This is a genomic window from Oryzihumus sp. JJN4-3R, assembly GCF_057747915.1.
In genome coordinates, this window is sequence record NZ_CM173229.1 from 1,141,802 (window position 1) to 1,196,473 (window position 54,672).

Sequence of the window (54,672 nt, forward strand, 5' to 3'; positions counted from 1 at the left end):
GAAGGGCCCAGCTCGCGGGCCAGCTCGTGCGTGGTCCGCCCCAGCAGCCCCGGGAGCTCGGAGGAGTCGTAGTTGACCAGCCCGCGCGCCACGGCGTGCCCGTCGAGCCGGCACAGGTCCACCGGGTCGCCGCCGTCGAAGGTGCCCTCGACCGAGACGATCCCCGCCGGCAGCAGCGACTTGCGCCGCTCGACGACCGCGCGCACCGCCCCCGGGTCCAGCACCAGACGCCCGCGCGGGGTGGTGGCGTGCGCCAGCCAGAGCAGCCGGGACGCGCGACGGGACCCGGTGGGCGCGAAGAACGTGCCGACGTCCTCCCCCGCCAGCGCCGCCGCGGCCTGCGCCGTCGAGGTCAGCACCGTCGGGATCCCCGCACCCGTCGCGATCGCCGCCGCCTCGATCTTGGTGGCCATCCCGCCGGTGCCGACCGAGGACCCCGAGCCGCCGATGCGCACGTCGACCAGCTCGTCGGCATGCGTCACCACGGGGATCCGCGAGGTGCCCTCGCGGCTCGGCGGCCCGTCATACAGGGCATCGACGTCGGAGAGGAGGACGAGCGCGTCGGCGTGCACGAGGTGCGCGACGAGCGCGGCGAGCCGGTCGTTGTCGCCGAAGCGGATCTCGTGCGTGGCGACCGTGTCGTTCTCGTTGACGACCGGCACGACGCCGAGGTCGAGCAGCCGGTCGAGGGTGCGCCGCGCGTTGGCGTAGTGGCTGCGCCGGGTGACGTCGTCGGCGGTCAGCAGCACCTGCCCGACCGTCAGCCCGTGGGTGCCGAAGGCATGGCTGTATGCCGCGACCAGGGCTCCCTGCCCCACGCTGGCTGCCGCCTGCTGCGTGGCCAGGTCCCGCGGGCGCTTGGCCAGCCCGAGCGGGGTGAGCCCGGCGGCGATGGCGCCCGAGGACACCAGCACCACCGACGACCCCGCCTCGCGACGGGTCGCGAGCACCTCGACGAGGGCGTTCAGCCGCTCCACGTCGAGGCTGCCCCCGTCGCGGGTCAGCGAGCTGGACCCGACCTTGACCACGAGCCGGTGCGCCGAGCGCACCTGGCTCCGCCCCACGCTGCTCATGGACGCAGCCTAGAGATCCTCGTCGTCCTCCGAGGCGGCGTCCGCCCAGTGACCGGCCTTGCGCTCGGCCGCGAGCTCGTCGCGGGCCGCCGTCTTGGCCGCACGCCGGGCGGCGTAGTCCTCGCGCTTCTGGTCACGCGTGGGGCGGTGCGCGTCCTCGAGGCGCAGGTCGGTGCCACGGGGGCCCGCCAGCAGCTCGGCGCCGGCGGACATCGTCGGCTCCCAGTCGAAGACGACGGCGTTGTCGGTGGCGCCGATGACGACGGTCGCCCCGGCCACGGCACCGGCCTTGAACAGCGCCTCCTCGACGCCGGCCCGGTTGAGCCGGTCGGCGAGGTAGCCCACGGCCTCGTCGTTGGAGAAGTCGGTCTGGCGGACCCAGCGGGTGGGCCGCTCGCCGACGACGCGGAAGATCTCGCCGTCGGGGGTGTTCTCCCGGGTGACGGTGAAGCCGCTGTCGTCGACGGCCTTGGGCCGCAGCACGATCCGCGGGGCCTCGACGACCTCGACGGCCTTGCGGTGCTCGGCGACGTGGCGGGCCATGGCGAAGCCGAGCTCACGCAGCCCGGTGCGGGCGACGGCGGACACGATGAAGACCTCCAGGCCGCGGGCCTCCAGGTCGGGCTGGACCATCTCGGCGAGCTCGCGGGCCTCGGGCACGTCGGCCTTGTTGAGGACGATGATGCGGGTGCGCTCGGACAGCGGCTTGCCGCCGAGGGACTCGTCGGCGACGTACTGGCTGAGCTCCTCCTCGATGACGTCGAGGTCGCTGAGCGGGTCGCGGTCCGGCTCCAGCGTGGCGCAGTCGATGACGTGGACCAGCACCGAGCAGCGCTCGACGTGACGCAGGAACTCCAGCCCCAGGCCCTTGCCCTGGCTGGCCCCGGGGATCAGCCCGGGCACGTCGGCCACGGTGAACCGCTCGGAGCCGGCGGTGACGACGCCGAGGTTGGGCACCAGCGTCGTGAACGGGTAGTCGGCGATCTTGGGCCGGGCGGCCGAGAGCACCGAGACCAGGCTGGACTTGCCGGCCGAGGGGTAGCCGATGAGCGCCACGTCGGCGAGCGTCTTCAGCTCGAGGACGACGTCGCAGGACTCACCCGGCTCCCCGAGCAGCGCGAACCCGGGGGCCTTGCGGCGCGGCGAGGCCAGCGCCTTGTTGCCCAGGCCGCCCCGGCCACCGCGGGCGATGACGTAGGTCGCGCCCATGCCGACCAGGTCGGCGAGGACCTCACCGTCGGCGCCCTTGACGACAGTGCCCTCGGGCACCGGCAGCACCAGGTCGTCGCCGTCGGCGCCGTTGCGCTCGTCGCCGGCACCGGGCTTGCCGTTGGTGGCCTTGCGGTGGGGGTGGTGGTGGTAGTCCAGCAGCGTCGTGGACTGCGGGTCGACGACGAGGACGACGTTGCCGCCGCGACCGCCGTTGCCGCCGTCAGGGCCGCCCAGCGGCTTGAACTTCTCGCGGCGCACGGACGCGACGCCGTGCCCGCCGTCACCAGCGGCGACATGCAGGACGACACGGTCAACGAAGTTCGCCATCAGGGCCTCTCATCGGGGTGGAGCAGAAACAACGCGAGGGGGCGGGCCAGGCGGCCCACCCCCTCGCGTCGAGGTACGTGCGTCAGCGAGTGTTACGCGGACTCGCCGACGGAAACCGTCTCGGCGGGGACGATGTTGACGGTCTTGCGGCCCTTCTTGGTGCCGAACTTGACCGCACCCGCGACCAGCGCGAACAGCGTGTCGTCGCCGCCACGGCCGACGCCGTCACCGGGGTGGAAGTGCGTGCCGCGCTGACGGACGAGGATCTCGCCGGCGTTGACGGCCTGGCCGCCGAATCGCTTAACACCAAGCCGTTGGGCGTTGGAGTCGCGACCGTTGCGCGTCGAGGATGCACCCTTCTTGTGTGCCATGTTCTAAACCCGTTCTCGTTCGTAAAGGCGAGGCTCAGGCCTCGATCGCGGTGACCTTGACCTGGGTCGAGTGCTGACGGTGACCCTGGCGCTTCTTGTAGCCGGTCTTGTTCTTGTACTTCATGATCGTGATCTTCGGGCCCTTCGTGGCCTTGACCACCTCGGCCGTGACCTTCACCTTGGCGAGCTTGGCAGCGTCGCTGGTGACGGTCGAGCCGTCAACGAGGAGGAGCGGCGTGAGGTCAACACGGTCACCGGCCGCCCCGTTCACCTTGTCGATGATGAGGACGTCGCCGACGGACACCTTCTCCTGACGGCCGCCAGCGCGGACGATCGCGTACACGATGAGCTCACTCTCTTACGTCGTTCGGGGTACAGCGCGCCTCTTCATTCCTACCGGCCCGTGAAGACAGGCACGGTGGGCGCACCGAAGGATCAGGGTACTTGGTGGGCGCCTTGCTCAGCAAACTCGCCCTGGGCGCCATCCGTGCTCACCGAGCGCGGCGGGCCGGCCGGTGCCACCACGCGCGCCCGCTTGCGGCGACCGCGGGGCGCCGGGGCGGCAGCGGCCTCGGCGTCGGGCTCTGCGGCCGGCGCAGCGGTCTTCGCCGGCTCGGCCTGCGTGGGCTCCGGCTGCGAGGGCTGGGCGGCCTCGGCCAGGTCGGTGGCCGGCTTCCCGGCCGGCTTCTGGGCCGGCTCCTTCGCCGGCTCCGCGACCGGCGCCTCGACGGTCACCGCGGTCGCGGCCTCCTCCGAGACGGCCTTGGCCTTGCTGGAGGCCCGGCGACGGCCCTTCCGCGCCGGGGCGGCCTTCGGGGCAGCCTCGGCAGCCTGGGGCGCCTGCTCGCTGACGGTCTCGGCCTCAGCCTCGGGCGAGACCTCGGCGGCAGGCGTGGTGGCGGCCCCGGAGGCCTGCTCGGTCACGCCCTCGCCGACGACGACGGCCTCGACCGCCTTGGCGGCCTCCTCGGCCACGGTCTCGGCCTCCTCACCGGCGTGGGAGGCGTGCAGCGCCGCCGCGTGCGCGGCGGCCGCGATCTGGGCCGGGGTCGGGCCCGACGGCGTGTGAGCGGGGGCCGCCTGCTGCTGGCCCTGGCTGCCCGCGGAGGAGGCAGCGGTATCGCGCCCGCTCCCCTTCCCGCGCCGGCTGCGGGAGCGACCGGAGCCGGACTCACCGCCCCCGGCGTTGTTGCCACCGGTGTTGCCGCCGCCGTTGCCCGAGGGCTTGTCGACCGGCTCGGCGTGGACGATGATCCCGCGGCCGTTGCAGTGCTCGCACGACTCGGAGAAGACCTCGATCAGGCCCGTGCCGACCCGCTTGCGGGTCATCTGGACCAGGCCCAGCGAGGTCACCTCGGCGACCTGGTGCTTGGTGCGGTCGCGGCCCAGGCACTCCAGCAGGCGCCGGACGACCAGCTCGCGGTTGCTCTCGAGCACCATGTCGATGAAGTCGATGACGATGATGCCGCCGACGTCGCGCAGCCGGAGCTGGCGCACGATCTCCTCGGCCGCCTCGATGTTGTTCTTGGTGACCGTCTCCTCGAGGTTGCCCCCCGAGCCGACGAACTTGCCGGTGTTGACGTCGATGACCGTCATCGCCTCGGTGCGGTCGATGACCAGTGAGCCACCGGAGGGCAGCCAGACCTTGCGGTCCATCGCCTTGGCGAGCTGCTCGTCGACGCGGTGGTGGGCGAAGACGTCGCTCTCGCTCGTCCACTTCGTCAGGCGACCGGCGAGGTCGGGGGCGACGGAGTGGATGTAGTCGCTGACCGTGGACCATGCGGAGTCCCCGGACACGACCAGGGAGGAGAAGTCCTCGTTGAACACGTCGCGGATGACCCGGACGGTCAGGTCCGGCTCGCCGTGCAGCAGCGACGGGGCGTTGGCGCTCTTGGCCTTGGCCTGGATGTCCTCCCACGCCGCGGTCAGGCGCTCGACGTCGGCGCGCAGCTCCTCCTCGCTCGCCCCCTCGGCGGCGGTGCGGACGATCACGCCGGCGTTGTCCGGCACGACCTCGCGCAGGATCTTCTTCAGGCGCGCCCGCTCGGTGTCGGGCAGCTTGCGGGAGATGCCGGTCATGTTGCCGTCCGGCACGTAGACCAGGTAGCGCCCCGGCAGCGAGATCTGCGAGGTCAGGCGGGCGCCCTTGTGCCCGATCGGGTCCTTGGTCACCTGCACCAGGACCGTGTCGCCCGAGCTGAGGGCGTTCTCGATGCGCTTGGCCTTGTTGTTCTCCAGGCCGGCAGCGTCCCAGTTGACCTCACCGGCGTAGAGCACGGCGTTGCGGCCCTTGCCGATGTCGACGAACGCGGCCTCCATGCTGGGCAGGACGTTCTGCACCCGGCCGAGGTAGACGTTGCCGGCCATCGAGGCGTTGCTGGTCTCGCGCGAGACGTAGTGCTCCACGAGGACGCCGTCCTCGAGCACACCGATCTGGGTGCGGTCGTCCTTGTGGCGCACGACCATGACGCGCTCGACGCTCTCGCGGCGGGCCAGGAACTCGGCCTCGGTGATGATCGTGCGGCGACGGCCGGCCTCGCGGCCCTCGCGGCGACGCTGCTTCTTGGCCTCCAGGCGGGTCGAGCCCTTCAGCGCGGTGACCTCGTCGCGCTGCGCGCTGCGGGGCTCGCGCACCCGGGTGGTGGTGCCCGGCTCGTCCTCGCCCTCACCGTTGCCGCCGCTACGACGACGACGGCGACGACGACGGCTCGAGGCGCCCTCGCCGGACTCCTCGCCGTGCTCGCCCTCGGCCGGGCCGGTATCGCCGCCACGGTCGGCGGCGGACTCGGCCTCCTCGGCGGACTCGCCCTGCTCGGCGCCGGACTCGGCACCCTCGCCGCCGCGGCCCCGACCACGGCCCTTGCCGCCGCGGCGCCGGCGACGGCGACCACCCTCGGCACCACCGTCGCCCTGGTCGGCCTGCTCGGCCCGCTCGCCCTGCGCAGCCTCCGCGGGCTCGGCGGCCGGCTCGGCCTGCTCCGACGCGGGCCCGGCCTGCTCCTCGACGTGCTCGGGCGTGGACGCCGGCGCGGTCGCCCGGCGCGAACGGCGACGGGTCACGGCGGTGGCGTCGGGCGCCTGGAACAGGACCCCGAAGCTCGGCACGACCGGTGCCGCCTCCTCGGCGGTCTCGGTCTCCTCCTCCTCGGGGACGACCGGCTCAGCCTGCGGCGCGGCCTCGGCCGGCGCAGCGGTCTCCTGCGCAGCCGCCGACACCTCGACCTCGGGCGCCTCGGCAGCCTCGGTCCCGGTCTCCACGGCCTGCTCGGCAGCAGCCTGCTCGGCCGCGGCCTTCTTGGCGGTCTTGCGCGGGGCGCGCTTGGCCGTCTTCTTGGCGGCGGCCTTCTTCTTCGGCGCCGCAGCCTCCGGCACGGCCTCCCCGGCCACGGCCTGGCCCTCGGCCGGCTCCGTGCCCGCGGCGGACGCGGAGACCTCGGGCGCCGTCGTCGCCGACGCGTCGCTCTCCGCAGCCGTGGTCTCCGGCGCGGTGGCCTTCTTCGCGCTCTTGCGCGGGGCGCGCTTGGTCGCCTTCTTGGCGGCGGCCTTCTTCTTCGGCGCCTCGGCGGGCGCCGTGGTCCCCTCCGTGCTGACGGCCTCGTCGGCGGGAGCCGATGCCGGGGCGTCGTTGGAGAAGAGGTTGTCGTTGGATGCCATCTGGCGTCCTCCTGTCACCCACGGGGCGAGGACCACACCCTGGACCTTGAAGGCCCTCGTCGCCGCGCGGTGCTGGTGGCGTCGTCCGTGCCGCAGGGAGCGGTCCGGACGGAAGTCGTATCGCTACACCCGGGAGGCTCGCGCGGGGACGCGCGTCACCACCTCAGGCGCCGCCGCCGCCCAGGTCGGCAGCCAAGGGATCGGCCACCGTCGCGGTTGCGGTCTGCAGTGGTCCCTGCGCCAGCCGGGTCACCAGGGGTGGTGTCGGCGGCGCGAGGTCAGCCACTGCGCGCAGCGCGCTCAGGACGTCGTCGGGGCGTACGGCGGGTGTGGTGTGCCGCACGACCACCCGCAGTATCGCACACGAGTCGTCCTCACCCGGCCCTGCTGTGAGAGACACGACGGCCTCCCGCACGTCGAACGTGCGCGGACCGGACTTCATCATGCGGGTGACCTCCACCCGTTCCTGCCCGAGGAGGGCGGCGGCCGCGCGCTCGAGGTCCGCGACCGGCATACCGCGGAAGAGCAGCACCCAGTCGCTGGCCTGGAGCCGGTCGGCGAGCGCGCCGGGGGTGGCCTCGACGACCTGGAGCACGTCCAGGCCCTCGGGCAGCGCCTCGTCCAGGGCGGCGCGCAGCCGCTCGGGGTCGACCCGCTCGGTCACCGAGATCTCGACGTACTCGGCCTCGCTGGCCGTGCCGGTCGGCGCGGCGTTGGCGTAGGAGATCTTCGGGTGGGGGTGGAAGCCGGCGGAGAAGGCCATCGGCACGGCCGCCCGGCGCAGCGCGCGCTCGAGGGCGCGCTGGAAGTCACGCGTGGAGGAGAAGCGCAGGCGGCCCCGCTTGGCGTAGCGGATCCGCAGCTTCTGCACCGCCGGCGCGGGGGCTGGTCCTTCAGGTACACGCTGGCGAGCCATGATGCCGAAGGCTACCGGCCACCAAGTCCTGTCCCGCCCCTGCCCCGACCTTGACCCCGGGTTGACCGCCCCCTTGCCGCCGGGCTGCGAGCGTCCTATCGGCCCGACCGGGCCTCACAGGACACACACAAGGAGAACACTGTGCCGACCCGCAGTCTCGCCCTCACCTCCGCCGCGGCCCTGGCCGTCGTGGCCGCCGCCCTCAGCGCAGGATCGGCCCAGGCCGCCCCCGCCCCGTCCTCGGCGCCGGGAGCCCCGGCCGCCGTCCCGGCCGCCGCCACCGCCACCTCGGCGCGGATCCTGTTCGACAACGGCCATGCCGAGACGGCCGGCAACGCCGACTGGATCATCTCGACCTCGATCCCGAACCCCTACAACCAGAACTCCTCCCCCAGCTCCGAGACCGACTGGACCGGGGCGATCTCCTCCTGGGGCGTCTCGCTGGCGCAGTACCCCACCTACTACCCCACGCTGCGCACGACGACGTCGGCGCTGACCTACGGCACGACCGGCAGCCTTGACCTGAAGAACTTCGACGAGCTGGTGATCCCCGAGCCCAACACCGCGTTCACCGCCGCCGAGCGCACCGCGATCATGCAGTTCGTGCAGAACGGCGGCGGCCTGTTCCTCATCACCGACCACGACCAGAGCGACCGCAACAACGACGGCGTGGACAGCGTCGACATCGCCAACCAGCTGTTCACCAGCAACGGGGTGGACAACACCAACCCCTTCGGCATCACCGTCGACTACAAGAACTACTCCAGCGAGAACGAGACCAACATCCCGACGGCCGCGAAGACCCATCCGGTCATCGACGGCCCGTGGGGCGTGGTGACCGGCAGCATCCTGCGCGGCGGGACGACGTTCACCATCTCCACGAGCAGCAACCCCAACGCCCGGTGCCTGCTCTACCGCAACGCCGTGTCCAACACCGGCTCCACCGGCTGCTTCTTCGCCGTGAGCCAGTTCGGCTCGGGCCGGGTCGCCCTGTGGGGCGACTCCTCCCCCGTCGACGACGGGACCGGCCAGAGCGGCAACACCCTGTATGACGGGTGGAACGACCCGCTGGGCACCGACGCCGAGCTGGCGCTCAACGCCACGGACTGGCTGTCCCAACTGTCCTGACCGGACCGGGCGACCGACGTCGTGTCACTTTCGGCGCGTCCTGACACCCGAACGCCCGCGAGGTAGGTCGAGCGTGCACCGGCGCGCGAGTTGTGCCCGCCAGGCAACCATCCGGGTGGCATCCTCGTCCATGGGGTGACCGCACGGTGCGGTCGGGTCAGGAGGGGTCGTCATGGTGTGGGTCTTCCTCGGGGTCGCCGCCCTGTTCCTCCTCCTCGCCGCCGCGCTCCGGGGGAACCGGAGCAGGTCGCGGGACGAGCTCGGCTCCGACGTCATCGACTACGACTACGAGGCGCGCCGGGGTGGCGGCGGCTTCGGCGGGATCTGACCCATCCGGTCGACCAAAGGGGCGACACAGCACGAGGCCGCCCGCACCCTCCGGGGTGCGGGCGGCCTTCGCCTGTGCCGGCATGGCGGGTGGCTCAGTGCGTCTCGAGCAGCTGGTCCCGGCCGGAGTTGAGCACGGTCAGCGGCAGGAGCGTCTTGCCGGTGGGTCCGATCTCGATCTCGGTGCCCATCTGCGGGCACACGCCACAGTCGAAGCACGGCGTCCAGCGGCAGTCCTCGACCTCGGTCTCGGACAGAGCGTCCTGCCAGTCCTCCCAGAGCCAGTCCTTGTCCAGGCCCGAGTCCAGGTGGTCCCAGGGCAAGACCTCGGCCTGGTCGCGCTCACGGGTGGTGAACCACGCGACGTCGACCGGCTCGTCGGCCAGCGCCTCGGCGGCGCAACGCATCCAGCGCTCGAAGGAGAAGTGCTCGCTCCAGCCGTCGAAGCGCCCGCCGTCGCGCCAGACCGCTTCGATGACCTTGCCGACGCGGCGGTCACCGCGCGAGAGCAGTCCCTCGACGATGCCGGGCTCGCCGTCGTGGTAGCGGAACCCGATCGAGGAGCCGTAGCGCTTGTCGGAGCGGATCGCCTCGCGCAGCTTGGTCAGGCGCGCGTCGGTCTCCTCGGCGCCGAGCTGCCCGCACCACTGGAACGGCGTGTGCGGCTTGGGCACGAACCCGCCGATGGAGACGGTGCACCGGATGTCCCGGCGCCCGCTGACCCGCCGGCCGGTCTCGATGACCTTCTTGGCCAGCTCGGCGATCTGCAGCACGTCCTCGTCGGTCTCGGTCGGCAGGCCGCACATGAAGTACAGCTTCACCTGCCGCCAGCCCGCGCCGTAGGCGGCGGCCACCGTGTTGATGAGGTCCTCCTCGGACACCATCTTGTTGATGACCTTGCGGATCCGCTCGGAGCCGCCCTCGGGGGCGAACGTCAGGCCGGAGCGGCGACCGTTGCGGGTCAGCTCGTTGGCCAGGTCGATGTTGAACGCGTCGACGCGGGTGGACGGCAGCGACAGCCCGGTCTGGGTGCCCTCGTAGCGGTCGGCCAGGCCCTTGGTCAGGTCGGCGATCTCGGAGTGGTCGGCGCTCGAGAGCGAGAGAAGGCCCACCTCCTCGAAGCCGGTGGCGGCCAGCCCGCGCTCCACCATCTCGCCGATGCCGGTGATGCTCCGCTCCCGCACGGGGCGCGTGATCATGCCGGCCTGGCAGAAGCGGCAGCCGCGGGTGCAGCCGCGGAAGATCTCCACGGACATCCGCTCGTGGACCGACTCGGCCAGCGGCACGAGCGGCTGCTTGGGGTAGGGCCAGGCGTCGAGGTCCATGACCGTGTGCTTGGCGACCCGCCACGGCACACCGTGCGCCGCCGGGGCGACGCGCTTGATCCGGCCGTCGGGCAGATAGTCCACGTCGTAGAACGCCGGCACGTAGACCCCGCCGGTGCGGGCCAGGCGCATCAGCAGCTCCTGGCGGCCGCCGGGCCGACCCTCGCCCTTCCACGTCGTGACGATGTCGGTGATCTCCAGGACCGCCTGCTCGCCGTCGCCGATCACGGCGGCGTCGATGAAGTCGGCGATCGGCTCGGGGTTGAACGCCGCGTGCCCACCGGCCACCACGACCGGGTCCTCGTCGCCGCGGTCACGCGCGTGCAGCGGGATGCCCGCGAGGTCGAGGGCGGTGAGCATGTTGGTGTAGCCGAGCTCGGTGGAGAAGGAGAGCCCGAACACGTCGAAGTCGCGCACGCTGCGGTGCCCGTCGACGGTGAACTGCGGGACGCCCGCGGACCGCAGCTGGGCCTCCATGTCCGGCCACACGGCATACGTCCGCTCGGCGAGCGCGTCCGGGCGCTCGTTGAGGACTTCGTAGAGGATCATGACGCCCTGGTTGGGCACGCCGACCTCGTAGGCGTCGGGGTACATCAGCGCCCACCTCGCGGTGAGCTCCTCGCCGCCGGGACCGAAGCCCCCGCAGTTCCAGTCCTTGACGGTGGAGTTCAGCTCACCGCCGACATACTGGATCGGCTTGCTCACCTGCTCCAGCAACGGCTCCAGGGCAGCAAAAAGGGACTCGCCAGGCATGGGCTCAAGGGTAACCCGCCCCGCGCCGTGCCCTCGAACGCCGCGGTGTGCCGTGGCGCGCCAAGGTTGGCGGGGTACCGTGCGCCGGGTGAGCCGATCGCGGCCGAGCCCGCGCCCTGCCACCCGGTGGCGCTCCCGTCGACGCTGGGTCCTGGTCCTGCTGTCCTCGCTGGCCCTGCTCGCCACGGCGCTGCTCACCGCCGCGGGTACGGCGGACCCTCCCGCCCCACCGCAGCGCGGGGCCGGCGGCCCGCTGCGGGTCGTCGGCATCGGGGACTCGGTCACCGCCGGGAACGCCTGCAACTGCGTCGACTTCGTCCGCCTGTATGCGCGGGCCCTCACCTCCCGGGGCACCCCGGCCACGGCGAGCAACCTCGGCGCCGGCGGGCTGACCAGCACCCAGCTCCTGGACGAGCTGGGCCGGCCGGGGCCGCTGCGCGACGCGGTGGCCGGTGGCGACGTGCTGCTCGTGACCATCGGCGCCAACGACCTCTACCCCGCCCTGCAGCAGTGGAGCAGCGGCGGCTGCCCGCAGAGCTGCTGGGGCCCGCAGGTGGCCCGGGTCGGCGCCACCGTGGGACAGCTGGTCTCCCTCGCGAAGCAGCTGCGCGGCGACCCCCACGAGCAGGTCCTCGTCACCGGCTACTGGAACGTCTTCGACGACGGCGACGAGGCTGCGGCGGCGCGGGGCACGGCATACCTGGCCTGGAGCGACCGGCTCAGCCGGGCGCTGAACGCGGCCCTGTGCGACGCGGCGCGGCGCACCGGGGCGACCTGCGTGGACCTCTACACCCCGTTCAAGGGCGACGGCAGCCGCAACCCGACCCCCCTGCTGGCGGCCGACGGCGACCACCCCAACGCCGCAGGGCACCGGCTCATCGCCGGTGCCCTGCTTGCCGCGTCGGGCCGCTGATCGACGCGGGGTCTAGGCGTGCAGGTGCACGGACAGCCAGTCCAGCGCCTGCGGGAGCTGCGCACGCCAGGTGCTGAAGTTGTGCCCGCCGTGGTCGACGATGAGCGAGTCGACCCGGGTGGGCGGGCGCGCCGCCCCGAGGAAGGCCCTCGTGCCGCGGTAGCCGGTGATGCCGGGCTCCTCCCGCGAGATGGTCAGCAGCAGCGAGACGGGCGGCGGCGGCAGGTGCGTGATCCGCCACTGCAGGTCGTTCAGCTCGCGCACGACGCTCGAGCCGCCCCACAGGTCGCCGGTCGTGCCGTCCTGCAACGTCGTGAAGTAGCCGGAAAGGGCCACGGCCGAGGTGAACACCTCGGAGTGGGTCAGGGCCATCTTCACCGCGCAGTAGCCGCCGGTGGAGTCGCCGATGGCGCCCCAGCCGAGGGGACGCACCCGCGCCAGGTGGCGGACCGCCTCGGGCACGTCGGCGGTGAAGAAGGTCAGCGCCTGCGGCCCGGCGGGGACGTCGGTGCACTCGGTGTCCCGGGGCGGGGCCACGGTGGGCCGCAGCATCACGAGCACCATCGGGCCGGCCCGGCCCGCGGACAGCTGCTTGAGCAGCGCTCCGGGGTAGTCCAGCCGCGTGACCAGGCTCTGCTCGTAGCCCGGGTAGCCGGTCAGCACCTCGGCCGCGGGGAAGGCGCGGTGGGCGAACGCCGGCTGGAAGTACTGCGGGGGCAGGTAGATCATCGCCGGCTCGCTCAGCTGCGAGCGCGGGCCGGACAGGACGACCGACTCGAGCCGCCCCCGGGTGGGCCATTGGGCCTGGGTGGTCCACCCGGGGGCGATCCGCACCCCCTGCCCGGCGGCCATGGTGCTCACCACGCGCACCGCCGCCGGAGCGACCTGGTTGCCGGCGCGGCCCACCGGGTGGACCGCGTCAGCCACCACCCGCCCCGCGGTCGAGGACCCGCCGACCAGGTCCGACCACGAGGAGTAGAAGTAGCCGTAGTCGTTCAGGGCAGCCGCGACGAGCAGCACCGCGGTGACCTGGCAGAGCAGCAGGGAGGCCGCGCGCTGCACCGCACGCACGGCGCGGGGGCCGCGCCAGCGCGACCAGAGCACCGCGGCCAGCACCGGCGACCCGACGGCGAGGACGCCGAGGAGGACGAGCAGCGGTGCGCCCAGCAGCGACATCGGCCCCTCCCTCACGGCGCCCGCCCCGGCTCGGCCGCCGGGGCGTGACTGCCCACGCGGCCGAGTGTGGGGCCGGCGGCTGGGAGAAGCCTGCAGACACCCGGTGAGTCACCTCAGGGGCGGGGCCACGCCCGCCCCTGAAGGGGCAGGCTCGCCCCGGGAGGGGCAGGCTCGCCCCGGCAGGGCGGGCGGCTCAGGTCTGGTAGAGCGCGTCGAGGTCGGGGCGGAAGCGGTCCTCGACGACCCGGCGGCGCAGCTTCATGCTGGGGGTCAGCTCGCCCTCCTCGATCGAGAGGTCGCGCGGCAGGATGATGAAGTTCTTGATCGTCTCCCACCGGTTGAGCCGGCTGTTCAGCTCGTCGATGTGCTCCTGCACCATGGTGCGGCAGGCGGTGGAGGTGACCATCTCGCGGTACAGGCTTCCGGCCAGGCCGTGCGCCACACCCCACTCGGTGATCGCGTCGTAGTCGAGGGTGATCAGCGCCGTGACGAAGTGCCGGCCCTCGCCGTAGACCATGAACTGGCTGACGTAGGGGCAGATCCCCTTGAACATCGCCTCGATCGCCGAGGGGGCGACGTTCTTGCCCTGGGAGGTCTTGAACAGGTCCTTCTTGCGGTCGGTGATCCGCAGGAAGCCGTGCTCGTCGATGCTGCCGATGTCGCCGGTGTGCAGCCAGCCGCCCATGTCCAGCGCCTCGGCCGTGGCCTCCGGCTGGTTGAGGTAGCCCTGCATGACGCCGGGGCCCTTGATGAGCACCTCCCCGTCGTCGGCGATGAGGACCTGGGTGCCCGGCACCGGCCAGCCGACGGTGCCGGGGATGTAGGAGCCGGGGCGGTTGACGAAGGAGGCGGCGCTGGTCTCGGACAGGCCGTAGCCCTCGAGCACGGGCATGCCGACCGCGTCGAACCAGCGGGCGATCTCGGGGTCGAGCGCCGCGGAGCCGGAGATGAAGAAGCGCACCCGCCCGCCGAAGCGGTCACGGATCTTGTGCAGCACCAGCTTGTCGGCGATGGCGTGGCGGGCGGCGAGCATGCCGTGCGGCTTCTCCCCCCGCTGGCGCAGCTCGGCCACCTGCCGGCCCACTCCGATGGCCCAGCTGAACAGCCGGGCTTTCTCCCCGCCCTCGCCGGCGACCATCGTGGTGATCTTGCTGTAGGCCTTCTCGAAGATCCGCGGCGCCGCGCCCATGAAGGTCGGCTGCACGTCGGGCATGTTCTCCACGATCCGGTTGACCCGGCCGTCGACGGCGGTGGCGAAGCCGACCTGCAGCGGCAGCACCAGCAGCATCTTGCCGAAGACGTGGGCCAGCGGCAGCCAGAGGTACTGCACGTCGTCCTCGTCCAGCAGGCCCAGGGAGTCGATGCCCGCGACGGTGTAGGTCCAGGAGTTGTGCGTCAGCCGCACACCCTTGGGCTTGCCGGTGGTGCCCGAGGTGTAGATGACCGTGGCCAGGTTGTCGGGGCGGATCCGCGCGATCCGCCGGTCGACGGCGTCCGGCTCGGCGGAGAGCAGGCGCCGGCCGAGGGCCTCCAGGTCGGCCAGGGTCAGGACCCAGCCGTCGTCGCCGTAGGCCTTGCCGTCCATGACGATGACGCGTTCGACGTCGGGCAGCTCCCAGCGGTGCTCCCGCAGCTTGACCACCTGGGTGACGTCCTCGGCGATGACGATGCGGCTGCCGGAGTCGCCCACGATGAAGGCGCTGTCGCGGGCCGCCGTCGTCGGGTAGAGCGTGGTCGTGGCGGCGCCGGCGAGCATGACCGCCAGGTCGGAGAGCACCCACTCGATCCGCGTCTGGGAGGCGACCGCCACCCGGTCCTCCGGCTCGATGCCCAGGGCGATCAGGCCCGCCGCGAGCACGTCGACCCTGGCCGAGACCTCCTCCCAGGTCATCGACACCCACTCGTCACCGGCGACGTAGCGGAAGGCCTCGGCGTACGGGCTGGCCTTGACCCGGTCCCGGAACAGGTGCGCGACGGTGGGTGCGCGGTCCTGGATGACGGCGTGGTTGACCTGCTCGTCCTGCACCGACGGTCTACCCATGCGGTGGCACCTCCGGGGTGGTGTGACGCCTCGGTCGTGAGGCGGGCTCGACAGCTCCCGGCCCGGCGGGGTGTCCGGGCCGACCCGGAATCCTCCCAGCGTCTGCTCAGGGAGTAAAGACCCTGACAAAAGTGGACAAGTCGGACACGCCGATTCGACCCCTCTGGTATGCCGGGTGGTCGCCTACGAGGGGACGATCGAGGTGAGCACGGTCCGGCACTGCTCGACGTCGCGGGCCATCTGCTCCAGCAGCTCCTCGACCGAGTCGAACCGCTCGGTCGGGCGCAGCCGCTCGACCAGCTCGACGGCCACCTGCTCGCCGTAGAGGTCCAGGTCGGTGCGGTCCAGCACGTAGGCCTCGACCCGTCGCTGGTGCCCGTCGAACGTGGGGTTGGTGCCGATCGAGACCGCCGCCGGCATGACCCGGTCGGCGTCGTCCTCGGACCGGTCCAGGCGCAGCAGCCACCCGGCGTAGACGCCGTCGCCGGGGACGAGGCCGCCCATCTCCTGGCTGAGGTTGGCGGTGGGGTAGCCCAGCTCGCGGCCGCGGTGGTCGCCGTGCACGACCGTGCCGGCAACCCGGTGCGGGCGGCCGAGGATCTGCGCCGCGGCGGCCACGTCGCCGGCCGTGACCAGCTCGCGGACCTGGCTGGAGGACCAGCGCCGCTCCCCTCCGAGGTCCTCGAGCACGACGACGTCGAAGCCGTGCTTGGCGCCCAGCTCGCGCAAGGTGGTGACGTCGCCGGAGTTGCGCACGCCGAAGCGGGTGTCCTCCCCCACGACGACCGCGGTCGCGCCGAGCGCCTCGACGAAGACCTCCTCGACGTAGCGCTCCGGCGTCCACCCGGCCAGCTCGGTGGTGAACTCCTGCACGAGCACCGCGTCGAGGCCGGTGCCCTCGAGCAGGTCCAGGCGCAGCTCCAGCGGCGTGATCGTCTCCGGCGCCTTCTCGGGGCGCAGCACCGCCACGGGGTGGGGGTCGAACGTGACGGCAACCGCCAGCGCCCCCCGCTCGCGGGCCTGCTCGATCACGGCGCCCAGCACGGCCCGGTGGCCACGGTGCACGCCGTCGAAGTTGCCCAGCGTCACCACGCTCGGGCCGAAGCCCTCAGGGATCTGGGTCAGGTCGGTCCATCGCAGCACGCGGACACTCTACGGAACGGGGAAGACGACGTGGGTGCGGGCCAGCGTGCCCCGCTCGTCGAGCATCGCCACGAGCCGCCCGTCCGGCGCCATCGCGGCCACGGGCTCCTCGCGCAGCGGCTTGCGCGAGGGGATCCGCTGCCCGTGGCTGACGGCCCGCGTCTCGTCCTCGCTCAGCTCGCGCACGTCGAAGGACGCGCGTGCCGCGTCCGCCAGCGGCACCACCGGTATGCCGTCCGCCTCCGCCGCCTGCTCCAGCTCGGGCAGCGTGTGCGCGGCTTCGAGGTCGAAGCGGCCCACGCGGGTGCGGCGCAGCGCGGTCAGGTGGCCACCCACGCCCAGGGCGGCGCCGAGGTCGCGGGCCAGCGCCCTCACGTAGGTGCCCGAGGACACCTCGACCACGACGTCGAGGTCGAGCACGTCGCGGCCGTCGACGGTGACGTGGCGCCGGTCCAGCACTTCGAAGTGGCTCACGGTGACCCGCCGCGCCCGGAGGGCGACATCCTCCCCCGCCCGCACCCGCGCATACGAGCGCTTGCCGTCGACCTTGATGGCGCTGACGGCGCTGGGGACCTGGTCGATCGCGCCAGTGAGTGCCGCGACCGCCTTGTCCACCGCCTCGTCGGTGACGCCCGAGGCGTCGGTGGCCGCGGTCACCTCACCCTCGGCGTCGTCGGTGACCGTGGTCTGCCCGAGCCGGATGGTGGCGGTGTAGGTCTTGTCGCAGCCGACCAGGAAGGTCAGCAGCTTGGTCGCCCGCTCGACCCCGAGCACGAGCACGCCCGTGGCCATGGGGTCCAGCGTGCCGGCGTGACCGACCCGGCGTGTGCCGCACAGGCGACGCGCCCGTGCCACCACGTCGTGGCTGGTCCACCCGGCCGGCTTGTCGACGATCAACAGGCCTTCGGGGCTCACGCGCGCCGGGCCTCCCGGTCGTCCTCATCCATGTCCTCGCCCAGGTCGTCGTCCTCGTCCTCCCGCGGCTTGCGGTAGGGGTCGGCCTCGCCCGCGGGGACCGCTCCGGCGGCGGCGGCCGCGACGGCGGCGTCGCGCTCACGCGCCTCCTTGAGCAGGTCCTCGAGGTGGGCGGCGTTCTCGGGGATCGCGTCGGCGAAGAACTCCAGGGTCGGCGTCAGCCGGATCCCGATCTGCTTGCCCACGAAGGAGCGCAGCTTGCCCTTGGCCGCCTCGAGCGCCTCGGCGGTGCCCGCCCGCTCCTCGTCCGAGCCGAACACCGTGTAGAACACCGACGCGTGCTGCAGGTCGTTGGTGACCCGCACGTCGGTGATCGTGATGAACCCCAGACGGGGGTCCTTGACGCGGTACTCGAGGTTCTCGGCGATCAGGACCTTGATGCGGTCAGCGATCTTGCGTGCCCGTGCCGGATCAGCCATGGGTCTTACCTTCCTACAAGTGGTCTGGGTTGCGCGAGCCACCCCTCGAGGTGGCGGCCTCACGCACGGTGGGCCGCGGGTTGAAGAACCCGCGGCCCACCGTGTTGATCAGCCTCGCGTCAGGCGCGGGGCTTCTCGCGCATTTCGTACGTCTCGATGACGTCGCCGATCTTGATGTCGTTGAAGCTGCCGAGGTTGATACCGCACTCGAAGCCGTCGCGGACCTCGGTGACGTCGTCCTTGAAGCGACGCAGACCGGTGATCTCGAGGTTCTCCGTGACGACGACGCCGTCGCGGGTGAGGCGGGCCTTCGTGCCGCGCTTGATCTCGCCGGAGCGGACCAGCGAACCGGCCACGTTGCCGAACTTGCTCGAGCGGAACACCTCGCGCACCTCGGCGGTGCCGAGCTGGGCCTCCTCGTACTCCGGCTTGAGCATGCCCTTCAGGGCCGCCTCGATCTCCTCGATGGCCTGGTAGATCACCGAGTAGTAGCGGATCTCGACGCCCTCGCGCTCGGCGTAGTCAGCGTTCTGGCCCTCGGCCCGGACGTTGTAGCCGATGATGATGGCGTCGGAGGCCATCGCGAGGTTGATGTTGTTCATCGTGATCGCACCGACGCCGCGGTCGATGATCCGCAGGTCGACCTCGTCGCCCACGTCGATCTGGAGCAGGGCGTCCTCGAGCGCCTCGACCGAACCCGACACGTCACCCTTGAGGATGAGGTTGAGGGTCTCGACCTTGCCGGCCGCCAGGGCCTCGTTGAGGTCCTCGAGGCTGATCCGCTTGCGGGCCTTGGCCAGCGAGGCCTGACGGTCCGCAGCCTCACGCTTCTCGGCGATCTGGCGCGCGGTGCGGTCGTCCGGGGCCACCACGAAGGTGTCACCGGCGCGGGGCACCGAGGACAGGCCGAGCACCTGGACGGGACGGGACGGGCCCGCCTCGGCGATGTTCTTGCCGTGCTCGTCGAGCATGGCGCGAACGCGGCCGTGGGCGCTGCCGGCGACGATCGCGTCACCGACCCGCAGCGTGCCGGCCTGGACCAGCACGGTCGCCGTGGCACCGCGGCCACGGTCGAGGTTGGCCTCGATCGCGACACCACGGGCGTCACGGACGGGGTTGGCCCGCAGGTCGAGCGCCGCGTCGGCGGTGAGCAGGACGGCCTCGAGCAGGCCGTCGATGTTCTGGCCGGCCTTGGCCGAGACGTCGACGAACATCGTGTCGCCGCCGTACTCCTCGGCCACGAGGTTGTACTCGGTCAGCTGCTGGCGCACCTTCGAGGGGTTGGCGCCCTCGACGTCGATCTTGTTGACCGCGACGACGATCGGGACGTCCGCAGCCTGGGCGTGGTTGAGCGCCTCGATGGTCTGCGGCATGACGCCGTCGTCGGCCGCGACCACGAGGATCGCGATGTCGGTCACCTTGGCACCACGGGCACGCATGGCCGTGAAGGCCTCGTGACCGGGGGTGTCGATGAAGGTGATGGCGCGGTCGATGCCCTCGTGCTCCTTGTGGACCTGGTAGGCACCGATGTGCTGGGTGATGCCACCGGCCTCGCCCGCCGCGACGTCCTCGTTGCGGATGGCGTCGAGCAGGCGGGTCTTGCCGTGGTCGACGTGACCCATGACGGTCACGACCGGCGGACGCGGAGCGAGGTCCTCGTCGTCCTCGGCCGCGATACCCGTCTCGAGGTCGATGTTGAAGCTGTCGAACAGCTCCTTCTCCTCCTCCTCGGGGGAGACGACCTGGACGTCGTAGCCGAGCTCGGCACCGAGCAGCTTGAACGTGTCCTCGTCGAGGGACTGCGTCGCCGTGGCCATCTCACCGAGGTGGAACAGCACGGTGACCAGGCTCGCCGGGTTGGCGTTGATCTTGTCGGCGAAGTCGGTCAGCGACGAGCCGCGACGCACCCGCACGACGGTCTTGCCGTCACCGCGGGGGACGCTCACGCCACCGATCGTCGGCGCCTGCATCTGCTCGAACTCCTGGCGCTTCGCGCGCTTGGACTTGCGGCCACGGACCGGACGGCCGCCACCGCGACCGAACGCACCGGCCGTCGAGCCACGACCACCGGCGCCACCGCGGCCACCGCCGCCGGGACGACCGGCGAAGCCACCGCCGCCGCCACCGGGGCCACCGCCGCCGGGACGGCCGCCGAAGCCACCGCCGCCGGGACGACCGCCCGGACGGGCCGGGCGCTCACCGGGACGGCCGACCGCAGCGCGGTCGGGCATCATGCCCGGGTTGGGACGGGGGCCACCGGGCCGCGGGGCGGCCGGACGCGGCCCACCGGGGCCGGCGGTGCCACCGGGGCGGTTGCCGCCCTGCGGGCGGGGCATGCCCTGGCTGGAGGCGAAGGGGTTGTTGCCCGGACGCGGGGCGCCGCCCTCGCGGCCACCGTCACGGCCGCCCTCGCGACCGCCGTCACGGCCACGCTGGCCGCCTCGGCCGTCGCGCGGCATGCCCTGGCTGGGCGCGAAGGGGTTGTTGCCCGGACGCGGGGCGCCCGGACGGGGCGCGGGGCGCGGGCCCGGCGTGGCGCCCTGGCCACCCTCACGGGCGGCCGGAGCCGCAGGGGCCTCGGGAGCCGGGGCCGGCTTGGACGCCGGACGCGGGCCCGGGGTCGGCGAGGTGCGCGCCGCCGGGGCCTCGACCTCGGGCTTGGCGGGGGCCGCCGGAGCCGGGGCCGGAGCCGGGGTGGCCGGCTTGGCCGGCGCCTCGGCAGCAGGCTTGGCCGGAGCCGGGGCGGGGGCCGCGGCGGCCGGCTTGGCCGGTGCCGGGGCGGGAGCCGCCGGAGCCGGGGCCGGAGCGGCCGGCTTGGCGGGGGTCGCCTTCTTGGCGGGGGCGGCCGTCTTGGCCGCGCCACCGCCCGCGAGCTCGGCGGGGAACGTCTCGCGGATCTTGCGCACGACAGGGGGCTCGATGGTCGACGACGCCGACCGAACGAACTCGCCCTGCTCCTTCAGATGGTTGAGCAGTGTCTTGCTCTCGACTCCGAGCTCCTTGGCGAGCTCGTAGACCCGGACCTTAGCCACGTTTCTCCTGTCCTCGGTCCGGACCATCGAGAGATCGACAGGCGCGGACCGTCGTTAAAGCTGGGGGGTGCTCATCGGTGAGTACTCATCGGGTGCTCATCAGCGTCTTACCCGCTTTCGGTTGCATGTTCCGGCAGCTCCTGGGGGGAGCCACCGACGACGGCCTGCTGCTCCTCGAGCACGAACGCGCTGACGCGGGAGGTGTCCAGCGGGGCCTTGACGCGCAAGGCCCGCGCGAACGCCCTGCGTCGCACGGCGAGCTCGAGACATTCCGGTGTCGGGTGCAGCCATGCGCCACGCCCGGGCAGCCGACGTCGGGGATCAGGATGGGCAACGAGCTCGCGCTCCTGCTCATTCCACACCGCGACGACTCGCAGCAGTGACGACCGGTCGTCACGCGAACGGCAGCCCACACACGTACGTGCCGTGGAGTGGGATGGCCGCACACGGACGTCAAACGTCCGATCGGTCTGGACCACTCTACCGCCTAACGCCCGTCCTCCGCGCCAGCGACCTCAGGCGTCACAGTGGCACCGGCCGCGGGAGCCGTGTCGGAGCGGATGTCGATGCGCCATCCGGTCAGCTTGGCGGCGAGGCGGGCGTTCTGCCCCTCCTTGCCGATCGCCAGCGAGAGCTGGTAGTCGGGGACGACGACCCGCGCCGAGCGCAGGGTGGGGTCGACCACCTCGACGGACTGGACCCGCGCCGGCGACAGCGCCGCGGCCACGAAGACCTTGGGGTCCTCGGAGTAGTCGACGATGTCGATCTTCTCGCCGTGGAGCTCGGTCATGACCGCACGCACCCGGGCCCCCATCGGGCCGATGCAGGCGCCCTTGGCGTTGACGCCCGCCACCTTGGAGTGGACGGCGATCTTGGTGCGGTGCCCGGCCTCGCGGGCCAGGGCGGCGATCTCGACCGTCCCGTCGGCGATCTCCGGCACCTCGAGCGCGAACAGCTTGCGCACCAGGTTGGGGTGGGTCCGGGACAGGCCGATCTGCGGGCCGCGGGGGCCGCGCTTGACGCTGACGACGAAGCAGCGCAGCCGCTCCCCGTGCACGTAGCGCTCCCCCGGCACCTGCTCGGCCAGCGGCAGGATGCCCTCCACCGTGCCGAAGTCGACCAGCACGTTGCGCGGGTCGCTGCTCTGCTGGATCACGCCCGCGACGACGTCGCCCTCCCGGCCGCGGAAGTCACCCAGGATCGCCTCGTCCTCGATGTCGCGCAGCCGCTGGACGATGACCTGCCGCGCGGTGGAGGCGGCGATGCGGCCGAACCCCTCGGGGGTGTCGTCGAACTCGGGCCCGGGCTCGCCCCGGGTGCCGTCCTCGGCGACCTCGCCCTCCTCGCGCGCCCAGACCACGACGTGGCCGGTCTTGCGGTCGAGCTCGACCCGCGCCAGGCGGTAGGCACCGTCGGTGCGGTGGTAGGCCACGAGCATCGCCTGCTCGATGGCCGGGATGATCACGGAGAGCGAGATGTCACGCTCACGCTCCAGCGCACGCAGTGCCGCCAGGTCGATGTCCATCAGTCGTCCTCCTCATCAGCGCCGCGGGTGAACTCCACCTGCACCAGGGCGCGCGCTATCTCGGCATAAACAAGCGTGTGGTCCGTGGCCGGGGCGCCCTTGGCGCCGTCCACGGACAGGGTGACCCCGTCGGGCCCGGCCGCCACGAGGCGGCCGGTGAGGGTCTGGTCGTCGGCAGCGGTGACGCGCACCAGCCGGCCGACGTTGCGGCGGAAGTGCCGCGGCAGGGTCAGCGGGCGGTCCACCCCCGGGGAGGTGACCTCCAGCACGTAGGGCTGGGAGCCCATCGCGTCGCTGTCGTCCAGGGCAGTGCTCACGGCACGGGTCGCGTCGGCGACCTCGTCGAGGGTGAGCGGCGGGACGGGACTGCGGTCGTCCGCGGCGTCCAGGCCGGCCAGGTCGCGGTCGAGGTAGACCCGCACCAGCCGGCGCTTGCCGGCCGGGGTCACCGCGACGTCCTCGACCACGAGGCCGAGCTCCTGCAGGGGGGCCTCGATCGTGGGGCGAATCCGGTCCTTCGTGCTCATGCCGCCTCCGCTCCCAGTGTTCTCGAGTTTGGGTCGACGCGCGTCAGGTACCCACGCACGGCCGTCCGTGCGCCCCACTCTATCCGCTGCGGGCGGGTGCGCATGCCGCCGCAGGGGGCGCAGGGAGCCGTGCCATGATCGGGCCCATGCCGGGGAGGGAGCGTATGCCGCGTGCCTGGTCGCGCCGGAGCGTGCTCCTCGCGCTCGGGCTGGCCGGCACCGCCGGGCTCACGGGGTGCGGGGTCCGCTTCGAGGACCACACGCGGTCCCTTCCGTTCCAGCCCGCCCCCCGACCGGTCCCCGACGAGCGCGCGCTGCAGGACGCCCTGGCCGCCGTGACCTCGCTGGAGCAGGTCGCGGGGACGGTGGCCGGTCCGTGGCCGACCCGCCTCGTCGCGCTCCACCGCCGGCAGCGCGAGGTCCTCACCCAGGTCCTGCTGCGCTCCGGCGCGACCCCCCGGCCGACCGCGACCTCGACGGCGGCAGGAACAGCCACGGGCACCGCGTCGGCGATCACGACGCACCCCCCGTCCACGGCCCCGCCGCCCGTGGCCAGGGTGACCGCCAGGACGCTGGCCACCCGGGAGCTCGAGGGGGTCGCGACACCGGCGCTGATCACCCTGGCCGGGGTGTCCGCTCCCAACGTCGCCCTGCTGGCCTCGCTGGCGGCCCAGCGCGGCGCCGCGGGCACGCTGCTCGGGGTCGACCCGTCCTGGCCCGAGCCCACCGCGCCCATCGGCCGGACCGCGGCACGCCTGCTCGACGCCTGCCGCGCCGCCGCGTACGGCTTCGAGGTGGTGGCCGCCACCATCGACCATGCCGGGCAGCCCCTGGCCCGGGCGTCCCTGGCCGCCGTGGAGGGCCAGGTCGCCACCCTGCAGGACCTGGCCGGAGCGGCCGCGGGTCCGCCGCCGCTGGGCTACCCCCTGCCGTTCCCGGTGACCAGCCCGGCGAGCGCCCGCCGGCTGGCCCGTCACCTGCTCGACGGGCTCCAGGGGACGCTGGCGACCGAGCTGCGCGGTGCCGCCGGGCACGAGGAGCCGCTGACGGCCCTCGTGCGCTGGTCGGCCCAGACCGCGGTGCTCGCGACCCGCTGGGGCGCCCCGTTGCCGGCGTTCCCGGGGCTGCTGACCCCGTGACGCTGGTCCCCGACTCCTTCGTCGCCGCGGTCTCCGGCTACGCCCCGGAGGGCGACGGCGCGGGCGGCCCCGGCGAGGCCGGGGAGGCGTGGCTGCGCCGGCTGCCCCGGCTCGTGCAGGAGCTGCTCGAGCGCTGGGACCTGCGCGTCGACGGCGAGAGCTGGCACGGCGTCTGCGCCCTGGTGGTCCCGGTGCGCCGCGGCGGGCAGGAGGCCGCCCTCAAGGTCACCTGGCCGCACCCGGAGGCCCGGCTCGAGCACGTGGCCCTGCGGGCCTGGGGCGGTCGAGGGGCGGTGCAGCTGCTGGCCGCCGACCCCGGCCGGTGGGGGCTGCTGCTGGAGCGCCTCGATGCCGGGCGCGACCTGCACGCCCTTCCCGTGGACGAGGCCTGCCGGACCCTCGGGGCCCTGCTCGCCGACCTGGACCGCCCCGCCCTGCCGCAGCTGCCCCGGCTCGCGGACTGGGCCCGGCGGCAGGTGAGGGACCTCGCGACCGCGCCACCCGGCATACCGCGGCGGCTGGTGGAGCAGGGCATGGCACTGGCCCGCGACCTGGCCACGGACCCAGGCACGGACGCGCGGCTGGTCCACACGGACCTGCACTACGCCAACGTCCTCGCCGGCGGCCGCGCGCCATGGCTGGCGATCGACCCCAAGCCGATGGCCGCCGACCCGGCGTTCGCGGTGGCGCCGGCCCTGTGGAACCGCTGGGAGGAGGTCACGGCCAGCCACGACGCCCGCCGGCACCTGCGGCGACGGCTGGCCGTCCTGTGCGAGGCCGCCGGCATCGACGAGGACCGCGCCCGGGCCTGGACGGTGGTCCGCGAGCTGGACCTGGCCCTCGACGCCGCGGCGGCCGGTGACGGCGACGGGGTCACCGCCGCCGTCACGATCATCAAGGCGATGACCGGCTGAGCCTCACTCCCCCGCGGTGCGCGCCAGCAACGCGAAGGAGACCAGCCAGTGGGTCGACATGAAGTCGCCGTGGACGATCTCCTCCTCGACCGCCGCCACCTGTGCCGCGGCGGCCTGGCGCATCCGGGCCGCCCGGTCGACGTCGTCGACCAGGTCCGCGAGCACCCGCAGCTGCCAGGCCCGTGACAGGGCCAGCCCGAAGAGGTGGACCATCTGCCCGTCGGTGCGGTCAAGCACCTGCGGGACCTCCAGGAGGCGGTCGCCCGCCTGCCCCAGGTCGGGCAGGAACGCGGCCAGCCAGGCCGTGCGCTCCCCTGCCGGGAGCACGCGGCGCATCAGGTCCGCCTCGGACAGGGCCGGGGAGAGGAAGTCGGTGCCGCTGGGCTCCCAGCGCGCGGGGTATGCCGTGTCGTCGCCGAACCAGTCGCGGGCTCGGTCCTCGACGGCCGCGACGACGTCGGCACGGCCGAGGTCAGTGAACGCCTCGTGCAGCAGGGCGCCGGCGAACGCGGTGTTGCCGTGGACGCCGTGCCGGACCGGGTAGGCCTGGCGCGGCAGCCAGGCGGTGACCAGCTCGGCGACGGCGTCGGCCAGCGGCGCGAGCGCCTCGGCCCAGTGCCGGGCACGGGGGTGCGGACAGGCGCGGGTCGCGGCCGCCAGCATCGCCGCCCACGCCCAGCCGTAGGGCCGCTCGTAGGAGGGCCGGGCCCGCAGGTAGGCCGCCTCCGCCTGGCCGGCCTCGGCGGTGAGGCGTTCGTCGAGCACCGCCACCAGCGCCTGGGTGGTGGTGTCCGGCAACGCCTCCGGGGCAAGGGTGAGCAGCCTGACCGCGGACCACTGCATGTGCGCCGAGGAGTGCCAGTCGAGGCTGCCGTGGAACGCCGGGTGCAGCCGCTGCGGGGTGACGTCGACGTCCTGGGGCCCGAGCGAAGCGTGGGCGGCGTGGTAGGGCCAAGGGGTGCCCAGGACCCGCAGCACCGTGTCGGCATAGCGTCCGGCGTGGGCAGCGGCCCACGCCGGGGTGGTGGCTGCCGGGGTGGTGCTGGTCGGCGCGGTGGTCGGCGCGCCCGTCGGCCCGGTCATCGCGGGAAGGCGAACACGGCCATGATCACGACGTTGCAGGCCAGCAGCGGCACCGCGGTCGGGATCTGGGCCTTGATCGGGCCGTAGCTGTCCTTGAGCTCGAGCAGCGCCGCGGGCACGAGGTTGAAGTTCGCGGCCATCGGCGTGCACAGCGTCCCGCAGAAGCCGGCCAGCATGCCGACCGCGAACACGACGGCGGGCTGGCCGTGGAACTGCTGCACCAGCAGCGGCCACCCCACTGCCGCCGTCATGACCGGGAAGGCGGCGAAGGCGTTGCCCATGATGATCGTGAACAGCGCCATGCCCACGCAGTAGACGAGCACCGCGGCGATGAGCGAGCCCTTGGGCAGCAGGCCGTCGGTGATCCCCTTGACCGCGTCGCCGACCCCGGCGGCCTGGAACAGCAGCCCGAGCGTGGCCAGGAACTGCGGCAGGATCGCCGCCCAGCCGATGTGCCCGAGCAGGCGGTCGCCCTCCTGGAAGGGCACCGCCACCGAGCCGGGGCGGAACATCAGCATCGCGACCACCAGGGCGGTGACGGCGGCGACGCCGAGGCCGATGACCGTGGCGAAACCCTTCTCGAGCAGCAGGCCGTCACCCCACGGCACCTTGACCAGCCAGGCGCCGAACACCACCGCCACCGCAGGCACCACGAGGGCGGGGATGAACAGCTTCGCGCCGAACCGCGTCGCGAGCTGCTCGCGCTCGGCGTCGGTCGTGGTGCGCTCGGTGCCCTTGCGGGGCAGGCCGAAGCCGGCCAGCACGGCCAGGCCGATCACGGCGACCCCCTCGACCCACGCCGGGCCGGCTCCGGAGGTGACCGCGCTGCCGTAGACGAAGGTGAAGGCCAGCAGGGCCCAGAAGGCCGCACTGCCCACCCGGCGCGAGGCCTGCCGGTCGGTCAGCCGCACCGCGGCGACGATCAGGAACAGCACTGCGCACAGCCAGTAGAACCACTCGACCTTGATCATCGGCCCGCTCCCGTCGTCACGGCCTCGGCGTCGGTGTCGGCGCCCGTGTCGATCCCCGCCCCGGCCAAGCGGCCCAGGCTGCGGTCCAGCCAGAGCATCCGGCTGCCGTGGATCAGCAGCGCGCAGATCGCCGTCGGGATCGCCCAGAGCGCGACCTGCAACGCGTCGAGCTTGAGGTGGTAGGTGGTGTCGACGAAGCCGGTGATGAGCAGGATCGAGCCGACCGCGACGAAGATGTCCTCGCCGAAGAACAGGCCCACGGTGTCCGCGGACGCGGCATACGAGCGGATCTTCTCCCGCATCCGCTCGGTGAGCGGGCCGTGGCGGCGCTCGGCGGCCGCCTCCGACATCGGGGCGACGATCGGGCGCACGGCCTGGGCCGGGCCGCCGACCGCCATGAGGCCGAGGGCGGCGGTCCCCTGACGGACCAGCAGGTAGGCGGCCAGCAGCCGGCCGACCGTCATCCCGGCGAGGCGGGAGATCATCCGGCGGGCCTGGTGCTGCAGGCCGTAGCGCTCGATCAGGCCGATGACCGGCAGGACCACGATGAAGACGGTCACCGAGCGGGACCCGGCGAAGCCGGCGCCGAAGGTGTCGAGGATCTTCATGGGGGACATCCCGGAGATCAGCCCGGCGGTGATGCCGGCGACGGTGACCACCAGCATCGCGTTGAGTCTCAGGGCGAAGCCGACGATCACGACGGCTACCGCGAGCAGCACCCACATGGGCAGCACCTCGGGTTTCGGTTCGGGGCGTGCGGGCGCCCGTGCGGGCACCCCTGGATGGCCCGTCACCCTAGAAGTCGTTCAACAATCACCACAAGGGGGAAACCGCACATTTCTCACGTTCCGGAGAAATGCCCCGCATAGAGGTCGAGCAGGTGGGCCTCGGAGCCGAGCAGGTACTCCTCCAGCGCGACCGCCGCGCGGACGACCTGGCCGGCGGCCACGAGGCCGGCGATGCGCAGGTTGGCCTCGACGTAGCGCTCGTGCACCGAACGGGGGTCGGAGACGACGACGAAGAGCAGCCGCATCTCGGTGAGGATCGTGCGCAGCGTCCGGTCCAGCACCGCGTTGCCGGCCAGGGCCGCCAGGGCGAGGTGGAACCGCCCGTTGGCGGTGCCGACCGCCTCGAAGTCCCCGGCGCGGGCGGCCGCGAGGCCCTCCGCCGCGGCCTCCTGCACCTGGGCCAGCACGGCAGCCCAGCGCTCCTCGAAGGCCCGGCGGTCCGCCGGCTCCCGCTCCGGTGAGTCAGCCAGGGCCACCGCCGCCTCACGGAGCGCGCCCACCTCGAGCAGCCGGCGCGTCTGGTAGAGCTCGCGCGCCTCCTCCAGCGACAGCGCCCGGACGAACACGCCCCGGTTGGGCCGGTGCTCCACGACGTGCTCGTGGCCGAGCAGGCGGAAGGCCTCGCGCAGCGTGTTGCGGCTGACCTGGAGCCGGTCGGCCAGCCCGGACTCGTCCAGGCGCTCCCCAGGGCGCAGCTCGCCCTCGAGGACGGCGGCGCGGAGCCGGTCGGCGGCGCGCGTGGCGGCTGAGTCGGGCATGGGCTGCTCCTCGGGACACGCTTGACAGCGGCACGGGTTGTTGAACAATCTGGCGCCATGGTGGACCAGAGGAGCGTGGATCTCAACGCCGACGTCGGCGAGTCCTACGGCCGGTGGGAGCTCGGCGACGACGACGCCCTGCTGCACCTGGTCACGTCGGCCAACGTCGCCTGCGGCTTCCACGCCGGGGACCCGGCGACGCTGGTCGCGACCTGCTCCCTCGCCGCCGAGCGGGGCGTGGCGGTGGGCGCGCAGGTGGGCTACGCCGACCTCGGCGGCTTCGGCCGGCGGTTCATCGACATGGCCCCGGAGGACCTCTACGCCGACGTGCTCTACCAGCTCGGGGCCCTCGACGGGATCGCCCGCAGCCACGGGACCACAGTCCGCTACGTCAAGCCGCACGGCGCCCTCTACAACGCGGTCGTCCACCACGAGGAGCAGGCCGAGGCCGTGGTGCGCGCGGTGGCCGCCTACGCCCCCGACCTGCCGGTGCTCGGCCTGCCCGGCTCGGCCCTGCTCGCCGCCGCCACCGCCCGCGGGCTGCCGGTCGTGCGCGAGGCCTTCGCCGACCGGGCCTACACCGCCGAGGGCACCCTGGTGTCGCGGCGCACCCCGGGCGCCGTCGTCCACGACCCGGCAGCCGTCGCCGCCCGCGTGGTCCGGATGGTGTGCAGCGGGCAGGTCGAGGCCGTGGACGGCAGCGTCGTCGCGGTCGAGGTCGACTCGGTGTGCGTCCACGGCGACTCCCCCGGCGCAGTGGGCATCGCCCGCGCCGTGCGCGAGGCCCTCGACGCCGCCGGGGTCAGCATCCGCGCGTTCGTCGGTGGCTGACGTGCGCTTCCTGCCCTGCGGACACACGGGCGTGCTCGTCGAGCTCGCCGACGGGGCCGAGCGCCGCCGGCTCGACGCCGCACTGCGCGACCACCCGGTCGACGGCGTGCTCGAGCACGTGCCCGCCGCCCGCACCGTGCTGCTGCACCTGGCACCGGGTGCCGACCCGGCCGCCGTGGTGCGCGCCGTCCGCGGCCTGGACCTGCGCGGGGCCGGGGCCCTGGACGCCGGGGGCCCCCCCGTGGAGGTGCCGGTGCGCTACGACGGGGAGGACCTCGCGGAGGTGGCCACGACGCTCGGGATGACTGCCGCGGAGGTGGTCAGCCGGCATACCGGGCAGGTGTGGACCGTCGAGTTCTGTGGGTTCGCACCGGGATTCGGCTATCTGACCGGAGAGGCCGGAGGCCTCGACGTGCCCCGCCGCAGCGACCCGCGGCCGCGCATCCCGACCGGCGCGGTGGCGCTGGCCGGGCCCTACACCGGCATCTACCCCCGCTCCTCCCCCGGCGGCTGGCAGCTGATCGGGACCACGTCGCTGGCCATGTGGGACACCGGCCGCGAGCCCCCCGCCCTGCTGGCCCCGGGCACCCGGGTGCGCTTCGTCGCCGAGGAGCGCGCATGAGGGTGGCCGCGTTGTCCGTCGAGCGGGTCGGGCCGCTGGCCCTCGTGCAGGACCTCGGCCGGCCCGGCCATGCCCACCTCGGGGTCAGCCCGAGCGGCGCCGCCGACCGCGGCTCGCTGCGGGCCGCCAACCGCCTCCTCGGCAACGACGACGGCCACGCCGCGCTGGAGGTGCTCGCCGGGGGCCTGTGGCTGCGCGCGCTGGCCGACGTCACCGTGGCGGTCACCGGGGCGCCGCTGCCGGTGCACGTGGACGAGCGGGCCATGGACCTCGGGGCGCCGGCCTTCGTCCCCTCGGGGTCGCTGCTGCGCCTCGGTATGCCGGTCGCCGGCCTGCGCAGCTACGTCGCCGTCCGCGGCGGGCTGGCCGCCGAGCGCGTCTTCGGCAGCGCCAGCCGGGACACCCTCTCGGGCATCGGGCCGGCCCCGCTGGCGGTCGGCACGGTCCTGCACGTCGAGGACGGCGCGCCGCCGGGAGCTGTGCGCAGCGCCGACGTGGCCGCGTTCCACAGCAGCCTGCCGGGCGGCCTCCTGGTCCGCGCCGTGCCGGGCCCGCGCGACGACTGGTTCGGCCCGAGCGGGGCGCGGGTGCTCGGCGCCGCGACGTGGACGGTCACCGGGGACAGCGACCGGGTCGGCGTGCGGCTGTCGGGGCCGGCGCTCGAGCGCTCCCGCCCGGAGGAGCTGCCCAGCGAGGGCGTCGTGCGCGGGGCGGTGCAGGTGCCGCCTTCGGGACAGCCGCTGGTGTTCCTCGCCGACCACCCGACGACCGGGGGCTACCCCGTCGTGGCCGTGGTCGGCGAACGGGACTGCGACCGGCTGGCCCAGGCCCGCCCCGGCGAGACCGTGCGCTTCGAGCTGCTCTCCCGCCCCGCCTGGGGCTAGCCGCCCCAGCGGTACTCGACCTCCGGGCGCCCCGGCCCGGCGTAGCGGGACCGGCGCAGCACCAGACCACCCTCGGCGAGGTGCTCGAGGTAGCGCCGGGCGGTGACCCGGGAGACCCCGAGCCGCTCGCCGACCTCGCTGGCCGACACTCCCCCGTCGGCCTCGCGCAGCACCCTCGCCACGTCGGCCAGGGAGTCCGCCGCGATGCCCTTGGGCAGGTGCGCCTGACCGCCAGAGCGCAGACCGCCGAGCATCTGGTCGACGTCACGCTGCGTCGAGACGGCCACCGCCGAGTCGAGCTGGGTGCGGTAGTCGCGGTAGCGCTCGAGCCGCTCGCGCAGGGCCGCGAACGCGAAGGGCTTGAGCACGTACTGCACCACGCCCATCGAGACGGCGGCGCGCACCGTCGGCAGGTCCCGGGCGGAGGTCACGGCGATGACGTCCGCGCGGTGACCGGCGGCGCGCATGGCCCGGACGACGTCCAGGCCGGGCACGTCGGGCAGGTTCATGTCCAGCAGCACCAGATCGACCGGGCGGTCCGCCAGCAGCTGCAGCGCCGCCTGCCCGGTCCGGGCCGTGCCGGCGACCTCGAAGCCGGCGACCCGCCCGACGTAGGCGGTGTGGGCGTCCGCGGCCACCTGCTCGTCCTCGACCACCAGGACCCGCAGCGGCGCCGTCACGCCCCTGCCCCCGAGGTGACGTCCGGCGCGCCCTCGGCGGCGCCGGCCACGGGGAGGCGCACCACGAAGGTCGCCCCCGGCGGGCCGCCGACCTCCAGCGTCCCGCCGAGCCGGTGCACCGACTGCCGCACCAGCGCCAGGCCGAGGCCCCGACCGCCCGGGGTGTCACCGGACTTGGTCGACCAGCCGCGGGCGAAGAGCCGCTCCAGGTCCCCCTCGGGCAGCCCCGGCCCGGTGTCGCTGACGGTCAGCACGGCGTACTCCCCGTCCAGCCCCACTGTCACACGCACCGTGCGCCCCGACTCCTGGGTCGCGACGGCGTCCAGGGCGTTGTCGACCAAGTTGCCGACGATGGTCACCAGGTCGCGCGAAGGAGCCACCCCCTCGGGCAGCCCGGGACCGTCCACGGACAGCTCGATCCCCCGCTCGCTGGCCTGGGCGGCCTTGCCGAGCAGCAGCGCCGCGAGGGCCGGCTCCTGCACCGAGGCGACGACCTCGTCGGTCAGCCGCTGGGCCACGGCGAGCTCACCGGTGGCGAACTCCAGCGCGTCCCCGGGCCGCCCGAGCTCGATCAGGGACACCACGGTGTGCAGCCGGTTGGCCGACTCGTGCGCCTGCGAGCGCAGGGCCTCGGCCAGCCCCCGGGCGGAGTCCAGCTCACCGGTCAGCGCCTCGAGGTCGGTGCGGTCGCGCAGCGTGGTCACGGTGCCGAGGTCGCGGCCCTGCCACCGGGCCCGGGCCTGGTTGAGCACCAGCACCCGGGCGTCGGTGACGTGCAGCTCGTCCTCGCGCGGCTCCCCCGAGGCCAGCGTCGCGGCCAGCCCGGGTGCCAGGCCCAGCCGGCCGACCGGGTGGCCCACGGCGTCGCCGGGCAGCGCCAGCAGCCGGCGGGCCTCGTCGTTGGCAAGGCGCACCCGGCCCGAGCCGTCGATGAGCAGCAGCCCCTCGCGGACGGCGTGGAGCACGGCGTCGTAGTACTCGACCATCTCCTGCAGCTCCGCGGCGCGCAGGTTGCCCGTGCGCCGGCGCAGCTGCCGCGAGACCAGGGCGCTGCCGGCCCCGAAGAGCAGGGCGGCCGCCACCGCCGCCGCCAGCAGCACCGGCAGCTGGGAGGCCACCGCCGCACTGACCGCCGTCTGCCGGATGCCGACCGAGACCAGCCCGACCACCGGGCCGGAGGCCGCGCGGACGGGCACCACGGCGCGCTCGGAGGGCCCCAGCGTCCCCGTGTAGGTCTCGGTCAGGTCGTGCCCGGCGGCGGCCGCGGCGATGTGCCCGATGAACTGCCGCCCGATCTGCGCCGGGTCGGGGTGGGTGAACCGCCGCCCGGTCGGGCTCATCACCACGACGAAGTCGGTGTCGGTCGTCCGGCGCACCCGCTCGGCCAGGGGCTGCAGGGCGGCGCTCGGGTCGCCCGACCCGAGCGCCTGCACGACGACCGGGGTCGCGGCGATGGTGTGGGCGACGGCCAGCACGCGGGCCCGCGCCTGGTCCTCGCTGGCGCGGCTGGCCTGAAGGTAGGCCCCGACCAGGCCCCCGGCGACGACGAGCGCGGCGACGAGGACCTGGGCGGCGAAGATCTGCGCGGCCAGGCTCCAGCGCCGGGGGTTCAGCACGACCGCGCCGGTCCGCGGTGCGGCGCGCACGCAGCGAACTCAATGAACACAACGGTGACCCTAGCCACCGGGACGGCCCACCCTCGACCCCAGACACACCCGACCCCCGGCGACCACACGGCATACCGGGGCCAGCACCGGAGGAACCATGTCCAGCACCTCATCACCGGCCCCGCCGGGGACCGTGGCCCGGCGGCGGGACCGCAGCCACTGGCTCTACGTCGCCGTCATCGTCGCCGTCGTCCTCGGCGTCGTCGTCGGCCTCGTCGCCCCGGACTTCGCCGTGCAGCTCAAGCCGATCGGCGCCGGCTTCGTCAGCCTCGTGAAGATGATGATCACGCCGGTCATCTTCTGCACCATCGTCCTGGGCGTCGGCTCGATCCGGAAGGCCACCCAGGTCGGCAAGGTCGGCGGCCTGGCCATCGGCTACTTCCTCGTGATGTCCACCATCGCCCTCGCGATCGGCCTGGTCGTCGGCAACCTGATCCACCCCGGCTCCGGGCTGCACCTGACCAAGGCGCTGGCCGCAGCCGGGCAGAAGCAGGTCAGCGGCGAGGCCGGCACCACCACCGACTTCCTCCTCGGGATCATCCCGACCACGCTCTTCTCCTCGATCACCGAGGGGCAGGTGCTCCAGGCGTTGTTCGTCGCGCTGCTGGTCGGGTTCGCGATCCAGTCGCTCGGGGCCAAGGGCGCCCCGGCGCTGGCGGCGATCGAGAGCCTGCAGAAGGTCGTCTTCCGCGTCCTGGCGATGGTGATGTGGGCCGCGCCGATCGGCGCGTTCGGCGCCATGGCCGCCCTCGTCGGCGCCACCGGCGTCAAGGCGCTGGTCTCGCTGGCCCAGGTGATGTTCGGTTTCTATGCCACCTGCGCGATCTTCGTCTTCGTCGTCCTCGGCACCCTGCTGCGCCTCGTGGCGGGGGTGTCGATCTTCCGGCTGCTGCGCTACCTCGGCCGCGAGTTCCTGCTGATCCTGTCCACGTCCTCCTCCGAGACGGCCCTGCCGCGCCTCATCGCCAAGATGGAGCACCTGGGCATCTCCCGGCCGGTCGTCGGCATCACCGTGCCGACCGGGTACTCCTTCAACCTCGACGGCACCGCGATCTACCTGACCATGGCCTCGCTGTTCGTCGCCGACGCACTCGGCAAGCCGATGTCGGTCGGCGAGCAGGTCTCGCTGCTGGTCTTCATGGTCATCGCCTCCAAGGGCGCCGCCGGGGTCACCGGCGCCGGCCTGGCCACGCTGGCCGGCGGCCTGCAGTCGCACCGCCCCGACCTGGTCGACGGCGTCGGCATCATCGTCGGCATCGACCGCTTCATGTCCGAGGCCCGGGCGCTGACCAACTTCGCCGGCAACGCCGTGGCCACGGTGCTCATCGGCACCTGGACCGGCGAGATCGACAAGGGGCGCACCGAGGAGGTCCTCAGCGGCCTGGTCCCGTTCGACGAGACCGCCGCGGACGACCACGGTGGCGGCCCGGACCCCGACCGCGAGCGGGAGCTCGCGTCCGCCTGAGAACCCTTGCCGCACAACAGGTATGCCGCGCCCCCGGTCGGGAGCGCGGCATACCTGCGTCGTGGTCGGGGGGCCCGACGGGCTCAGCTCGTGTGCGGCACGACGGTGATCGCCCCGAGGTCGCTGTTCGGCGTCTGCGTGGCCGTGAAGCGGACCGCGGAGGTCTGTCCCTCGGTCGGCTGGTCGGCGATGAACCAGCGGCGGTGGCTGACGTCCTCGAGCAGGACGCTGACCGGGTAGCGCCCCACCGGGGAACCCTGGGGGATCGTCACCTCGAAGTGCCACGTCCCCGCCTTCGCCGTCCCGCTGGTGGGGGCCACGAGCGACTGCGAAGGCACCATGAGGTCCTCGACGTCGGAGCCCAGGCCGAGGGTGACCCCGGTGATGCCCTCCGTGTCCTTGGCGGTCACGTCGATCCCGACGGTCGTGTCGTGCCCCAGGGAGTCGACCGTCGCCGAGGGCTGGAACCTGACGGTGGTCAGCGTGGGCGGGTGGATGTCGCCGACGCCGACCACGGTGAACCGGCCGCTGTTGCCCGGCAGCTGGTGGTAGCGCGGGTCGAGGCCCTGCGGCTGCGCGAGGACGTCGCTGGAGAACCAGTCGGGGCCCTCCCAGTACTGCATGTCATTGGGGTGTGCCGCATCGACGAACCAGACGGCGAAGTTCCACTCCCCGCCGAAGCCGCCCCTGGGCACGGTGTACCTGGCCTGCCAGATGCCGTCCCTGGCGGTGCCCGAGACGAGCTCCATCGTGGGGCAGCCGTCGGCCTGGTAGGAGTCCTCGTTGGGGTGACCGGGGCACAGGTAGGGGTCCTGCACACCGGAGCGGTCGTCGACGAGGCGGACCCGGGCGGTGACGACCTGCGCCCTGGTCAGCACGTTCACGCTGGACGGGCTGATCGACATCGGCCCGGACACGACGGGGGTCCCCCGGTCGGGGGCACGGTCGAGGACCGTGAGGGCATCGGTGAACTCGTGGTAGCCCCACCGGCCGACCCGGTCGGCGACGTTGACGTTGAGGGTGACCGTCGCCGGCTCGAGCCAGCGCGGCACCCGGGCGGTGCCCCGCCACCAGCCGCCACGGGCCGTGCCGGACACCCGGGTCGGCCAGCCCATGGGGAAGCTGACCTGGCCGTTGCTCCCGCCCTGGGCGTCGACCTGCACGCGGGTGGCGCCGGTGTCGTCCCCGACCCAGAGCCAGTAGGTGAGGGTGCGGGCGGACGTCGTGACGTCGACGGTGGTCGCCGACAGGTGCACCTGCGTGGCCCACGGCCTCTTCGCGTCGTAGACGCACCCGGTGCGGGTGGTGTCCGCCGGGTCGAGGGTGCACCAGTTGGTGCCCGAGCCGCCGATCTCGTGGTCGGCCCCGGCACCGCCGTCGAGGTCGTCGGAGCCGTCGCCGCCGTTGAGCACGTCGGTGCCGGAGGAGCCGGTCAGCACGTCGTTGCCGCTGCCACCGGACTCGCTGTCGTTGCCCGTCCCGCCCGAGACGGTGTCGTCGCCGGTGCCGCCCTGGACCGAGTCGTTGCCGGCGCCACCGGAGACCGCGTCGTTGCCGCTGCCACCGATCTCGGTGTCGTTGCCGTTGCCGCCGTCGATCACGTCGTTGCCGGAGCCGCCGTCGATGACGTCGTCGCCCCCGAGGCCCTTGATGACGTCGTTGCCGCCGAGGCCGCAGATGACGTCCCGACCGCTGGTGCCCGTGATCGTCTCGCTGCGCCACGTGCCGACCTCGGTGCAGCGCAGGCCGGTGCTGGTCCAGGTCGCCGCCTGGGCCGGCAGCGCGGTGACGAGCGAGAGCACGGTGACTGCAGCGGCGGCCGCGGAGACGGAGAACAGGGCGCGGGTGCGGGCGCGAGCCATCGGGGGCGGTCCTTGGGGTGAGGGGCGCCGGCGCTCCCCCATCGGGTCCGGCTGCGTCACCGAAGGTACAGCGAGCCCCGCGTCCGCCGCGGCGTTTTCGGCCGGATCGGTGAGCGCGGGGCGAGGACTGCCCGGGTCAGGTACGAGGGTGTGCCCGGTAGTGGCGACGCCAGATCAGGCGGTAGACCCCGAGGTACTTCGGCAGCGAGCGCAGCCCCGGGATGAACGGCAGCAGGAGCAGCGCCAGCGACAAGATCGCCATCAGCGCCCAGACCTGGGCGTCGGCGTTGTCGGAGGTGGAGAACGGCGGCACCTGGTACCAGAAGGTGTAGAGCCACAGCCACGGCTGGCCGGGGTAGTTGCCGGTCTCGTTCATCATCCCCCACTGGTCGCCGCCGAGGTTGCGGGCGCGGGCCTGGTCCTCCAGGTAGGTCCCGTCGGCCAGCAGGAGCAGCGCCTTGGTGGAGTTGCCGCCGTAGAAGCCCGGCTCGGCCAGGGACCCGTCGAGCCCTCCGGCCTGCGCCTGCTGCAGGTAGATGGCGGTCATCACGGGCACCGGCCCGTAGTCGCCGAGCGGGACCGCGGCCGGGTTGCCGTCGGGTGCCTTGGCCAGCGCGTCGGAGTAGGCCGTGGCCCACTTGGTCTGCTGCTCGGCGCTGGCGCCGCGCCACCGGGCGAGCGCCAGGCTCAGCACCGGACTGCCCTGCAGCTGGGACAGCGGCGTGACGACCAGGTCGTTGGCCGAGTTCACCGGCGTGGTCACGCCGGCCCACTTCTGGAGCTTGAGCGGGCCAAGGGTCTGGCCTTCGGCGTTGGTGTTGTACGGCGGGCCGTAGGTCGCGCTGCCGGAGGTGCCGGCCAGCTCGGCCGCCGCGGTGGCGACGACGTCGTTGGGCGTCGACTTGGCCCAGCTCTGCAGGGTGATCGCCTTCTCGTCGGGCGAGGAGAAGACAGCGGCCAGGCCCACCGTCAGCAGCGCCACCACCGCGAGGGCGATGACGAACTCCTTGACCAGGTCGTAGGGGCGGGTCGGCTTCATCGCGATGGCGGTCATGACCTCACTCCTCCTCACCGATCGGGGCGACGACGCCGTGGCGCCGGACCAGGACCAGGTGCAGCACGGTGATGATGCCGACGACGACCGGCAGCAGCACCACGTGCCAGAGCAGCATCTGCCCGGGGTTGAGCACGTTGAAGAAGGCGCCGATGCCGACGGAGTTGAGGCCGTCCTTGGCCTGGGTGCTGATCCACTGCGAGTCGAAGTTGCTCTGGACCAGGTAGCCGGTGAACGCAGTGCCGATCGAACCCAGGAAGCACACCACGCCGGTCATCCAGGTCAGTGCCCGGTTGCCGCGCCACGCGGCCATGAAGAACTTGCCCCACAGGTGGATCACCATGAACGCGAAGAACAGCTCGACGCTCCACAGGTGCGTCGAGTTCACGTAGTGGCCCAGTCCCGAGGTGTGCCACCAGACCGAGCCGCCGATGGCGAGCACACCTCCCGTGACGAGCACGACGACGAACGCCGCCAGGGTCAGCACGCCGAAGACGTAGATGGCCGAGGCCACGTAGGCCGGCTGACGGTCCGGCAGCGCCTGGCCGGGCGGCACCGTCCGCGAGATCCGGCCGCGCAGCCGGGCGGTCCAGCTCGGACGGCCGGACTCGCCGCTGACGCGGGCCAGCCTGCCGTCAGCGGTGGTCACTGCTGTTCCTCGGTCTCGTAGCGCTCGGGGTGACGCCCGAGCGGAAGGAAGACCGCGGCAGCGAAGATGAGGAGCATCAGCCCGATGACCACGAGGTTGGCCACGGAGATCTGGATCCACCCCCAGTGGACGTAGGTTCCGGCAGTGTCTGCCGCGACGGCGCTCACCATGGGACACCTCCAGTTTGGTCCGGTTCCCTTCAGTGGACGCCGGGCCGTGGGGGGCCGGACAGGGACCAAGGACACCGACCGCAGGGCCCTGGTGCCCGGGGCGGTCGTGTTTGATGGCGGGATGGTGCCCTTTGACCTTGATGTCCTCCGGCTCACCCTGCACGTGCTCGCCGCGACGGTGTGGGTCGGCGGCCAGATCGTGCTGGCCGCGCTGGTCGGCCCGCTGCGCCGCTCGGCGCCGGCCACCACCGCGGTCGCCGCGCAGGCGTATGCGCGGGTGGCCTGGCCCACGTTCGCCCTCCTGGTCGCCACCGGCGTGTGGAACGTCGCCGCCGAGCACACCAACGTCAAGCACCCGGCCGCGCTGGTGGTCAAGCTGGTGCTGGTCGCCCTCTCCGCACTCGGCGCCGCGCTGCACTCCACCGCGCGCGGTCCGGCCGCTCGCGGGATCTGGGGCGCGGTGGGCCTGGTCGGCGCTCTGGGCGCGCTGCTGATCGGCGTCGCCCTCACCGAGGCCTGACCGCGGGTGGGCCGCCGGCCCGGGCGTTCAGCCGAGGCGTCGTGAGGCCGGCCCGGGGTCGAGCCCGGCCTCGTGGGCCACGAGCAGCAGGAGCGAGCGGGCCTCCTCGGCGCAGGCGCTGCAGCCGCTGAGGTGGACTCCCATCTCGGGCATCCCTGCGCTCCGGGGGTCCGCCAGGAGCGTCTCGACGTAGGCGTCCATGAGCTCGAAGCAGTCCTCGCAGGAGAGCCACGGCTCGGTGGAGAGCGTCAGGCTCCGGACGGCGTCCGGCCTGAGCTCCCGGCGCTGCGGGTTGGTCATCGTGGCTCTCCCTGCGTGGTCGCGGTGGTCAGGTGCCCGGTGGCCGCCAGGTGGGCCCGGAGCCGGGAGCGAGCCTCGTGCAGCGCCTTGTAGAGGGCACCGCGTGTGGTGCCCAGGCGGTCGGCGAGGACGTCGATGGGGATGTTGTCCACGAGCAGGGCCACGGCGATCCGGCGCTGGTAGGGCGTCAGCGCCTGGCGCATGGCCGCGGCCACCGCCCTGGCGAGGTCGGCCGCCTCGGCCTGCTGCTCCGGGCCCGGGGCGGGGTCGCACCAGAGCTCGGTGTCCTCCAGGCTCACCTCGCGCTGCGCCCACGCCTGGCGGCGCATCTCGGTGGCCGCCTGCAGGATGGCGAACTTGTAGGCCCAGGTGGTGAACCTGCTCCGGCCCTCGAAGGTGTCGAGCTTGGCCAGCAGGACGGTGAGCGCCTCGTCGGCGGCGCTGTTGGCCAGCTCCTCGAGGGCACGGGCGTCGGCGCCGGGCACCATGCCCCGCATCCGCCAGACCTGGTGCCGGGCCGCCTTGACCATCAGCACGTGCAGCCGGCGCAGCGCGTCCTCCTGCGCGGCCCCCGGCAGCGCGAGCGCCGCCGGCCAGTCCTCCGGGTCGCCCGTGGCGAGGCTGATCGGACGGGTGGCCTCCGGCCCCCTGCCGGTGGGCGTCATGGCGTCCCCGCGACGCCGCCCAGCGGGGAGAGGATCCTCGCCGCGAGCTCGGGCGGACACCCCCGGTCCACCAGCTGCAGCAGGGAGTGCACGTCGACGCTGGGGGTGGCGGCGAGCGCCCGGGCGAGCCCGTCGGGGAAGCCGGCCTCCAGCAGCCGGCACCGACGCCAGGCCGTCACGTCGGCGGGTGGGCCGGGTCGCAGGCAGGGGGCCGGGTCCGGGGTCAGGTAGCTGCTCATGTCTTCTTCGCGTCGCGGACGAGGTGCCGTCTTACCGTCCCTGGGCACCGGGCAGGGGACGGTAAGACCCCGGTGACCGGGCGACGCGAACAGCAGGTCAGCCCTGCGGTGACGGTCATGACCGGCACCGCAGCCGGTACCAGCGAAGGGATCGTCCGCACCATGACCCACACCCACCACCTTCGGTCCACCGCGACCGGCCCGGCTCCCGCGACCTCCGTGGGTCGTGGCGCCGATCCGGCACGCCAGGCCTTCCTGATCCTGCGCAGCGCCTTCACCGTCGCCCCGATCGTCTTCGGCGCGGACAAGTTCTTCCACCTGCTGGTGAACTGGGACCGCTACCTGTCCCCCCACGGTCGCGGACCTCTCACCGTTCACCGTGCACCAGACGATGGCCGTGGTCGGGGTCATCGAGGTCGTCGCGGGCGCCGTCGTGGCCGTCGCACCCCGCATCGGCGCACCGGTCGTCAGCCTGTGGTTGCTGGGGGTCGTCGGCAACCTCCTGCTGCTGCACGGCTACCTCGACGTGGCCCTGCGCGACGTCGGCCTGCTCCTGGCGTCCCTCGCCCTGTGGCGCCTGGCCACGGTGTACAGCACGCGGACCCTGTGGCCGGCCCCGCGCCGCTCCTGAACGGCGAGGCGCGCCCGCGGGGCACGGGTATGCCGGGTGGCCGGGCTCGCGGGCCCGGCCACCCGGCATACGGGTCAGGCGTGGACCTCGAGCAGGTGGTCCAGGAAGGCGAGCTTGTCCAGGGCGACGTGCCGGCACTCGCACACCCACACCCCGAGTGGCACGGCGAGGCCGTGCCGGCGCGCGTCCTCGCGGGCACAGCGCAGGTGGTAGGCGCGGCGGGCGCGCTGGAGCAGACGGCGCACGCGCGTCACCCCTGGGCGGTCGCCGCACGACGCGGCGAGGACGGGCCCGGCAGGGCGCTGAGCAGGCACTTCATGCCCGCCGAGTGTACGAGCACCTCCGCCCTGAGCCCAGCCACAAGGCCCTTCGTCCCGGGTCGTGGGCCACGACCGTCACACCACTCCCGGGCACCACGCCAGCCCCGCCGGCGGCTCCCCGGTCACCCCTCCTCTGCCGGTGTCGCCGCCGTCATCCGCTCGTCGATCATGCTGACCACGGTGGGGTCGGCCAGGGTCGTGACGTCCCCGAGCTCGCGGTGCTCGGCCACGTCGCGCAGCAGCCGTCGCATGATCTTGCCGGAGCGCGTCTTGGGCAGGTCGGGGGTCAGCAGGATCTGCCGCGGCCGCGCGATCTTGCCGATCTCGGTCGCCACGTGCTCGCGCAGCTCGGCGATGAGCTTCTCCCCCGAGTCGGGGTCGTCGGCGACGTGGCCACGGACGGTCACGAACGCCACGATCCCCTGCCCGGTGGTGGGGTCCGAGGCCCCGACGACCGCGGCCTCGGCCACGGCCGGGTGCGAGACCAGCGCCGACTCGACCTCGGTCGTGGAGATGCGGTGCCCCGAGATGTTCATGACGTCGTCGACCCGGCCGAGCAGCCAGAGGTCCCCGTCCTCGTCCCGCTTGGCGCCGTCGCCGGCGAAGTACCGCCCCTCGAACCGGGACCAGTAGGTGTCCCGGTAGCGCTGCTCGTCGCCCCAGATGCCGCGCAGCATCCCGGGCCACGGCTCGGTCAGCACCAGGTAGCCGCCGCCACCGTTGGGGACGGGGTCGCCGTTGTTGTCCACCACGTCGGCGCCGACCCCGGGGAACGGCGTCATCGCCGCGCCGGGCTTGGTGGAGGTGATGCCCGGCAGCGGGGTGATCATGATGCCGCCGGTCTCGGTCTGCCACCACGTGTCCACGACCGGGCAGCGTCCGCCGCCGATGTGGGTGCGGTACCAGATCCAGGCCTCGGGGTTGATCGGCTCGCCGACCGAGCCCAGCAGCCGCAGCGAGGTCAGGTCGTGCTTGTCCGGCAGCTCCTCGCCCCACTTCATGAAGGTGCGGATCGTCGTCGGCGCGGTGTAGAGGACGGTGACCCGGTGGTCCTCGACGATGCGCCACCACCGGTCGCGGCCGCCGGCGTCGGGGGTTCCCTCGTAGAGCACCGACGTCGTGCCGTTGGCCAGCGGGCCGTAGACGATGTAGCTGTGCCCGGTGACCCAGCCGATGTCGGCCGCGGTCCAGAACACGTCCTGCTCCGGCTTGATGTCGAAGATGAGCCGGTGCGTCGCGGCGACGTGGGTGAGGTAGCCGCCGGTGGTGTGCAGGATGCCCTTGGGCTTGGCGGTCGTGCCGGAGGTGTACATGACGTAGAGCGGGTGCTCGCTGTCGTGGGCCACGGCCTCGTGCACGGGGCTCTGCGGGTCGACCACCTCGTGCCACCACACGTCGCGCCCCGGCGTCCACGCCACGGCCTGTCCGGTACGCCGCACCACCAGGACCGTGCGCACGTCGGGCAGGTGGGCCACGGCTTCGTCGACGGCCGGCTTGAGTGCGCTGGCGGCGCCGCGCCGGTAGCCGCCGTCGGCGGTGATGACCACCCGGGCGTCGCAGTCGATGATCCGGTTGCGCAGCGCCTCGGCGGAGAACCCGCCGAAGACCACGGTGTGCGGCGCGCCGAGCCGGGCGCAGGCCAGCATCGCCACCACCGTCTCGGGCAGCATCGGCATGTAGATGGCGACGCGGTCCCCGGAGCGCACGCCCAGCTCGGTCAAGGCGTTGGCCGCCCGGCACACCATGTCCTGCAGCTGGGCGTAGGTGACGTCGCGGGTGTCGCCCTCGGGCTCACCGACCCAGTGGTAGGCGACCCGTGCGCCGTTGCCGGCCCGGACATGCCGGTCCACGCAGTTCACGGCCACGTTGAGCCGGCCGCCCACGAACCACTTCGCGAACGGCGCCCCGCTCCAGTCCAGGACCTGGTCCCAGGGACGCTCCCACTCCAGGCGCCGGGCCTCGGCCTCCCAGAACGCCAGCCGGTCCTGCGCCGCCCTGTCGTAGACCTCCGGCCGGGCGTTGGCCTGGGCGCTGAACTCCGGCGAGGGAGGGAAGCGCCGGGTCTCGGTCAGCAGTGCGGACAGCTCGGTCTCGTCGCCCACGGCGACCACCTCCAGGGTGTGCGGACCCGGCCGCCGGCCCCCTGCGAGCCGGCAGCCGGTCCCCGCGGGTCAGGGTTGGTCAGCGTGAGAGGGGCGCCATCGGCCAGGTGGGCAGCACGGTGCGCTTCCAGGTCGCGTTCGTGACGCCGGCGAAGGAGGTGTACCAGGCGACCAGGGCCGTGGCGAGGCCGAGCCAGCCGCCGACCTTGGTCATCGACGAGGTGGCCGGGACGACGCTGCCGAACGCGCCGAGGGTGAGGAAGAGGAACGTCAACGTCAACAGGACGAAGACACCGGTGACGGCTCCGCTCACGCGCAGGGCGCCGACCGTCATGTAGGCCGTGAAGATGGTCCAGCCGAGCAGGTAGACGCCCACCGCCTGGTGGACGTCACCGACCGGGATCACCCGGGCGCTGAGGATGAACGTGGCCAGGAACCAGTAGGACAGCCAGAAGGCGCCGAAGGAGCTGAACGCCACCGCGCCGAAGGTGTTGCCCCGGCGGAACTCCCACATCCCGGCGAGGAACTGCGTGCCGCCGCCGTAGAACAGCGCCAGTGCAAGGACGGTCGGGGCCAGGGCCCCGCCCAGCAGCCCTGCGTTGACCGTGCTGAGGACCATCGTCGTCATCGCGAAGCCGGCCAGCCCCAGGGGCGCCGGGTCGGCGATGACGGCCTCTGCCACCGGGGCGGCGGCAGGTGCCATGGGCTGGGCCGTGCTCATGCCCGTGGTGGGTGTGGAGACTCGACTGTCTGACATCGGGAGCGACTCCTTCTGCACATCGACCGGCGGTCTGCCGGTGCGTGGTCCTGCCGGGCGCCTGGTCGGCGCCGGCGCCCTTGCGGGCGGCAGACCCCCGTGCGGATGGACAGGCCCCCGGTCGCGTGACGCCCCCTGTCCACGCTTCGCTCCCCGGCCGGGCAGCTTGGCCACGTCGTCGGGCGGGGTCTGTCTCCCCGCTCCTTGTTGTTGCCGATTCCAGTCTTGCACCGTGGCGTGAAGTCGTCTACGGACCGGCTTCCGGCCACGGCGGGTGCCGTGGCCGCGACGACGGCCACACGGCATACCTCCTGCGGCGCCGGCACGGGCTCACCGCGGCCGGCGATCGCGCCAGGCAACCAGCAGCAGGGCCGCCGCGGCGACCGCCGCGACCGCCTCCCCGATGAGGCTCAGCGTCTTCTCGGGGTACCAGGTGGGGTCGAACATGTCCGGCACCGGGCCGAACGCCCCCACATCGACGAAGTTGTAGAGCAGCACCGCCCCGACCCCGGCGGCGGCGACCAGCAGCGCGACGAGGGCGGCCACCCAGTGCCGGACCAGCAGGACCAGCACTGCGGCGGCGAGCGCCACGGCGGCCTCCAGCCGGAACAGCGCGCCCTCGCTGACGCCCAGGCTGCCGCGGCCCACGACCGGGTCGAACTGGGCGGCCAGGCCCCAGTGGACGACCGCGTCGACGGCCAGGCCGGCGGCGGCCAGGAGCCGCAACGACAGCCGCCAGGCGGTCATGGCCCCACCCCGGTGGCGCGGGTCCTCCCCCGGGCGCGCGGTCGCGGGCTTCCCTGTGCCGTAGCCGGCCTGGCTGGGCACGGGGCTCACCCGACCTTCACGGTCTGGTCCATGCCACGGTCCTTGTGGCTGTCGACCGAGCACCACAGCTCGTAGGAGCCCGGCTGCAGGGTCACCGTCAGGACGGCCGTCTGGCCGGGCGACAGGGTCGGCGACGCCTGCTGCGTCACGCCCGGTCCGCTGACGTTGAGGTTGTGCGGGAACGTGCCCTCGTTGTGGACCGTGAAGCTGACGGTGCCCGGGTGCAGGGCGGTCGGCGTGAGGGTGATCGAGAACTCCTTCTCGACGACGTCAACCGGTGTGCCCTTCGCGGCGGCCGAGCTCGTGGCCCCGGCCGCGCTGGTGGCCCCGGCCGAGCTCGTCGCGGCTCCGCCGCCGCTGCTCGTCGAGCTGCACGCCGGGAGCGCCAGCGCCGCGGCGGCTGCCACCGCGGTCAACGCACCGATCCTGCCCAGGTGTCCCATCGCCCGCCTCCGTTCGCGTCATCCCCTGGGGAAGACCACGGTCCGGGGGCCGGCCGGGTTCATCGCCGGCGCAGGCCGGCTCAGGCCGGCGGCTCCCGGAGCGCGCGCAGTGCCGCTGCCGACCGGGCGTCGGTGGGGTAGAAGGTCTCGATGGCCAGCTCGGAGACCGTCACGTCCAGCGGCGTGCCGAAGACCGTGGTGGTGCTGAACATCGAGATCTCGTGGCCGCGCACGAGGCAGCGCATCGGGACCACCAGCGCGTCGTGGTGCCGGCTGCCGCCGTCGCCCCCGGGGAGGCCGCGGAGCTCCTCCAGCAGCGCGGCCAGGACGGGGTCGCCGGTGGCGAGGGCCTGGCGTTCGAGCCGCCCGAGCAGGTGGGCGCGCCACGCGCGGAGGTTGACGATCCGGGGTGCCAGACCGTCGGGATGCAGGCTGAGCCGCAGGACGTTCGCCGGTGGCTCCAGGAGGTACCCGGCCGACCCCTCCATCAGGAGGCCTGCCGCCTGGTTGGCGGCGACCAGCTCCCAGTGACGGTCGACCACGACCGCGGGGTACGGGTCGTGGGCGTCGAGGATCCGGTTGACCGCGTCGCTGATGGCCGACATCGGCGCGTCGGTCAGCCCGTGCTCCGGGAAGGCCGGCGCGAAGCCGCCGGCGAGGAGCAGCTCGTTGCGGTGGCGCAGCGGGACGTCGAGGCTCTCGCACAGGTGCAGGATCATCTCCCGGGTCGGCCTGGCGCGGCCGGTCTCCACGAAGCTGAGGTGCTTCGTGGAGACCTGGGAGCTGCTGGCCAGGTCGAGCTGGGTCAGCCGGCGTCGTTGCCGCCAGCTCCGGAGGAGGTGCCCGACGGTCGGGTGCGGTGCCTGGGCGATCGTCATGAACGCATTCCATCGAACGGTGCTGCCGCCGTGCCATTACCTTTCGGGTAATCGACGCCTGACGGCCCCGCATCGAGGATCGTCCCCGAGACCCGGCGGACCGCGCCGGAGCGACGGAGGGACAGGACGATGACCGACTTCACCCAGCTGGTCCAGGACTACATCGGGACGTGGAACGAAGCGGACGCGGCCGCTCGCCAGGCCGCGGTCGAGCGCCTGTGGGCCCCGACGGGACGCTACGTCGACCCGATCGCCGACGCCCAGGGGCCCGAGCAGATCGCCGCCACCATCGGCGCCGTCCAGCAGCAGTTCGCGGGGATGGCCTTCGCGCTGGTCGGCGACGTCGACGCCCACCACCGACTGGCCCGGTTCCGGTGGGGTCTCGGGCCCGCAGGCGAGGAGCCGCTGGTCATCGGGTTCGACGTGCTGGAGGTCGACCAGGACGGCCGGGTCGAGCGGGTGCTCGGCTTCCTCGACCGGGTCCCTGCGGGGGTGTGAGGGCCATGTCGACGCCCAGCTACGCGGTCGGGATCCTGACCCGGGTCGACCTCAACGACGAGGTGGTGGAGTACCTGCGCCGGATCGACGAGACCCTGGCCCCGTTCGACGGCCGGTTCCTCATCCACGGGGCCCGGGCCCAGGAGAAGGAGGGCACCTGGCCCGGCGGCCTGATCGTCATCGAGTTCCCCGAGGCCGACGGGGCAGCCGCGTGGTACGCCTCGGACGCCTACCAGGCGATCATCCCGCTGCGGGCGCGGAACGCGGACGGGTGGATCGCGCTGTTCGACGGCCTTGTCCAGCCGCACCGCGGCGTCGACGTGCTGGAAGGCGCCGGCGCCTGAGGCCGCCACACCAACCGGGACCGGCCCAGCGGCGTCTCAAGGGTGTGCGGCGATTCGCCGCCGGAACGGACGCCGGCTGGAGCCGGGACAAGGAGCGCATCATGGTCCTCTCGAAGCTCCTGGCGGGCGGGGCCTGCGGGCTGGTGCTGGCAGGGTGTGCGGCCGCGCCGGCAACCCCCGCCCCTGCGGCAGCGAGCAGCACGCTGGGCACCGCCACCACTCCGAGGCCGGCGGCCTCCTCGCCCACGTCTTCCACGACGTCGTCCCCCCGATCTGCGACGCCGAGCACGAGGTCGTCCCCGGCGGGCACGGGCATCGGGGTCCTCCCCGCCTGCCGCACCCAGCAACTGGTCCTGACCCAGCACCGCGTGGAGGGCACCGCCGGCAGCTGGTACGCCACGTACTACCTGGGCAACCGTGGCCCTGGCACCTGCGGGCTCACGGGGTACCCAGGGTTCGCCTTGCTGTTCGCGGATGGCGCGGTCATCCAGCACCCGGCGACCCGTACCGGCGCGCCGTACCGGACGGTCGCAGTCCGGGCCGGTGGGCATGGCCAGTTCGTCGTCCGCACCGTGGACGCCACGATCCCGGGGACCGGCTGCTCGCCGACCTGGCGCACAGCGTCCGTGCAGGTGTATCCGCCGGGCCAGACAGCGCCCCTCCGGCAACCCAGCCGCCTGCCCGCCTGCGACCTGAGCGTCGGACCGGTCACCGCCTCATAACCGCTCGAGACGGGACACGTTCCGGCCGCCGGCTCCTGCGGTCCTGGCCGTCCTGGGCCACGAGGAAGCCATCCGGCGAGCCGTGTCCGGCAACGGGCTCCAGCCGAAGCCGGCTGAGGCCCGAGGACCTCGTCGACGCGCACGCGCGGCAGCGGGTGCGGACAGCGGCGACCACACGGCATACGTTGGGGCTGTGGTGAACCGACTCGCAACGGCAACCAGCCCCTACCTGCTCCAGCACGCCGACAACCCGGTCGACTGGTGGCCGTGGGGTGAGGAGGCGTTCGCCGAGGCGCGACGGCGGGACGTGCCGGTGCTGCTCAGCGTCGGCTACGCCGCGTGCCACTGGTGCCACGTCATGGCGCACCAGTCCTTCGAGGACGACGAGGTCGCCGAGGTGCTCAACGCCGGGTTCGTCGCGGTCAAGGTCGACCGCGAGGAGCGGCCGGACGTCGACGCGGTCTACATGGCGGCCACGACGGCGATGAACGGGCACGGGGGCTGGCCGATGACCGCCCTGCTCACGCCGGCCGGGGAGCCGTTCTACACCGGCACCTACTTCCCCCGGGCCGGGTTCCTCCAGCTGCTGCACGCCGTCCAGGACGCCTGGGTCACCCGCCGCGACGAGGTCCTCGCCGCCGGGGGCCGGATCGCCGGGGCCCTGCGCGAGGCCGTCGGGCCAGCGGTCCCCGCGCCTCTGGGGGCCGACGCCCTCGACCGGGCCGAGGAGCAGCTGGCGCAGGCGTTCGACCACCAGCACGGCGGGTTCGGCCGGGCGCCGAAGTTCCCGCCGTCGATGGTGCTCCAGGCCCTGCTGCGCCACCACGCCCGCACCGGTTCGGAGCGCGCGCTGGAGCTGGTGTCGCGCACGTGCGAGGCCATGGCCCGAGGCGGGATCCACGACCAGCTCGCGGGCGGGTTCGCCCGGTATGCCGTGGACGCGGCCTGGGTGGTGCCGCACTTCGAGAAGATGCTCTACGACAACGCCCAGCTCCTGCGGGTGTACCTCCACCTGTGGCGCGCGACGGGTTCGCCTCTGGCCGAACGGGTCTCACGCTCGACCGCGGGGTTCCTGCTGCGTGACCTGCGCACCGCCGAGGGCGGGTTCGCCGCCGCGCTGGACGCGGACACCGACGGGGTCGAGGGGCTGACCTACGCCTGGACCCCGGCCCAGCTGGTCGAGGTCCTCGGCGAGGAGGACGGGGCCCGGGCCGCTGCGCTGCTGCGCGTGACGCCCACGGGCACGTTCGAGCACGGGATGTCCACGCTGCAGCTGCTCCGGGACCCCGACGACCCGACGTGGTGGGAGCCGGTGCGTGGCCGCCTCCTGGCCGCGCGTGATGCCCGCCCCCAGCCCGCCCGCGACGACAAGGTGGTCACGGCGTGGAACGGCCTGGCCATCGCCGCCCTGGCCGAGGCCGGCGCCCTGCTGGACGACCCGGCACTGCTCGAGGCGGCGCAGCGCTGCGCGCGGTTCGTCGTCGACACCCACCTGGTCGACGGCCGGCTGCGGCGCACCTCCCGGGACGGGCGGGTCGGCGACGCGGCCGGGGTGGCCGACGACCACGGCGACCTCGCCGAGGGCCTGCTCGCGCTGCACCAGGTCACCGGCGACCCGGAGTGGCTGACCGTGGCCGGCGACCTGCTCGAGGTGGCGCTGGAGCGCTTCGCCGACGGCCGCGGCGGCTTCTACGACACCGCCGACGACGCCGAGCAGCTGTTCACCCGGCCGCGCGCCGACGCCGACAACGCCGAACCGTGCGGGCAGTCGGCCCTGGCGCACGCCCTGCTCACCTTCGCCGCCCTGACCGGCTCGGAGCGGCACCGGGCCGCGGCCGACGCCGCCATCGCCGCCGCCGGGGCGCTGGCCGCGCGCGACCCCCGCTTCGCCGGGTGGACGCTCGCGGCCGCCGAGGCCGCCGTCGCCGGTCCGCTGCAGGTCGCCGTCGTCGGCGAGGGCGAGGCCGCGGACGCGCTGCTGGCGGTGGCCCGTCGCGCCCCCTCCCCCGGCCTCGTCCTCGCCGCGGGCGCGCCGGACGCACCCGGCATACCGCTGCTGGCGGACCGGCCGCTGGTCGCGGGGGCACCGGCGGCGTACGTGTGCCGCGGGTTCGTCTGCGACGCCCCGGTGACCGACCCGGCAGCCCTGCGCGAGGCGCTGCGCGCCGGCTGACGGGACCGACGTGCCGAAGCGGCCCCTGCGCGGGACCATGGGGCATGACGCGTGCCCCCGAGAGCGTCCACAGCATCGCCGCGACCACCCTCGGCGACCTGCCGGACGACCGGCTCGAGCTCTTCCGGGTGCGGCTGGACCGCTGGTGGGCCGACCTGTGGCACGGCCTGCGCGGGGTCCACTCCCCCGCCGCCACCGAGGAGCTGGCCCGACGGCTGGTGGCCATGGCGGCCCGGGCCTACCGCGAGCGCGACCCCGAGCTGCACCGCCTCGACCTCGAGCGCACCCTGCAGCCGGACTGGTTCCAGTCCGAGACGATGCTCGGCTACGCCGCCTACGCCGAGCGCTTCGCCGGTGACCTCGACGGGGTGCGCAAGCGGATCCCCTACCTCGAGGAGCTCGGGGTCACCTACCTGCACCTCATGCCGCTGCTGCTGCCCCGCGACGGCGACAACGACGGCGGCTACGCCGTGGCCGACTACCGCACGGTCCGCCCGGACCTGGGTACGACCGAGGACCTGCGCGAGCTCGCCTCGTCGCTGCGCCGCTCCGGGATCAGCCTGGTGCTGGACCTCGTGCTCAACCACGTGGCGCGCGAGCACGAGTGGGCGGTCAAGGCCCGCGCCGGCAGCGAGCAGCACCGGGCCTACTTCCATGTCTTCCCCGACCGCAACCGGCCCGACGCCTTCGAGAGGACCCTGCCGGAGGTGTTCCCCGACTTCGCCCCGGGCAACTTCACCTGGGACGAGGACCTGCACGGCTGGGTGTGGACCACCTTCAACGAGTGGCAGTGGGACCTCAACTGGGCCAACCCCGACGTCCTGGCCGAGTTCGCCGACATCATGCTCTTCCTCGCCAACCTCGGCGTGGAGGTCCTGCGCCTGGACGCCATCGCCTTCCTGTGGAAGCGCCTCGGCACCACCTGCCAGAACCAGCCGGAGGTCCACTGCCTGACCCAGGCGCTGCGCGCCGTGATGCGGATCGCTTGTCCCGCAACGGTGTTCAAGGCCGAGGCGATCGTCGGCCCGCGCGACCTCATGCAGTACCTCGGGCAGGGCGAGCACCACGGCAAGGTGAGCGACCTCGCCTACCACAACGCCCTCATGGTGCAGGTCTGGTCGATGCTAGCCAGCCGGGACGTGCGCCTGGCCGCGCACGCGCTCGGCTCCCTGCCGCCGGCCCCCTCCACGTCGGCGTGGATCACCTACGTGCGCTGCCACGACGACATCGGCTGGGCCATCGACGACCGCGACGCCGCGGCCGTCGGGCTCGGCGGGGCCGCGCACCGGGCCTTCCTGTCCGACTGGTACTCCGGCGACTTCTGGGGCTCCCCCGCACGGGGGCTGGTCTTCCAGGAGAACCCCGCCACCGGCGACCGCCGGATCAGCGGCACGACGGCCAGCCTCGCCGGCCTGGAGTCGGCGCTGGCCGGGTCACACGCCCCCAGCGGGCCCGCTCGCCACGACCCTGCGGAGCCGGCGCCGGACACCGCCGCCGTGCGCGAGGCCCTGGCCCGGGTCCGGCTGGCCCACGCCATCGTCATGGGCTGGGGCGGGGTCCCGGTGATCTGGAGCGGCGACGAGCTCGGCCAGCCCAACGACCCGGGCTGGGCGGGCGAGCCCGGCCACGCGGACGACAACCGGTGGGCGCACCGGCCCCGGCTGGACCGGCAGCTCGCCCATGCCCGGCACGACCCGGCCACGGTCGCGGGGGCGGTCTTCGAGTCCTTCGCCCACCTGGCCGCGGCCCGCGCGGGGCTGCCGCACCTGCACGCCTCGGTGCCCACGGAGGTGCTGCCGGTGGCCGACCCCGGGGTGCTCGGCACGCTGCGGCGGCACCCGGTCGGCAGCCTCGTGGGGCTCTACAACGTCACCGACACCTGGCGTGCGTGGCCGGCTGCGTGGCTCGCCGACCACGGCATCGACGAGCCGGTGGACGCGATCACCGACCGCCGGGTCCGCGCGGAGCAGGACGGCAACCTCTGGCTGCCGCCGTATGCCGCGTGGTGGCTCACGCAGGCCCGCTGACCCGCGGCCCGGGAGGGGCGCTCAGAGCACGATCGTGCGGTATTCCGGCTCCAGCCGGGGGAACTCCTCGAGCAGGGCGTGCGGCCCGACGAAGAGCGCCGTCGCCCACACGTCGGCCCACAGCAGCGACGGGCCGACGACGGTCACCGACCCGGCCCTTCGGACCCACTCGCCCCCGGCCGGGTCGTAGAGGTGGGCGCCGCGCGCCGCGGTCCCGGACGTGGCGACCCCGCCCTTGGTGATCTCGACGACCTCGGCGATCCGCGAGCGGTCCCGCGGGTCCTCGATGCCGATCCGCCACGGGCGGGGCGGGCCGTCGGCCGAGCCGTCCACCCCGCCGATGGCGATGTCGCCGCCGGCGTTGACACTGTGCGCGTGGTCCTCCAGGGCGGCCAGGGCCCTGGCCGCACGCTCGACGGCCCACCCCTTGACCAGGCCGGTCGGGTCCCACCGCAACGTGCCGTCCTCGTCGGGCAGCTCGCAGGTGAACGCGCCCCGGGTGCGCTCCTGGGCCACCTGGCACCACGCCGCGACCTCACGCACCAGGGGGTCGGCGTCCTCCAGGGCCAGCTCGCCCCGCCGGATCCGGCGCACCTCGCTGCCGCGCTGCCACGTGCTGAAGAGGGTGTCGGCCCGGCGCAGCTCGGCGAACGCGCCCTCCACGACGTCCTCGACCTGGGCGGAGTGCAGGTGAGGGCCGCGCAGGTGCAGGCTCACCGGCATACCCATGATCTGGCGCACCCACGCGCGCTGGTCGGGGACGACTGCTGTCACAGGTGGGCCTGGTCGATCGCCGACTGCAGCGACTGCAGGTAGCCGCCGCTCGTCACCGTCGCGCCGGACACCATGTCGATGTTGGCGCTCTGGGCGGAGATGACCTCCTGGTTGAGCACGGGGAGAGCGTAGCTGTTGATCTCCATGTCACGCCCGTTGCCGTTCGGGTAGTGGACGGGCGTCGCCGCGGTGATCTTGCCGTTGCTGACGGTGATCTGGACCTGCACGACGCCCCACTGGGTCATCACGGCGTCACCGGTGAAGGTGCCCGACGTGCTGCTGCCGGACTTCGGCGCGGTCGTCGTGGTGGAGGGCGTGGGCGTGGGCGCCGTCACGGTGCCGCCCCCGTCGTCGCTGCTGCCGCTGTCGTCCCCGCCACCGGTGCCGGAGGTCGTCGTCGGGCTGGGCGTCGGGGTGGTGGCGGTCGTGGTCTTCGGCAGCGCGGCGGAGGCCACGGCGGCCACCGCCGTCCCGCCGCTGTTGGTGCTGGTGCGGTAGCTGAACAGCAGGACCAGGATCGTGATGGTCGACAGGAGGGCGGTGACGATGCGTCGCATCTGAGGTCTTCCTTCGTATGCCGTGTGGCTGGCGGGTCGGGGCGGCGGGCCCGGTCCGGGGGTCAGTAGCTGAAGCGCTCGAGGTGCACGTGGCGCGGGGGGACGCCGGCGTCGCGGCAGGCCTTGCCGGCCGCGGTCATCCAGCCCCCGCTGCCGCAGAGGTAGACGTCGTGGTCGGCCACGTCCGGCACGAGGTGCCGCAGGGCGGACACGTCGTCGATGTCGGCGGCGGACTCCGGCAGCCAGCTGTCGACGTCGCGGCGGCGACCGCCGGGGACGAAGAAGAGTCGGGCGCCGCGAGCACTGGCCAGGTCGACCAGCTCCTGGCGCAGGATGGCGCTCTCGTCGTGGCGGACCCGGTAGATCAGCGTGACGTCGCCGGGGCGCTGGTCCAGCTCCTCCAGCAGGGCCCGCATCGGGGTGACACCGATCCCGGAGGCCATCAGCAGGACCTTGCGGCGGGTGCGGACGCCGGCGTGGAGCCGGCCGTAGGGGCCCTCGACCATGACGCGGGTGCCCGGCTTGAGGCGGGCCAGGGAGGCGGAGTCGTCGCCGAGGTGGGCGGCGGTGAACCGCAGGGTCTTGCCGTCGGGGGCGGCGGACAGCGAGTACGGGTGGGCCCGCCCGGCGCCGGGGCCGGACAGGAACCGCCACTGGAAGTACTGCCCGGCGCGCGCGTCGAGCCGGTCCAGGTCCCGCCCGCCGACGACCACGGTGGTCACCGAGTCGCTCTCGGGGCGGACCTCGGTGACGACGAGGCGGTGCCGCCAGGTCCGGTAGACCGGCAGGCCCACGCGGTAGAGCAGCACCGAGCCGGCGGCCGCGGCATACAGGCCCCACCAGAAGACGGTGGACACCGGCGAGCTGAGGAACTCCTTGCCGGTCCACAGCTGGTGCGGCAGCGCGAGGCCGGCACCGAGGTAGGCGTAGAGGTGGATCAGGTGCCAGGACTCGTAGCGCAGCCGGCGGCGGGCGGCCTTGACCGAGGTGACGACGACGGCGATGAGGGCCACCGTGCCGGCGACGGCGAGCAGCATGCCGGGGTAGTTCACGACGAAGTCGACGACCGTGCCCCACAGGCCGGCCGGCGAGCTCGCGGCGTAGCCCAGGGTGATCAGGACGATGTGGGCGAGCATGAGGTTGAACGAGGTGAACCCGACGAGCCGGTGCCGGCGGGCCAGCTCGTCCTGGCCGTAGCTGCGCTCCACTGCGGGGATCCGGGCCATGAGCAGCACCTGGATGAGCAGCAGGTCGGAGGCGACCAGGCCGGTGACCCGGCCCAGGCTGGTCAGTCCCGACCCGAGCGAGGTCAGGTCCTGCAGCCCGCCGCCGCCGACCCACAGGGCCACGACCCACAGGGCGCTCAGCCAGGTGAGGGCGCCGGCCAGGTCGCGCCACCAGCGCGGGATGGGCCGCTGCCGGCGGACGGCGGGTGCCGCGTGCGGAGGGGCCACGGCGGCGGGGCCGGGGTGCGCGGAGGTCTGGGTCGGCATGCTCACGTCGACCACGGTCGGGTCGCT

General features: G+C 73.5%; 54 protein-coding genes (1 of these 54 running past the window's edge). 16 read left to right on the forward strand and 38 right to left on the reverse strand.

Features of this window, described 5'->3' with window-relative positions; translation table 11 throughout:
• The 6 genes from proB to AC3ANM_RS05115 all read right to left on the reverse strand — a co-directional run.
• A protein-coding gene (gene proB, locus AC3ANM_RS05090; protein ID WP_488287060.1) for a glutamate 5-kinase crosses the window boundary here: on the reverse strand, positions 1 to 1,073 show its 5' portion. 46 nt of this gene lie to the left of the window's left edge; only the first 1,073 of its 1,119 coding nucleotides appear in the window; the start codon lies at positions 1,071 to 1,073; the stop codon falls past the left edge of the window.
• Between the two features lie 9 nt (positions 1,074 to 1,082).
• Entirely contained in the window at positions 1,083 to 2,612 is a 1,530-nt protein-coding gene (gene obgE / locus AC3ANM_RS05095; protein WP_488287061.1) for a GTPase ObgE, read from the reverse strand.
• Positions 2,613 to 2,704: 92 nt separating this feature from the next.
• A complete protein-coding gene (gene rpmA, locus AC3ANM_RS05100) occupies positions 2,705 to 2,983 on the reverse strand; it encodes a 50S ribosomal protein L27 (protein ID WP_488287062.1) in 279 nt (92 codons plus the stop codon).
• A 34-nt stretch (positions 2,984 to 3,017) separates the two neighbouring features.
• The gene (gene rplU, locus AC3ANM_RS05105; protein ID WP_488287063.1) at positions 3,018 to 3,326 is read right to left on the reverse strand and encodes a 50S ribosomal protein L21; all 309 of its coding nucleotides are present in this window, start codon (positions 3,324 to 3,326) and stop codon (positions 3,018 to 3,020) included.
• A gap of 92 nt (positions 3,327 to 3,418) precedes the next feature.
• Positions 3,419 to 6,637 carry an Rne/Rng family ribonuclease gene (locus AC3ANM_RS05110; RefSeq protein ID WP_488287064.1) on the reverse strand — a complete coding sequence of 1,073 codons (3,219 nt, stop codon included), beginning with the start codon at positions 6,635 to 6,637 and terminating at the stop codon, positions 3,419 to 3,421.
• Positions 6,638 to 6,800: 163 nt separating this feature from the next.
• Positions 6,801 to 7,553, reverse strand: a complete 753-nt coding sequence (locus AC3ANM_RS05115; protein WP_488287065.1) for a TIGR03936 family radical SAM-associated protein — start codon at positions 7,551 to 7,553, stop codon at positions 6,801 to 6,803.
• Between the two features lie 141 nt (positions 7,554 to 7,694).
• Between AC3ANM_RS05115 and AC3ANM_RS05120 the strand changes: the two genes are divergently transcribed.
• On the forward strand, positions 7,695 to 8,681 hold the full coding sequence (locus AC3ANM_RS05120) for a hypothetical protein (protein WP_488287066.1): 987 nt from the start codon (positions 7,695 to 7,697) through the stop codon (positions 8,679 to 8,681).
• A gap of 172 nt (positions 8,682 to 8,853) precedes the next feature.
• Positions 8,854 to 9,009, forward strand: coding sequence for a hypothetical protein (locus AC3ANM_RS05125; protein ID WP_488287067.1), 156 nt, complete (start codon positions 8,854 to 8,856; stop codon positions 9,007 to 9,009).
• Between the two features lie 94 nt (positions 9,010 to 9,103).
• Here AC3ANM_RS05125 and AC3ANM_RS05130 read toward each other — a convergent pair whose 3' ends face one another.
• Entirely contained in the window at positions 9,104 to 11,086 is a 1,983-nt protein-coding gene (locus AC3ANM_RS05130; protein WP_488287068.1) for a TIGR03960 family B12-binding radical SAM protein, read from the reverse strand.
• Between the two features lie 88 nt (positions 11,087 to 11,174).
• On the opposite strand from AC3ANM_RS05130, the gene AC3ANM_RS05135 reads away from it, so the two are divergent.
• On the forward strand, positions 11,175 to 11,999 hold the full coding sequence (locus AC3ANM_RS05135; RefSeq protein WP_488287069.1) for an SGNH/GDSL hydrolase family protein: 825 nt from the start codon (positions 11,175 to 11,177) through the stop codon (positions 11,997 to 11,999).
• 12 nt (positions 12,000 to 12,011) lie between these two features.
• Here AC3ANM_RS05135 and AC3ANM_RS05140 read toward each other — a convergent pair whose 3' ends face one another.
• From AC3ANM_RS05140 to rimP, 9 genes are all read right to left on the reverse strand, one after another.
• The gene (locus AC3ANM_RS05140) at positions 12,012 to 13,175 is read right to left on the reverse strand and encodes an alpha/beta hydrolase (RefSeq protein ID WP_488287070.1); all 1,164 of its coding nucleotides are present in this window, start codon (positions 13,173 to 13,175) and stop codon (positions 12,012 to 12,014) included.
• A gap of 193 nt (positions 13,176 to 13,368) precedes the next feature.
• On the reverse strand, positions 13,369 to 15,216 hold the full coding sequence (locus tag AC3ANM_RS05145) for an AMP-dependent synthetase/ligase (RefSeq protein WP_488287071.1): 1,848 nt from the start codon (positions 15,214 to 15,216) through the stop codon (positions 13,369 to 13,371).
• A gap of 183 nt (positions 15,217 to 15,399) precedes the next feature.
• On the reverse strand, positions 15,400 to 16,359 hold the full coding sequence (locus AC3ANM_RS05150) for a bifunctional riboflavin kinase/FAD synthetase (protein WP_488287072.1): 960 nt from the start codon (positions 16,357 to 16,359) through the stop codon (positions 15,400 to 15,402).
• Positions 16,360 to 16,368: 9 nt separating this feature from the next.
• Positions 16,369 to 17,274 (reverse strand): tRNA pseudouridine(55) synthase TruB, encoded by a 906-nt coding sequence (truB, locus tag AC3ANM_RS05155; RefSeq protein ID WP_488287073.1) that lies wholly within the window; start codon positions 17,272 to 17,274, stop codon positions 16,369 to 16,371.
• Positions 17,271 to 17,753 carry a 30S ribosome-binding factor RbfA gene (rbfA, locus tag AC3ANM_RS05160; RefSeq protein ID WP_488287074.1) on the reverse strand — a complete coding sequence of 161 codons (483 nt, stop codon included), beginning with the start codon at positions 17,751 to 17,753 and terminating at the stop codon, positions 17,271 to 17,273. The genes truB and rbfA overlap by 4 nt, the downstream gene beginning before the upstream one ends.
• Positions 17,754 to 17,872: 119 nt before the next feature.
• Positions 17,873 to 20,785 carry a translation initiation factor IF-2 gene (gene infB, locus AC3ANM_RS05165; RefSeq protein WP_488287075.1) on the reverse strand — a complete coding sequence of 971 codons (2,913 nt, stop codon included), beginning with the start codon at positions 20,783 to 20,785 and terminating at the stop codon, positions 17,873 to 17,875.
• 107 nt (positions 20,786 to 20,892) lie between these two features.
• The gene (locus tag AC3ANM_RS05170) at positions 20,893 to 21,264 is read right to left on the reverse strand and encodes a YlxR family protein (RefSeq protein WP_488287076.1); all 372 of its coding nucleotides are present in this window, start codon (positions 21,262 to 21,264) and stop codon (positions 20,893 to 20,895) included.
• Between the two features lie 8 nt (positions 21,265 to 21,272).
• Complete coding sequence (nusA, locus tag AC3ANM_RS05175; protein WP_488287077.1) at positions 21,273 to 22,310, reverse strand: transcription termination factor NusA; 1,038 nt, start codon at positions 22,308 to 22,310, stop codon at positions 21,273 to 21,275.
• Complete coding sequence (gene rimP, locus AC3ANM_RS05180; protein ID WP_488287078.1) at positions 22,310 to 22,837, reverse strand: ribosome maturation factor RimP; 528 nt, start codon at positions 22,835 to 22,837, stop codon at positions 22,310 to 22,312. The genes nusA and rimP overlap by 1 nt, the downstream gene beginning before the upstream one ends.
• 146 nt (positions 22,838 to 22,983) lie before the next feature.
• Between rimP and AC3ANM_RS05185 the strand changes: the two genes are divergently transcribed.
• On the forward strand, positions 22,984 to 23,976 hold the full coding sequence (locus AC3ANM_RS05185; protein ID WP_488287079.1) for a DUF4439 domain-containing protein: 993 nt from the start codon (positions 22,984 to 22,986) through the stop codon (positions 23,974 to 23,976).
• Positions 23,973 to 24,890: an aminoglycoside phosphotransferase family protein gene (locus tag AC3ANM_RS05190; protein ID WP_488287080.1), complete on the forward strand. Its 918-nt coding sequence runs from the start codon at positions 23,973 to 23,975 to the stop codon at positions 24,888 to 24,890. Before AC3ANM_RS05185 ends, AC3ANM_RS05190 begins: the two co-directional genes overlap by 4 nt.
• 3 nt (positions 24,891 to 24,893) lie before the next feature.
• On the opposite strand, the gene AC3ANM_RS05195 is transcribed toward AC3ANM_RS05190, so the two are convergent.
• The 4 genes from AC3ANM_RS05195 to AC3ANM_RS05210 form a co-directional block, all read right to left on the reverse strand.
• Positions 24,894 to 25,973, reverse strand: a complete 1,080-nt coding sequence (locus tag AC3ANM_RS05195; protein ID WP_488287081.1) for a DUF2891 family protein — start codon at positions 25,971 to 25,973, stop codon at positions 24,894 to 24,896.
• Positions 25,970 to 26,944: a DUF979 domain-containing protein gene (locus AC3ANM_RS05200; protein ID WP_488287082.1), complete on the reverse strand. Its 975-nt coding sequence runs from the start codon at positions 26,942 to 26,944 to the stop codon at positions 25,970 to 25,972. The genes AC3ANM_RS05195 and AC3ANM_RS05200 overlap by 4 nt, the downstream gene beginning before the upstream one ends.
• On the reverse strand, positions 26,941 to 27,669 hold the full coding sequence (locus AC3ANM_RS05205) for a DUF969 domain-containing protein (protein ID WP_488287083.1): 729 nt from the start codon (positions 27,667 to 27,669) through the stop codon (positions 26,941 to 26,943). The genes AC3ANM_RS05200 and AC3ANM_RS05205 overlap by 4 nt, the downstream gene beginning before the upstream one ends.
• A gap of 116 nt (positions 27,670 to 27,785) precedes the next feature.
• Entirely contained in the window at positions 27,786 to 28,490 is a 705-nt protein-coding gene (locus AC3ANM_RS05210; protein ID WP_488287084.1) for a GntR family transcriptional regulator, read from the reverse strand.
• A 57-nt stretch (positions 28,491 to 28,547) separates the two neighbouring features.
• Here AC3ANM_RS05210 and AC3ANM_RS05215 point away from each other — a divergent pair, with 57 nt between their 5' ends.
• From AC3ANM_RS05215 to AC3ANM_RS05225, 3 genes are read left to right on the forward strand one after another with little or no spacing between them, the layout of a single operon-like run.
• Positions 28,548 to 29,321, forward strand: a complete 774-nt coding sequence (locus tag AC3ANM_RS05215) for a LamB/YcsF family protein (protein WP_488287085.1) — start codon at positions 28,548 to 28,550, stop codon at positions 29,319 to 29,321.
• Complete coding sequence (locus tag AC3ANM_RS05220; protein ID WP_488287086.1) at positions 29,314 to 29,943, forward strand: 5-oxoprolinase subunit B family protein; 630 nt, start codon at positions 29,314 to 29,316, stop codon at positions 29,941 to 29,943. The genes AC3ANM_RS05215 and AC3ANM_RS05220 overlap by 8 nt, the downstream gene beginning before the upstream one ends.
• Entirely contained in the window at positions 29,940 to 30,827 is an 888-nt protein-coding gene (locus AC3ANM_RS05225; RefSeq protein WP_488287087.1) for a 5-oxoprolinase subunit C family protein, read from the forward strand. The genes AC3ANM_RS05220 and AC3ANM_RS05225 overlap by 4 nt, the downstream gene beginning before the upstream one ends.
• On the opposite strand, the gene AC3ANM_RS05230 is transcribed toward AC3ANM_RS05225, so the two are convergent.
• Complete coding sequence (locus AC3ANM_RS05230; protein ID WP_488287088.1) at positions 30,824 to 31,507, reverse strand: response regulator; 684 nt, start codon at positions 31,505 to 31,507, stop codon at positions 30,824 to 30,826. The genes AC3ANM_RS05225 and AC3ANM_RS05230 overlap by 4 nt on opposite strands.
• Positions 31,504 to 33,153, reverse strand: coding sequence for a sensor histidine kinase (locus AC3ANM_RS05235; protein WP_488287089.1), 1,650 nt, complete (start codon positions 33,151 to 33,153; stop codon positions 31,504 to 31,506). Before AC3ANM_RS05235 ends, AC3ANM_RS05230 begins: the two co-directional genes overlap by 4 nt.
• Before the next feature lie 118 nt (positions 33,154 to 33,271).
• Here AC3ANM_RS05235 and AC3ANM_RS05240 point away from each other — a divergent pair, with 118 nt between their 5' ends.
• A complete protein-coding gene (locus AC3ANM_RS05240; RefSeq protein ID WP_488287090.1) occupies positions 33,272 to 34,639 on the forward strand; it encodes a cation:dicarboxylate symporter family transporter in 1,368 nt (455 codons plus the stop codon).
• 83 nt (positions 34,640 to 34,722) lie between these two features.
• Here the strand turns inward: AC3ANM_RS05240 and AC3ANM_RS05245 are convergent, their stop codons facing one another.
• From AC3ANM_RS05245 to AC3ANM_RS05260, 4 genes are all read right to left on the reverse strand, one after another.
• Positions 34,723 to 36,501: a calcium-binding protein gene (locus tag AC3ANM_RS05245; RefSeq protein WP_488287091.1), complete on the reverse strand. Its 1,779-nt coding sequence runs from the start codon at positions 36,499 to 36,501 to the stop codon at positions 34,723 to 34,725.
• Between the two features lie 136 nt (positions 36,502 to 36,637).
• On the reverse strand, positions 36,638 to 37,555 hold the full coding sequence (locus tag AC3ANM_RS05250; RefSeq protein ID WP_488287092.1) for a hypothetical protein: 918 nt from the start codon (positions 37,553 to 37,555) through the stop codon (positions 36,638 to 36,640).
• A 4-nt stretch (positions 37,556 to 37,559) separates the two neighbouring features.
• Entirely contained in the window at positions 37,560 to 38,204 is a 645-nt protein-coding gene (locus tag AC3ANM_RS05255; protein ID WP_488287093.1) for a cytochrome b N-terminal domain-containing protein, read from the reverse strand.
• Positions 38,201 to 38,374 carry a hypothetical protein gene (locus tag AC3ANM_RS05260; protein ID WP_488287094.1) on the reverse strand — a complete coding sequence of 58 codons (174 nt, stop codon included), beginning with the start codon at positions 38,372 to 38,374 and terminating at the stop codon, positions 38,201 to 38,203. The genes AC3ANM_RS05255 and AC3ANM_RS05260 overlap by 4 nt, the downstream gene beginning before the upstream one ends.
• Before the next feature lie 121 nt (positions 38,375 to 38,495).
• Here AC3ANM_RS05260 and AC3ANM_RS05265 point away from each other — a divergent pair, with 121 nt between their 5' ends.
• The gene (locus tag AC3ANM_RS05265) at positions 38,496 to 38,894 is read left to right on the forward strand and encodes a hypothetical protein (RefSeq protein ID WP_488287095.1); all 399 of its coding nucleotides are present in this window, start codon (positions 38,496 to 38,498) and stop codon (positions 38,892 to 38,894) included.
• 27 nt (positions 38,895 to 38,921) lie between these two features.
• Here AC3ANM_RS05265 and AC3ANM_RS05270 read toward each other — a convergent pair whose 3' ends face one another.
• Genes AC3ANM_RS05270 through AC3ANM_RS05280 form a run of 3 tightly spaced genes read right to left on the reverse strand, consistent with a single transcriptional unit; the run spans position 38,922 to position 40,098 of the window.
• Positions 38,922 to 39,194: an anti-sigma factor gene (locus tag AC3ANM_RS05270; RefSeq protein WP_488287096.1), complete on the reverse strand. Its 273-nt coding sequence runs from the start codon at positions 39,192 to 39,194 to the stop codon at positions 38,922 to 38,924.
• Positions 39,191 to 39,859: a sigma-70 family RNA polymerase sigma factor gene (locus tag AC3ANM_RS05275; RefSeq protein ID WP_488287097.1), complete on the reverse strand. Its 669-nt coding sequence runs from the start codon at positions 39,857 to 39,859 to the stop codon at positions 39,191 to 39,193. The genes AC3ANM_RS05270 and AC3ANM_RS05275 overlap by 4 nt, the downstream gene beginning before the upstream one ends.
• Positions 39,856 to 40,098, reverse strand: a complete 243-nt coding sequence (locus AC3ANM_RS05280) for a hypothetical protein (protein ID WP_488287098.1) — start codon at positions 40,096 to 40,098, stop codon at positions 39,856 to 39,858. Before AC3ANM_RS05280 ends, AC3ANM_RS05275 begins: the two co-directional genes overlap by 4 nt.
• A 379-nt stretch (positions 40,099 to 40,477) precedes the next feature.
• Between AC3ANM_RS05280 and AC3ANM_RS05285 the strand changes: the two genes are divergently transcribed.
• The gene (locus tag AC3ANM_RS05285) at positions 40,478 to 40,729 is read left to right on the forward strand and encodes a hypothetical protein (protein ID WP_488287099.1); all 252 of its coding nucleotides are present in this window, start codon (positions 40,478 to 40,480) and stop codon (positions 40,727 to 40,729) included.
• A gap of 74 nt (positions 40,730 to 40,803) precedes the next feature.
• Here the strand turns inward: AC3ANM_RS05285 and AC3ANM_RS05290 are convergent, their stop codons facing one another.
• From AC3ANM_RS05290 to AC3ANM_RS05315, 6 genes are all read right to left on the reverse strand, one after another.
• A complete protein-coding gene (locus AC3ANM_RS05290; protein ID WP_488287100.1) occupies positions 40,804 to 40,974 on the reverse strand; it encodes a hypothetical protein in 171 nt (56 codons plus the stop codon).
• 197 nt (positions 40,975 to 41,171) lie between these two features.
• A complete protein-coding gene (acs, locus tag AC3ANM_RS05295) occupies positions 41,172 to 43,151 on the reverse strand; it encodes an acetate--CoA ligase (protein WP_488287101.1) in 1,980 nt (659 codons plus the stop codon).
• 79 nt (positions 43,152 to 43,230) lie between these two features.
• A complete protein-coding gene (locus AC3ANM_RS05300; RefSeq protein WP_488287102.1) occupies positions 43,231 to 43,908 on the reverse strand; it encodes an acetate uptake transporter in 678 nt (225 codons plus the stop codon).
• Between the two features lie 330 nt (positions 43,909 to 44,238).
• Complete coding sequence (locus AC3ANM_RS05305) at positions 44,239 to 44,655, reverse strand: hypothetical protein (RefSeq protein WP_488287103.1); 417 nt, start codon at positions 44,653 to 44,655, stop codon at positions 44,239 to 44,241.
• A gap of 86 nt (positions 44,656 to 44,741) precedes the next feature.
• Positions 44,742 to 45,179, reverse strand: a complete 438-nt coding sequence (locus tag AC3ANM_RS05310; protein WP_488287104.1) for a cupredoxin domain-containing protein — start codon at positions 45,177 to 45,179, stop codon at positions 44,742 to 44,744.
• Positions 45,180 to 45,259: 80 nt separating this feature from the next.
• The gene (locus AC3ANM_RS05315; RefSeq protein ID WP_488287105.1) at positions 45,260 to 46,057 is read right to left on the reverse strand and encodes a helix-turn-helix domain-containing protein; all 798 of its coding nucleotides are present in this window, start codon (positions 46,055 to 46,057) and stop codon (positions 45,260 to 45,262) included.
• 129 nt (positions 46,058 to 46,186) lie between these two features.
• Between AC3ANM_RS05315 and AC3ANM_RS05320 the strand changes: the two genes are divergently transcribed.
• The 5 genes from AC3ANM_RS05320 to AC3ANM_RS05340 all read left to right on the forward strand — a co-directional run bounded on the left by AC3ANM_RS05320 (position 46,187) and on the right by AC3ANM_RS05340 (position 51,821).
• The gene (locus AC3ANM_RS05320; protein ID WP_488287106.1) at positions 46,187 to 46,555 is read left to right on the forward strand and encodes a nuclear transport factor 2 family protein; all 369 of its coding nucleotides are present in this window, start codon (positions 46,187 to 46,189) and stop codon (positions 46,553 to 46,555) included.
• Positions 46,556 to 46,560: 5 nt separating this feature from the next.
• Positions 46,561 to 46,899: a DUF1330 domain-containing protein gene (locus AC3ANM_RS05325; protein ID WP_488287107.1), complete on the forward strand. Its 339-nt coding sequence runs from the start codon at positions 46,561 to 46,563 to the stop codon at positions 46,897 to 46,899.
• A gap of 101 nt (positions 46,900 to 47,000) precedes the next feature.
• A complete protein-coding gene (locus tag AC3ANM_RS05330; protein WP_488287108.1) occupies positions 47,001 to 47,621 on the forward strand; it encodes a DUF4232 domain-containing protein in 621 nt (206 codons plus the stop codon).
• Between the two features lie 193 nt (positions 47,622 to 47,814).
• Positions 47,815 to 49,794 carry a thioredoxin domain-containing protein gene (locus AC3ANM_RS05335; RefSeq protein WP_488287109.1) on the forward strand — a complete coding sequence of 660 codons (1,980 nt, stop codon included), beginning with the start codon at positions 47,815 to 47,817 and terminating at the stop codon, positions 49,792 to 49,794.
• Positions 49,795 to 49,838: 44 nt separating this feature from the next.
• Positions 49,839 to 51,821 (forward strand): alpha-amylase family protein, encoded by a 1,983-nt coding sequence (locus AC3ANM_RS05340; RefSeq protein ID WP_488287110.1) that lies wholly within the window; start codon positions 49,839 to 49,841, stop codon positions 51,819 to 51,821.
• Positions 51,822 to 51,842: 21 nt separating this feature from the next.
• Here the strand turns inward: AC3ANM_RS05340 and AC3ANM_RS05345 are convergent, their stop codons facing one another.
• The 3 genes from AC3ANM_RS05345 to AC3ANM_RS05355 form a co-directional block, all read right to left on the reverse strand.
• Positions 51,843 to 52,595, reverse strand: a complete 753-nt coding sequence (locus AC3ANM_RS05345) for an FAD:protein FMN transferase (protein ID WP_488287111.1) — start codon at positions 52,593 to 52,595, stop codon at positions 51,843 to 51,845.
• The gene (locus AC3ANM_RS05350) at positions 52,592 to 53,152 is read right to left on the reverse strand and encodes an FMN-binding protein (protein ID WP_488287112.1); all 561 of its coding nucleotides are present in this window, start codon (positions 53,150 to 53,152) and stop codon (positions 52,592 to 52,594) included. Before AC3ANM_RS05350 ends, AC3ANM_RS05345 begins: the two co-directional genes overlap by 4 nt.
• Before the next feature lie 62 nt (positions 53,153 to 53,214).
• A complete protein-coding gene (locus AC3ANM_RS05355; protein WP_488287911.1) occupies positions 53,215 to 54,645 on the reverse strand; it encodes a ferredoxin reductase family protein in 1,431 nt (476 codons plus the stop codon).
• Positions 54,646 to 54,672 lie beyond the last annotated feature (27 nt).

What these genes read in the sequence shown, in the direction of transcription:
- AC3ANM_RS05270 (WP_488287096.1), bottom strand. Translation starts at nt 39,194, where the DNA reads ATGACCAACCCGCAGCGCCGGGAGCTCAGGCCGGACGCCGTCCGGAGC.
- AC3ANM_RS05110 (WP_488287064.1), bottom strand. Translation starts at nt 6,637, where the DNA reads ATGGCATCCAACGACAACCTCTTCTCCAACGACGCCCCGGCATCGGCT.
- AC3ANM_RS05305 (WP_488287103.1), bottom strand. Translation starts at nt 44,655, where the DNA reads ATGACCGCCTGGCGGCTGTCGTTGCGGCTCCTGGCCGCCGCCGGCCTG.
- AC3ANM_RS05195 (WP_488287081.1), bottom strand. Translation starts at nt 25,973, where the DNA reads ATGACCGGGCCGACGGGCGCGCCGACCACCGCGCCGACCAGCACCACC.
- AC3ANM_RS05210 (WP_488287084.1), bottom strand. Translation starts at nt 28,490, where the DNA reads ATGCCCGACTCAGCCGCCACGCGCGCCGCCGACCGGCTCCGCGCCGCC.
- AC3ANM_RS05265 (WP_488287095.1), top strand. Translation starts at nt 38,496, where the DNA reads ATGGTGCCCTTTGACCTTGATGTCCTCCGGCTCACCCTGCACGTGCTC.
- AC3ANM_RS05325 (WP_488287107.1), top strand. Translation starts at nt 46,561, where the DNA reads ATGTCGACGCCCAGCTACGCGGTCGGGATCCTGACCCGGGTCGACCTC.
- rbfA (WP_488287074.1), bottom strand. Translation starts at nt 17,753, where the DNA reads ATGGCTGATCCGGCACGGGCACGCAAGATCGCTGACCGCATCAAGGTC.
- AC3ANM_RS05350 (WP_488287112.1), bottom strand. Translation starts at nt 53,152, where the DNA reads ATGCGACGCATCGTCACCGCCCTCCTGTCGACCATCACGATCCTGGTC.
- AC3ANM_RS05215 (WP_488287085.1), top strand. Translation starts at nt 28,548, where the DNA reads ATGGTGGACCAGAGGAGCGTGGATCTCAACGCCGACGTCGGCGAGTCC.
- AC3ANM_RS05245 (WP_488287091.1), bottom strand. Translation starts at nt 36,501, where the DNA reads ATGGCTCGCGCCCGCACCCGCGCCCTGTTCTCCGTCTCCGCGGCCGCC.
- AC3ANM_RS05260 (WP_488287094.1), bottom strand. Translation starts at nt 38,374, where the DNA reads ATGGTGAGCGCCGTCGCGGCAGACACTGCCGGAACCTACGTCCACTGG.
- AC3ANM_RS05185 (WP_488287079.1), top strand. Translation starts at nt 22,984, where the DNA reads ATGCCGGGGAGGGAGCGTATGCCGCGTGCCTGGTCGCGCCGGAGCGTG.
- AC3ANM_RS05315 (WP_488287105.1), bottom strand. Translation starts at nt 46,057, where the DNA reads ATGACGATCGCCCAGGCACCGCACCCGACCGTCGGGCACCTCCTCCGG.
- AC3ANM_RS05280 (WP_488287098.1), bottom strand. Translation starts at nt 40,098, where the DNA reads ATGAGCAGCTACCTGACCCCGGACCCGGCCCCCTGCCTGCGACCCGGC.
- AC3ANM_RS05300 (WP_488287102.1), bottom strand. Translation starts at nt 43,908, where the DNA reads ATGTCAGACAGTCGAGTCTCCACACCCACCACGGGCATGAGCACGGCC.
- AC3ANM_RS05330 (WP_488287108.1), top strand. Translation starts at nt 47,001, where the DNA reads ATGGTCCTCTCGAAGCTCCTGGCGGGCGGGGCCTGCGGGCTGGTGCTG.
- obgE (WP_488287061.1), bottom strand. Translation starts at nt 2,612, where the DNA reads ATGGCGAACTTCGTTGACCGTGTCGTCCTGCATGTCGCCGCTGGTGAC.
- AC3ANM_RS05250 (WP_488287092.1), bottom strand. Translation starts at nt 37,555, where the DNA reads ATGACCGCCATCGCGATGAAGCCGACCCGCCCCTACGACCTGGTCAAG.
- rpmA (WP_488287062.1), bottom strand. Translation starts at nt 2,983, where the DNA reads ATGGCACACAAGAAGGGTGCATCCTCGACGCGCAACGGTCGCGACTCC.
- AC3ANM_RS05225 (WP_488287087.1), top strand. Translation starts at nt 29,940, where the DNA reads ATGAGGGTGGCCGCGTTGTCCGTCGAGCGGGTCGGGCCGCTGGCCCTC.
- AC3ANM_RS05205 (WP_488287083.1), bottom strand. Translation starts at nt 27,669, where the DNA reads ATGTGGGTGCTGCTCGCGGTAGCCGTCGTGATCGTCGGCTTCGCCCTG.
- AC3ANM_RS05145 (WP_488287071.1), bottom strand. Translation starts at nt 15,216, where the DNA reads ATGGGTAGACCGTCGGTGCAGGACGAGCAGGTCAACCACGCCGTCATC.
- AC3ANM_RS05115 (WP_488287065.1), bottom strand. Translation starts at nt 7,553, where the DNA reads ATGGCTCGCCAGCGTGTACCTGAAGGACCAGCCCCCGCGCCGGCGGTG.
- AC3ANM_RS05140 (WP_488287070.1), bottom strand. Translation starts at nt 13,175, where the DNA reads ATGTCGCTGCTGGGCGCACCGCTGCTCGTCCTCCTCGGCGTCCTCGCC.
- AC3ANM_RS05130 (WP_488287068.1), bottom strand. Translation starts at nt 11,086, where the DNA reads ATGCCTGGCGAGTCCCTTTTTGCTGCCCTGGAGCCGTTGCTGGAGCAG.
- AC3ANM_RS05320 (WP_488287106.1), top strand. Translation starts at nt 46,187, where the DNA reads ATGACCGACTTCACCCAGCTGGTCCAGGACTACATCGGGACGTGGAAC.
- AC3ANM_RS05125 (WP_488287067.1), top strand. Translation starts at nt 8,854, where the DNA reads ATGGTGTGGGTCTTCCTCGGGGTCGCCGCCCTGTTCCTCCTCCTCGCC.
- AC3ANM_RS05275 (WP_488287097.1), bottom strand. Translation starts at nt 39,859, where the DNA reads ATGACGCCCACCGGCAGGGGGCCGGAGGCCACCCGTCCGATCAGCCTC.
- AC3ANM_RS05340 (WP_488287110.1), top strand. Translation starts at nt 49,839, where the DNA reads ATGACGCGTGCCCCCGAGAGCGTCCACAGCATCGCCGCGACCACCCTC.
- AC3ANM_RS05200 (WP_488287082.1), bottom strand. Translation starts at nt 26,944, where the DNA reads ATGATCAAGGTCGAGTGGTTCTACTGGCTGTGCGCAGTGCTGTTCCTG.
- AC3ANM_RS05310 (WP_488287104.1), bottom strand. Translation starts at nt 45,179, where the DNA reads ATGGGACACCTGGGCAGGATCGGTGCGTTGACCGCGGTGGCAGCCGCC.
- rimP (WP_488287078.1), bottom strand. Translation starts at nt 22,837, where the DNA reads ATGAGCACGAAGGACCGGATTCGCCCCACGATCGAGGCCCCCCTGCAG.
- AC3ANM_RS05240 (WP_488287090.1), top strand. Translation starts at nt 33,272, where the DNA reads ATGTCCAGCACCTCATCACCGGCCCCGCCGGGGACCGTGGCCCGGCGG.
- nusA (WP_488287077.1), bottom strand. Translation starts at nt 22,310, where the DNA reads ATGGACATCGACCTGGCGGCACTGCGTGCGCTGGAGCGTGAGCGTGAC.
- AC3ANM_RS05355 (WP_488287911.1), bottom strand. Translation starts at nt 54,645, where the DNA reads ATGCCGACCCAGACCTCCGCGCACCCCGGCCCCGCCGCCGTGGCCCCT.